Source organism: Longimicrobium sp., assembly GCF_048594345.1.
Taxonomy (GTDB): domain Bacteria; phylum Gemmatimonadota; class Gemmatimonadetes; order Longimicrobiales; family Longimicrobiaceae; genus Longimicrobium.
Window position 1 is genome coordinate 1 of the sequence record NZ_JBMDXM010000177.1, and the last position, 48,290, is coordinate 48,290.

The 48,290-nt window shown below is 69.7% G+C and carries 31 protein-coding genes; 24 read left to right on the forward strand and 7 right to left on the reverse strand.

The features are described from left to right. Positions 1 to 156: 156 nt before the first annotated feature. From ACOJUJ_RS19465 to ACOJUJ_RS19480, 4 genes are all read right to left on the reverse strand, one after another. Complete coding sequence (locus ACOJUJ_RS19465) at positions 157 to 4,236, reverse strand: PAS domain S-box protein (protein ID WP_420128566.1); 4,080 nt, start codon at positions 4,234 to 4,236, stop codon at positions 157 to 159. After that, positions 4,233 to 4,526: a circadian clock KaiB family protein gene (locus ACOJUJ_RS19470; RefSeq protein WP_420128567.1), complete on the reverse strand. Its 294-nt coding sequence runs from the start codon at positions 4,524 to 4,526 to the stop codon at positions 4,233 to 4,235. Before ACOJUJ_RS19470 ends, ACOJUJ_RS19465 begins: the two co-directional genes overlap by 4 nt. After that, positions 4,523 to 6,283, reverse strand: coding sequence for a circadian clock protein KaiC (kaiC, locus tag ACOJUJ_RS19475; protein ID WP_420128568.1), 1,761 nt, complete (start codon positions 6,281 to 6,283; stop codon positions 4,523 to 4,525). The genes ACOJUJ_RS19470 and kaiC overlap by 4 nt, the downstream gene beginning before the upstream one ends. A 340-nt stretch (positions 6,284 to 6,623) precedes the next feature. Further along, positions 6,624 to 7,070, reverse strand: a complete 447-nt coding sequence (locus tag ACOJUJ_RS19480; RefSeq protein WP_420128569.1) for a GxxExxY protein — start codon at positions 7,068 to 7,070, stop codon at positions 6,624 to 6,626. Positions 7,071 to 7,353: 283 nt separating this feature from the next. On the opposite strand from ACOJUJ_RS19480, the gene ACOJUJ_RS19485 reads away from it, so the two are divergent. The 23 genes from ACOJUJ_RS19485 (at position 7,354) to ACOJUJ_RS19595 (ending at position 43,602) form a co-directional block, all read left to right on the forward strand. Then, entirely contained in the window at positions 7,354 to 8,376 is a 1,023-nt protein-coding gene (locus ACOJUJ_RS19485) for a LacI family DNA-binding transcriptional regulator (RefSeq protein WP_420128570.1), read from the forward strand. Between the two features lie 29 nt (positions 8,377 to 8,405). Beyond that, complete coding sequence (locus tag ACOJUJ_RS19490) at positions 8,406 to 11,342, forward strand: TonB-dependent receptor (RefSeq protein WP_420128571.1); 2,937 nt, start codon at positions 8,406 to 8,408, stop codon at positions 11,340 to 11,342. A gap of 208 nt (positions 11,343 to 11,550) precedes the next feature. Continuing rightward, the gene (locus ACOJUJ_RS19495) at positions 11,551 to 12,975 is read left to right on the forward strand and encodes a glucoamylase family protein (protein ID WP_420128572.1); all 1,425 of its coding nucleotides are present in this window, start codon (positions 11,551 to 11,553) and stop codon (positions 12,973 to 12,975) included. A 79-nt stretch (positions 12,976 to 13,054) separates the two neighbouring features. Continuing rightward, the gene (locus ACOJUJ_RS19500; RefSeq protein WP_420128573.1) at positions 13,055 to 14,248 is read left to right on the forward strand and encodes a sugar ABC transporter substrate-binding protein; all 1,194 of its coding nucleotides are present in this window, start codon (positions 13,055 to 13,057) and stop codon (positions 14,246 to 14,248) included. A 745-nt stretch (positions 14,249 to 14,993) separates the two neighbouring features. Next, positions 14,994 to 15,965, forward strand: coding sequence for a carbohydrate ABC transporter permease (locus tag ACOJUJ_RS19505; RefSeq protein ID WP_420128574.1), 972 nt, complete (start codon positions 14,994 to 14,996; stop codon positions 15,963 to 15,965). 56 nt (positions 15,966 to 16,021) lie between these two features. After that, positions 16,022 to 16,783, forward strand: a complete 762-nt coding sequence (locus ACOJUJ_RS19510) for a carbohydrate ABC transporter permease (RefSeq protein WP_420128596.1) — start codon at positions 16,022 to 16,024, stop codon at positions 16,781 to 16,783. 629 nt (positions 16,784 to 17,412) lie between these two features. After that, positions 17,413 to 20,496 (forward strand): discoidin domain-containing protein, encoded by a 3,084-nt coding sequence (locus tag ACOJUJ_RS19515; protein WP_420128575.1) that lies wholly within the window; start codon positions 17,413 to 17,415, stop codon positions 20,494 to 20,496. 409 nt (positions 20,497 to 20,905) lie between these two features. Next, positions 20,906 to 21,709, forward strand: coding sequence for a prolyl oligopeptidase family serine peptidase (locus ACOJUJ_RS19520; protein WP_420128576.1), 804 nt, complete (start codon positions 20,906 to 20,908; stop codon positions 21,707 to 21,709). Positions 21,710 to 21,758: 49 nt separating this feature from the next. Beyond that, positions 21,759 to 25,286: a GH36-type glycosyl hydrolase domain-containing protein gene (locus tag ACOJUJ_RS19525; protein ID WP_420128577.1), complete on the forward strand. Its 3,528-nt coding sequence runs from the start codon at positions 21,759 to 21,761 to the stop codon at positions 25,284 to 25,286. 446 nt (positions 25,287 to 25,732) lie between these two features. Continuing rightward, the gene (locus ACOJUJ_RS19530) at positions 25,733 to 26,857 is read left to right on the forward strand and encodes an ABC transporter ATP-binding protein (RefSeq protein WP_420128578.1); all 1,125 of its coding nucleotides are present in this window, start codon (positions 25,733 to 25,735) and stop codon (positions 26,855 to 26,857) included. A 475-nt stretch (positions 26,858 to 27,332) separates the two neighbouring features. After that, positions 27,333 to 28,694: a GH1 family beta-glucosidase gene (locus tag ACOJUJ_RS19535; protein WP_420128579.1), complete on the forward strand. Its 1,362-nt coding sequence runs from the start codon at positions 27,333 to 27,335 to the stop codon at positions 28,692 to 28,694. Between the two features lie 381 nt (positions 28,695 to 29,075). Next, positions 29,076 to 29,927, forward strand: coding sequence for a PhzF family phenazine biosynthesis protein (locus ACOJUJ_RS19540; protein WP_420128580.1), 852 nt, complete (start codon positions 29,076 to 29,078; stop codon positions 29,925 to 29,927). A 105-nt stretch (positions 29,928 to 30,032) separates the two neighbouring features. Continuing rightward, positions 30,033 to 31,475 (forward strand): serine hydrolase domain-containing protein, encoded by a 1,443-nt coding sequence (locus ACOJUJ_RS19545; RefSeq protein ID WP_420128581.1) that lies wholly within the window; start codon positions 30,033 to 30,035, stop codon positions 31,473 to 31,475. Between the two features lie 388 nt (positions 31,476 to 31,863). Continuing rightward, the gene (locus ACOJUJ_RS19550; protein ID WP_420128582.1) at positions 31,864 to 32,346 is read left to right on the forward strand and encodes a GNAT family N-acetyltransferase; all 483 of its coding nucleotides are present in this window, start codon (positions 31,864 to 31,866) and stop codon (positions 32,344 to 32,346) included. 290 nt (positions 32,347 to 32,636) lie between these two features. Beyond that, positions 32,637 to 32,777, forward strand: a complete 141-nt coding sequence (locus ACOJUJ_RS19555; protein ID WP_420128583.1) for a hypothetical protein — start codon at positions 32,637 to 32,639, stop codon at positions 32,775 to 32,777. Between the two features lie 10 nt (positions 32,778 to 32,787). Continuing rightward, the gene (locus ACOJUJ_RS19560) at positions 32,788 to 33,429 is read left to right on the forward strand and encodes a VOC family protein (RefSeq protein ID WP_420128584.1); all 642 of its coding nucleotides are present in this window, start codon (positions 32,788 to 32,790) and stop codon (positions 33,427 to 33,429) included. 168 nt (positions 33,430 to 33,597) lie between these two features. Then, positions 33,598 to 34,296 (forward strand): hypothetical protein, encoded by a 699-nt coding sequence (locus tag ACOJUJ_RS19565; protein ID WP_420128585.1) that lies wholly within the window; start codon positions 33,598 to 33,600, stop codon positions 34,294 to 34,296. Between the two features lie 495 nt (positions 34,297 to 34,791). Continuing rightward, a complete protein-coding gene (gene htpG, locus ACOJUJ_RS19570) occupies positions 34,792 to 36,861 on the forward strand; it encodes a molecular chaperone HtpG (protein WP_420128586.1) in 2,070 nt (689 codons plus the stop codon). A 617-nt stretch (positions 36,862 to 37,478) separates the two neighbouring features. Then, positions 37,479 to 37,637, forward strand: a complete 159-nt coding sequence (locus ACOJUJ_RS19575) for a hypothetical protein (protein WP_420128587.1) — start codon at positions 37,479 to 37,481, stop codon at positions 37,635 to 37,637. A 184-nt stretch (positions 37,638 to 37,821) separates the two neighbouring features. Beyond that, the gene (locus ACOJUJ_RS19580) at positions 37,822 to 40,878 is read left to right on the forward strand and encodes a CHAT domain-containing protein (protein ID WP_420128588.1); all 3,057 of its coding nucleotides are present in this window, start codon (positions 37,822 to 37,824) and stop codon (positions 40,876 to 40,878) included. 22 nt (positions 40,879 to 40,900) lie between these two features. After that, a complete protein-coding gene (locus tag ACOJUJ_RS19585; RefSeq protein WP_420128589.1) occupies positions 40,901 to 41,692 on the forward strand; it encodes a hypothetical protein in 792 nt (263 codons plus the stop codon). 149 nt (positions 41,693 to 41,841) lie between these two features. Continuing rightward, positions 41,842 to 42,717 carry a hypothetical protein gene (locus ACOJUJ_RS19590; RefSeq protein WP_420128590.1) on the forward strand — a complete coding sequence of 292 codons (876 nt, stop codon included), beginning with the start codon at positions 41,842 to 41,844 and terminating at the stop codon, positions 42,715 to 42,717. A gap of 51 nt (positions 42,718 to 42,768) precedes the next feature. Then, positions 42,769 to 43,602, forward strand: a complete 834-nt coding sequence (locus tag ACOJUJ_RS19595; protein ID WP_420128591.1) for a caspase family protein — start codon at positions 42,769 to 42,771, stop codon at positions 43,600 to 43,602. Positions 43,603 to 43,703: 101 nt separating this feature from the next. Here ACOJUJ_RS19595 and ACOJUJ_RS19600 read toward each other — a convergent pair whose 3' ends face one another. The 3 genes from ACOJUJ_RS19600 to ACOJUJ_RS19610 form a co-directional block, all read right to left on the reverse strand. Continuing rightward, on the reverse strand, positions 43,704 to 44,165 hold the full coding sequence (locus tag ACOJUJ_RS19600) for an META domain-containing protein (RefSeq protein WP_420128592.1): 462 nt from the start codon (positions 44,163 to 44,165) through the stop codon (positions 43,704 to 43,706). Positions 44,166 to 44,216: 51 nt separating this feature from the next. After that, complete coding sequence (locus ACOJUJ_RS19605) at positions 44,217 to 44,426, reverse strand: DUF2945 domain-containing protein (RefSeq protein WP_420128593.1); 210 nt, start codon at positions 44,424 to 44,426, stop codon at positions 44,217 to 44,219. A gap of 406 nt (positions 44,427 to 44,832) precedes the next feature. Beyond that, the gene (locus ACOJUJ_RS19610) at positions 44,833 to 47,301 is read right to left on the reverse strand and encodes a hypothetical protein (RefSeq protein WP_420128594.1); all 2,469 of its coding nucleotides are present in this window, start codon (positions 47,299 to 47,301) and stop codon (positions 44,833 to 44,835) included. A gap of 288 nt (positions 47,302 to 47,589) precedes the next feature. On the opposite strand from ACOJUJ_RS19610, the gene ACOJUJ_RS19615 reads away from it, so the two are divergent. Continuing rightward, positions 47,590 to 47,808: a YgaP family membrane protein gene (locus ACOJUJ_RS19615; protein ID WP_420128595.1), complete on the forward strand. Its 219-nt coding sequence runs from the start codon at positions 47,590 to 47,592 to the stop codon at positions 47,806 to 47,808. Positions 47,809 to 48,290: the final 482 nt, after the last annotated feature.

Here is a 48,290-nt window from a genome sequence, read left to right on the forward strand (position 1 = left end):
CACCCATGTCGTGTATTCGAGGGTACGCGGACGGATGGTTGCTTCGACACCACCCATCCTACCGCTGCTCAAGAACATGCGACATGGGTTCTTTCTTTGTATGACCCTGAGGTCTGGTTTCTGGTGAATAACCGAGGGTTACGCCAGATCCCGGAATCAGCGCGTCGCGCGCGTGTCGATGGCCTGGCGCACCTGCTCCAGCAGGGCGGCGGGGGTGAACGGCTTCTGCAGGAAGGGCGCGTCGGGGGGCAGGCCGCCGCGGCGCAGCACGTCCTCGCCCGTGTAGCCGGAGATGAAGACGACCGGCGTGTGGGGAAGGATGCTCGCGAGCTCCCGGGCCGTCGCATAGCCGCCCATCGCCGGCATCACCACGTCCGACACCACCACGGCGATCTGTCCGGCGAACCGGTGCGCGGCCTCCACCGCCTGCGCGCCGTCCGCCGCTTCCAGCACCGTGTAGCCGGCACGGGTGAGCACGCGGCGGGCAAAGCGCCGCACCGCTTCCTCATCCTCCACCAGCAGCACCGTCTCCGTTCCCCCGGCCGGGGCCGCCGCCTCGGGCGCCGGCGGCGGGGCGGGATCCACGGCGTCCAGCCGGGGAAGGTAGGCGGTAAAGACGCTGCCCTCGCCCACCTGCGAGTGCACGCGCAGGTGGCCGCCGCTCTGCTTGACGATGCCGTATACGGTGGAAAGCCCCAGCCCCGTGCCCTGGCCGGGCTCCTTGGTGGTGAAGAACGGCTCGAAGGCGCGGCTCATCACCTCCGGCGGCATCCCTTCGCCCGTGTCGCCCACGGACAGCACCACGTAGCGCCCGGCGGGGATCGCGGTGCCGTCCCACGCCGCCTCGGATCCGTCGAACACCACGCTCCCGGTTTCGATGCGGATGCGGCCGCCGGGCGGCAGGGCGTCGCGCGCGTTGACGCTCAGGTTGAGCAGCACCTGCTCCAGCTGCCCGGGATCGGCCGAGACGTACAGCGGCGGGGGATCCGTCCGCACCTCCAGCCGCACGTCCTCGCCCAGCAGCCGGGTGAGCATGGGGACCAGCCCGGCCACCAGCGCGTTCAGCTCCAGCTGCCGCGGCTGCAGCACCTGCCGGCGGCTGAACGCCAGCAGCTGGCCGGTGAGCGCCGCGGCCCGCTGCGCCGCGCCGGAGATCTGCCGCAGGTCCTCGCGCAAGCGGTTCCCCTCGGCCACCTCGCTCAGCAGCAGGTCGGCGTGGCCGCGGATGACGGTGAGCACGTTGTTGAAGTCGTGCGCCACCCCGCCCGCCAGCTTGCCCACCGCCTCCATCTTCTGCGACTGCCGAAGCTGCTCCTCCCGCCCGCGGCGCTCGGTGATGTCGCTGGTGACGCCCACGATCCCCATGGTGCCGCCGGCCCCGTCGCGCAGCGGCGCGTGGGTGGCCTGCACCAGGATGCGGCCGCCGTCCGCGCGCGTCACCTCCACCTCGCCCGACCAGCTTTCGCCCCGCACGGCGGCGGCCAGGCTTTCCACCATCACCCGCTCCATCCCGCCGTCGGGGAACACCTGCGACCAGTGGCGCCCCAGCACCTCCACGGCCGGCCGGCCGTACAGGCGCTCGGCAAAGCGGTTCCAGGCGATGACCTCGCCCTCGACGTCGTAGGCGACCACCGCCTGCTCCACCGCGTCCAGCAGCACCGCCTGAAAGCGGATCGCCTCTTCCGCGCGGGTGCGCTCCGTAAGGTCCAGCATGGAGCCGATCATCCGCACGGCGCGCCCCGCTCCGTCGCGCAGCAGGTAGGCGCGGTCAAAGACGCGCAGCCAGCCGCCGCCGGCGTGGCGGAAGCGGTACTCGTCGGACCAGGCCAGCTCCGGACCCGCCAGCACCGCCTCCAGCCGCGCGGCCACCCGGGGCAGGTCTTCGGGGTGGATGAGGTCGTACCACCACTGCAGGTCGGCGGCGATCTCGACCGGCTCGTATCCCAGCACGGGCGTTACGGCCTCGTTCCACTCCAGGCGCCCGCTGACCACGTCCCAGTCCCAGATCACGTCGCTGGTGGCGCGCGAAACCAGGCGGTAGCGCTCTTCGCTGGCGTGCAGGGCGCGCCGCGCGGCCGTTTCTTCGGTCACGTCGGCGATGATCACCACCCCGGCCACCACCTTGCCCCGGGTGTCGCGCACGGGCGACGCGCTCAGCCGGGCCGTCCCCCGCACGCCGTCCCTGCGCACGATCGTGTACTCCTCGCCGGCCACGCTCTCGCCGTCGCGAAGGGCACGCGCCAGCGGCCACTCGTGCGCCTGCACCCGCCGCCCGTCGGCGTGAAAGCCCTCCCACTCGCTGTACTGGGAGATCGACTCGGACGACAGGTAGCCGTGCCGCCAGATCTCGTCGATGCGCGCGTTGCCCATGATCAGCCGCCCCGTGGGCGCTTCGGCGATGATCACGCCGACGGGGAGCTGCCGCAGCACGGCTTCCAGCAGGCTGCGTTCGGCGCCCAGCCGCTCCACCAGGGCCGCGGCGTGGCGCTCGCGCTCGCGGCGGTCTGAGATGTCGCGAAAATAAACGGAGATCCCCTCCTCGCCCGGGTAGGCGTGCACCTCGAACCAGCTCTTGAGGGGGGGAAAGTACGCCTCGAAGGTGCGCGGAACCCGTTCCCCCGCCACCCGCCGGTACTCGCGCTCGAACGTCGAGCCCACCGCCTCGGGAAACTCGTCCCAGATCACCCGCCCCAGCAGCGACTCGCGCGGGCGCCAGAGCAGCGGCTCCGCCTGGGGGTTCAGGTAGGTGAAGCGCCACTCCTGGTCCAGCGCGAAAAACGCGTCGGTCACGCTCTCCAGGATGCGCGTCACCCGCTCCCGCGCGGCCTCGGCGGCCAGGCGGGCGGCGCTCTCGCGCACCGTCAGCTCCTCGCGCTCCACCTCGGCCATCACCCGGGCGGTGACGTCGCGCACGGTGACCACCGCCCCGATGCGGCGGCCGCCCTCGAACACCGGGTTGGCGGCGCCCTCCACCACCAGCCGGGTGCCGCCGGGGTGGGCCACCTGCATCATGAACTCGGGAACCTCGTGCCCGGTGCGCACCGCCCGCACCAGCGGCACCTCCTCGGGTGCCAGCGGCTCCCCGTCCATGGTAAAGAGCCGCGCGGCGCGCGAGGGGTCGTGCGCCGGCATTCCGGTCTGCGAGAGCCCCAGCAGCCGGTCGGCCTCGGAGTTGGAGAAGGTGATGCGCCCCTCCAGGTCGGCCACCACCACCCCTTCGCCGATTTGCCGCAGGACGGCCGCACGCTCGGCGGCCAGGCGGTCCAGCGCGCGGATGAGCCCGTCGCGCTCTTCCTGGGCCATCCGCCGGGCGGTGGTGTCCTCGTGCGCCACCACCGCGTGCGGCCGGCCGCGTGCCTGCAGCGGCGTTACCCGCATGGTGAACCAGCGCCGTTCGTGGGGCGCGTCGCAGGGGTACTCCATGTCGAACGAGGGCGCGTGCCCGGCCAGCACGGCGCGGATCCCCTCCGCCGCCGCCCTCGCGAAGGGCGCGTCCGGGCCGGCGGCGTCGCAGACGCGCAGGTAGTTGCCGCCCTCAACCTGGCCGGTGTGCCCGTTGTCCGCGGCAAAGCGGCGCCACGCCTCGTTCACGGCCACGATGTCGCCCGCCGGGTCCACCACGGCCAGGTGGGCGGACAGCGCGTCCAGCGCCGACTGCAGAAAGGCGTGCGACTCGCGCACCTCGGCTTCGGCGCGGTGGCGCTCGGTGGTGTCGCGCGCCACCACCAGCACCGACTCAACCCGCCCGTCCGGCCCCAGCTGGGGGTGGATGCGCGAGCTGAGGGCCACGGGGCCGCCCTCGCCCTGGAACAGGAACTCGCCCTCGCGCGGCCGGCCGGTGCGTACGACGTCGCCGATGGCGGCCTGCCAGGCGGCGGTGCCCGGACGGCCACGGGTGATCTCCATCACGGTGCGCCCGCGCGCGTCTTCTTCGGTCGCGGCGCCCAGCTGGCGGCGGGTGGCGGGATTGGCGTACATCACCCGCAGGTCGCGGTCAAAGCGCGCCACCAGGTCGGGAGAGTGCTCCACCAGCGCGCGGTACTCCTGCTCCTGGTGCAGCAGCACCGTCTGCGCGCCGCGGAGAAGGAGGGTGAGCGAGGAGGACGGGTCGACGACGGCGTCGATCTGCCCCCCGGTAATCTCCTCGATCTCTGCCTGCACCGCCGCCAGCTGACGGGCCAGCTCGTGCAGCCGGTCAGGGGGCGCGGCGCCATCGGCGGAGGCGGGGCGGATCACAGGCGCAGCGCGTCCCGGACGGCCGCGGCGTCCGAAAGGTTGCCCAGCACCCGTACCCCGGGCGCCTCGGCCCGCAGCAGCGTGGGGGTCACCACCACCCCGTCGCGCAGCGCGGGGGCGGGGTCCACGGACACGTCCACCACCTCCACGCGCACCCGCACCGGGCCTCCGTCCAGCTCTTCCTGGATGCGGCGCAGGCTGCGGAGCGCGGCCAGCGAGTTGGGCGCGTTTCCCGCGACAAACAGGCGCAGGTGCACCTCGGGGCGGGTGTCCGCGGCGCCGGGCGTCATGCCGCGTCTCCCGCGGCGTCTGCGTCTCCCGCGTCTCCCACGTCTCCCACGTCTCCCACGGCGTCGGCGCGGCGCAGGGCCGCGATGCGGCCGGCGTCGCGGACGCGCTGCGCGGCGTCGGCGGTGCCGTCCATCTCCAGCAGCTTGCGCTCGGCGGCAAAGGTGTCCAGCTCGTGCTGCAGGGCGGCCATGCGGGTGCGCAGGTCGGCCTCGGCGCGCTGCAGCTCCAGGGTGCGGCGGGCGGCGGCGCGCTCGGCGGCGCGGGCCTCGCGGCGGGCCTCCTCCTCCTTCTCCCACCGGGCCGTCCCCATCAGCACCTCGCCCCCGGCGTCGTACACGTCGGCCAGCGTAACGCCGGTGGACGAAAGCACCATCTCCCGCACCTGGTTGCTGTGCGCCATCCCCCGCGACTTGACGATGGTGAGCGCCCGGTTGCGCTCGCCGCCGCGGATGTGGTAGGACAGGTGGAACCAGGTGTCGGCGATGGTGGACACCCGCAGCGCCGACTGCTCGGCGAGAGGATCGGCGCTTTCCTGCAGGCTGGTGCACAGCACGGTGATGCCGCGCGACTTGACGAAGTCCAGCAGGCGCAGGCTGCCGTCCACCGCCGCCACCTCGCCGCCGGACTTGGCCAGGGCGGAGAGGGGGTCCACGATCAGCACGGCGGGCTCGAAGGCCGTCACGCGGCGCTTGATCTCGATCAGGTGCTCCTCTACGCCGCGCGCTTCGGAGCGCAGCGACCAGATGTCCAGCAGCCCCGCCTGCACCCACCGGTCCAGCGTCAGCCCCACGGACGAAAGGTTGCGGACGATCTGCGCGGCGGGCTCGTCAAAGGAAAGAAAGAGCACCCGCTCGCCGCGGGCGCAGCTTTCCTGCGCCAGGCATCCCGCCAGCGTGGTCTTGGCCACGCCGGGGGCGCCGGTCGCCAGGATGCTGCTGCCGCGGTAGTACCCGCCGCCCAGCATGGTGTCCAGCCGCGGGATCCCCGTGGGGATGCGCTCCTGGAACACCGGGTGGTCCAGGTCGGCCTTGCCGTAGGTGGCCACCTCCACGCCGCCGGGGGTGAGGGTGAGGGGGAACTCGTTCTCGGCGAAGCCGGAGCCGCGGTACTTGAGCACCCGTACCCCGCGCACGCTCACCCGCTCGCGCAGCCCGTGCTGCAGCAGGACCACGCAGTCGGCCATGAAGGGAAGAAAGCCGTACTGCGGGGCCGAGAGCGGGTCGGGGCCCTCTACCTTGGCGGTGATCAGGGCGGTCAGGTCGCGCGCGGCCAGCCATTCGAACAGCCGGTGCAGCTCGCGGCGTGCCGCCGCCGGCCCGTCCAGCAGCGCCAGCAGCACGTCCACCCCGTCAAAGACGATGCGGCGCGCGCGGATCTCCTCCGCCTTGGCCGCCACCTGCGCCAGTACTCCGTTCAGGTCAAAGTCGCCGGTGACCGCGTGCATGGGCGAGACGTAGGCGTCCAGAAAGAACAGGTGCTGCCGCTCCAGCGCCGGCAGGTCCCAGCCGAACGAGTCGGCGTTCTCGCGGATGCGCCGGCTGTCTTCCTCGAAGGCGACAAAGATGCCGGGCTCGTGTCCCTGCAGCGCGCCGCGTACCAGCGTCTGCAGCGAGAACACGGTCTTTCCCGTCCCGGGCCCGCCCAGCAGCACGGTGATGCGGCCGCGGGGGATGCCGCCGCCGGTAAGCTCGTCGAACCCGTCGATCCCGGTGGGCGCCTTGGAGCCGGGGAGGGCGAGTGTTGAATCCTGGGTCATGGTGCGGATGCGGCGGGTATGGGGCGGGTGCGGCAAACCGGCGTTTGGTGGCGTGCGCGGGTCAGGAGCGGATTTCAGGGCGGGCGGTGCGGACGGGGCCGTGGGAGCGGTTCTGGGGGTCGCGTGCCGACTGCTACAATCTGACACCTTTGTCTGGGTTTCGCAATGACTGTTACAATAGGGGCGCTCCAATGGCCTGGTTCTGCTCGTTCCGACGGATCTTCTCTCCGCGTGATATCTATAGATGTCCGTAAACGTCAGGCAAGGGAAACGGATTGTCTCACGCAGAGGGAGCAGAGGAAGCAGAGGACCGGCCTCCTCCCGCTGCCTGGACGTCTGCTCACACGTCCAGAATCGCGCGGGCCGCGGAGGTGCGGGAGTTCACGATCCGGTGAACTCCGTCGTTCAGTCTGGCTGCACCAAAGTTGATCAGGAGGCCGATGGGCAGGTTGAGCAGGCGCAGATACGTGAGCACCTGCTTGGCGTGAACCGGCGCCAGCTTCTCGACGGACTTGCACTCGACCACCACACTGCCCTCCACGAGCAGATCCACGCGAAACGCCTGCTCAAAGCGCATTCCGTCAAGGTCGAACGAGATCGCCTTCTGCCGCTCCACCGTCAGGCCCTGCTGCTCCAAGGTGCGAGCCAGCACGGCTTCGTAGACGGATTCTACCAACCCTGGTCCAATCCGGGTGTGGAGGCGGTATGAAGCGTCGACAATCGCGCCCGTGATCTGGTTGATGTCTCGCATTTCCGGTTGCTTCTGAAGATGAGAAAGCGGCAGCATGTGAACAAAGTACACGGCGGCTTCTCACTCCGGAAGACCCCTCCCACGCTTCTGCCCGGCACAGGACCCTCGTAAAGCAGGGATGCCCGTCCTCTGCTTCCTCTGCTCCCTCTGCGTGAGACAATCTTTTGCCGAGCCGGAACGCCGGCTCGTCATCGTGGCGTGCATCTCCCTTGACAGCGGTGTGACGGCGCCGTATCTCTGGAAACGTTTCCATGAAAACGTTTCCACAATCGAGTTGCTCACCCTCCGAGCACGGCCCGTTCACCCGCGGGGACGATCTGTGAGCATCACCATCCGTGACGTGGCCCAGCGGGCCGGCGTGTCGGTCACCACCGTGTCTCGCGCGCTCAACGGCACCGGGCCGGTAAGCGACGACGTGCGCCGCCGCGTGGAGGCCGCGTCCGCCGAGCTTCGCTACCTGCCCCACGGCACGGCCCGCAGCCTGATCACCCGCCGCACCGACGTCTTTGGCGTGGTGCTTCCCGACCTCTTTGGCGAGTTCTTCAGCGAGGTGATCCGGGGGATGGACCCGCAGGCGCAGCAGCGTGGCTACCACCTGCTGCTGAGCGGGTCGCACGACGGGCGGCGCGAGATCGAGTTTGCCGTGGGCGCCATGCGGGGCCGGGTGGACGGGATGATCGTGATGTCGCCCGACGTGGGCGGCGCCGAGCTGGAAGGGTGCCTTCCCCCCGACGTCCCCGTCGTCCTTCTCAACTGCGACGTGGCGGGGACGGGGTTCAACGCCATCAACGTGGACAACTACGGCGGCGCGCGGGAGATGGTGCGCCACCTGATCGGCCTGGGGCACCGGCGCGTGGGGATGATCACCGGCGCCGCCGCCAACTTCGACGCCCGCGAGCGGCTGCGCGGCTTTCGCGCCGCCATCGAGGAGGCGGACGCGGTCGAAGGGGTGGAGGCCGAGGGCGACTTTACCGAGGCGGGCGGCTACCGCGCCGCGGCGGAGCTGGCCGCGGATCCCGATCCGCCTACGGCGATCTTCTGCGCCAACGACTCCATGGCCGTGGGCGCCATCAGCGCCCTGCGCCGCGCCGGAAAGCGGGTGCCGGACGACGTGGCGGTGGCGGGGTTCGACGACATCCCCATCGGCCGCTACCTGAGCCCGTCGCTCTCCTCCGTCCGCGTGGACGTGAACCGGATGGGCGCCCGCGCGGTGGAACTGCTGTGCCACGCCATCGCGGGCGACGCGCCCCCCGCGCAGGAGCTGCTCGAAACGCGTCTGGTCGTACGCCGCTCGTGCGGCGGCGGCACGGACGATCCGCCGTCTCTGCAGGATTTCCGCTGATCTTACCCACCCCACCCAGGAGAACGCCCATGAAACCAGGATCCATCGTCCGTGCGGTCTTTCTGTTCCTCGGTCTGCTCTGGGCCTCGCCCGGTGCGGCCCAGACGACCACGGGGCGCATCCAGGGAACGGTGCGCGGCCCCGCGGGCGAGGACGTGGCCGGGGCCACGGTGGTGGCGCGGAACACGGAAACCAACCAGCGACGCACGGTGGTCACCGGCGCCAACGGCGGCTACGTGCTCCCCGGCCTGCGCCCCGGCCCGTACGAGCTTACGGTGACGCGCGTGGGGCAGGGAACGCAGAGCCGCACGGTGCAGGTGGGCGTGGGGCAGACGCTGGACGCCAGCTTTACCCTGGCCGCGCAGGCGGTGCAGCTGGAGGCCATCACCGTGAGCTCCGGAACGGGGGCGACGGAGACCCGCACCAGCGAGGTGGCGACCAACGTGAGCCGCCAGCAGGTGGAGGCGCTGCCCACGGCGGACCGCAACTTCCTCAGCCTGGCGCAGCTGGCCCCCGGCACGCAGCTGCAGAACGCCACGCTGGACGGGCAGCGCAAGACGTTCACGGCCGGCGCGCAGGGCGCGGAGCAGGTGAACGTGTTCGTGGACGGAGCCAGCTACAAGAACGACATCCTGGCGGGCGGCGTGGTGGGGCAGGACGCCAGCCGCGGCAACCCGTTCCCCCGCAACGCGGTGGGCGAGTTTCGCGTGATCACGCAGAACTTCAAGGCCGAGTACCAGAAGGCCAGCAGCGCCGTGATCACGGCCACCACGCGCTCTGGCAGCAACTGGTGGGAGAGCGACGCGTTCGTGAACTGGCAGAACCGCGAGCTGATCGCCCTGGACCGCTTTCAGGCCGCCACGGCCGACACGGCGACCAATTACGACCGGCCGGAGTTCGAGAAGCTGCAGTGGGGCGCCAACGTGGGCGGCCCCATCCTGCGCGACCGGCTGTTCTTTTTCGGCAGCCTGGAGCGGCTGGAGCAGCAGCGCGCGGTGCGGGTGAACATCGTGCCGCCCGCGGGCTACCCCGCGCTGGACACCATCGACTTCGCCAGCGGCAACCGCGAGTTCGGGCAGCCGTTCGACGCGTGGCTGGGCTTCAGCAAGCTGAGCTGGCAGCACCGTGAAAACAGCTTCATGGAACTCAGCTACTCCATGCGCATGGAAGAGGACGTGCGCAACTTTGGCAACCTGGACAGCTATCAGGCGGCCACCCTGTTCAACAACGACATCCACACCGGGGTGCTCAAGCACGTGTGGACGCCGGGCGAGTTTTTGAACGAGGCCACGCTCAGCCTGCAGAACTACCGCTACAACCCGGCGGCGCTCAACCCGGACGTGCCCAACCGCTTCTTCGGCTTTGGCTGCTGCGCGCAGATCGGCGGCAACGTGAGCAGCCAGGACTTTCGCCAGCTGCGCCTGTCGCTGCGCAACGACCTTACCTGGACGGGGTGGCGGATGGGGGGCGAGCACGTCCTCAAGGGCGGCTTCAACCTGGACTGGCTGGACTACGACATCCACAAGCGCAACAGCGAGAACCCGCGCTTTGTGTACGAGCCCTGGTTTGGCGGGTTCGCCACGCCGCAGCGGGTGGAGTTCCAGACGGGCGACCCGGACTTTGGCGCACAGAACACGCAGTTCGGGGTGTACCTGCAGGACGACTGGTCGCCCACCAGCCGGCTGGTGCTGAACCTGGGCGTGCGCTGGGACTTCGAGACGCACATGATGAACTACGACTACGTGACGCCCAGCGCCATCGTAGACTCGCTCACCAAGTACCAGGACCGCCTGTTCCGCCCGCTTGACCCGGACCGCTACTTCACGGACGGTGACGACCGCTCGCCGTTCTATGGCGCCATCCAGCCCCGCCTGGGCTTCAGCTACGCGCTGGACAGCCAGCAGCGCACGGCGGTGTTCGGCGGCTGGGGCATCTTCTACGACCGCCAGCTCTTCGACCACGCGCTGGAAGAGTCGTTCGCGCTGCAGCATCCCAGCTACACGCTGTTCTTCGCGCTGCCGGGCCAGACGCCCACGGGGAACCAGATCGCCTGGGACGAGCGCTACCTTACGGACCGCAACGCGCTGCGGGAACTGATCGGCGACACACGCTTCAACACGCCTGAGGTCAAGCTGCTGCCCAACGACCTGCGGCCGCCGCGGGCGCAGCACTTCAACCTGGGCGTGCGCCACGCGTTCGGCACGGTGGAGGCGTCGGCGGCGTACACCGGGGTGCGCAGCGAGAACGTGCTTACCTTCTACTGGGCCAACCAGGACTTTACCTGCCCGGAGCGCTCGTTCGCGGTGGCGGGGTGCTTTGAGAACCGCGGCATTCCGGGGTGGGGCACCATCCTGATGGCGGACGACGCGGGGAAGACCTGGTACGACGCGCTGCAGATCAAGGTAGACCGCCCGTACCGCGGCAATGTGGAGAGCGGCCGCGGCTGGGGCGCCGGGCTGGCGGTGACCATCGCGGAGCGCGAGACGCAGGGCTTCAACGACCTGTTCACCTTTCCCAACGCAACGGACTACCCGCGCCAGAAGCGCAACGACGAGCCGCTGCGCATCGTGGGCAACTGGATCGTGGACATGCCCTGGCTGTGGGGCGTGCAGTTCAGCGGGCTGCTGAACCTGGGGACGGGGACGCGCCTGGACGTGGGCGGCCGCTTCGATTGCAACAACGAAGCGACCTGCTTTGCGGGCGGCGGCTTCTCGCCGGAGAAGCACTCGTTCATCATCCCCGACGCCTTTGCCTACCGCATGGTAGACGTGCGGCTGCGCAAGGACTTTCTGCGCGCGGGCGGCAACCGGGTGGGCGTGTCGGCGGAGGTGTTCAACCTCTTCAACTTCGACAACCTGGGGTGCTACAGCACCTTCAACCGCACCGACGCCAACTTTGGCACCGCGTCGTGCACCATCAGCGACCCGCAGCGGCTGCAGATCGGGCTGGAGTACAACCACCGGTAGGGTGGCGGTGCGAGGGTACGAAGGTACGAAGGTACGAAGGTACGAAGGTACGGAAGTGCGTGAGTGCGTGAGTGCGTGAGTGCGTGAGTGCGTGAGTGCGTGAGTGCGTGAGTGCGTGAGTGCGTGAGTGCGTGAGTGCGGGGCCGTCGTCCTTCAAGGCGGCGGCTCCTGCGCCACGCGAATCCAAACCTGGGACGGCGTGCACGTGATGCGATCCATCTTCGGCGTTGCTGTTCTCTTCGTCGCGCTTTCGGGCGGGGCGTGCGCGTCCGCCACCAGCGGGGGCGGGGCGCCGCTTCCGGCGGGACAGGAGGCGTTCCTGGATACGCTGCAGGAACGCACCTTCCGCTGGTTCTGGGACACCACCAATCCGCGCAACGGGCTGGTGCCGGACCGCTGGCCCACGCCGTCGTTCAGCAGCGTGGCGGCCGTGGGCTTCGGCCTGACGGCGTATCAGGTGGGGGTGGAGCGGGGATGGGTGTCGCGCTCCGAGGCGGTGGATCGCACGCTGACGACGCTCCGCTTCTTCTGGAACGCGCCGCAGGGGCCGGCGGCCAGCGGCACGACCGGGCACCACGGCTTCTTTTATCACTTTCTGGACATGAACACGGGGCACCGGTTCGAGCGGGTGGAGCTTTCCACCATCGACACCGGCCTGCTGATGATGGGCGTGCTTTCCGCGGCGGAGTACTTCGACGGCGCCGACCCGCGCGAGGCGGAGATCCGCGCGCTGGCGGACTCGCTGTACCGCCGCGTGGACTGGGCCTGGGCCGCCACGCCGCGGCCGCCGCACATCAGCATGGGGTGGCACCCCGAGTCCGGCTTCATCCCGCACGACTACAAGGGCTACAGCGAGGCGATGTTCCTGTACCTCCTCGCCATCGGCTCGCCCACGCACCCGGTCGATCCCTCGGCGTGGGAGGCGTTTACCTCCACCTACGTGTGGATGGACTTCCGCGGCTATCCGCAGGTCAATTTTCCGCCCCTCTTCGGGCACCAGTACTCGCACGCGTGGATCGACTTTCGCGGCATCCGCGACGCGTACATGCGGGGCAGGGGGATCGATTACTTCGAGAACTCGCGCCGGGCCACGCTGGCGCAGCGCGAGTACGCCATCGCCAATCCCATGGGCTGGGCCGGGTACGGGCCGGACATGTGGGGATTAACGGCGGCGGACGGGCCCAGGGACACCACGCTGGTCATCGACGGAAAGGAGCGGACCTTCTTTACGTACCGCGCCCGCGGCGTAAGCGGCGACTTCGTGGAGGACGACGGGACGCTGGTGCCCACGGCGGCGGGTGGATCCATCCCGTTCGCGCCCGAGATCGCCATCCCCGCGCTGATGAACATGCGGCGGACGTACGGCGACCACCTGTTCCAGCGGTACGGCTTTCTGGACTCCTTCAATCCCACCCTCACGCAGCCGATGCCGCTGCAGCACGGACGCATCGTTCCCGGCGTGGGCTGGTTCGACGGCGACTACCTGGGGATCGACCAGGGGCCCATCGTGCTGATGATCGAGAACCACCGCAGCGACCTGATCTGGCGGCTGATGCGGGGCAACGAGCACGTGGTCCGCGGCCTGTGCCGCGCGGGCTTTACCGGCGGCTGGCTCGAAGGCCGCTGTGGCTGATCGGCGGCATACCCTCCGCGGAGCCCTCGCCGCGCTCCTTCTCTCGCTCACCGCCTGTGGGAGCGGGGACAAGGCGGAGGTGCGCACCATCCGCTTCTGGGCGATGGGGCGCGAGGGCGAGGTGGTGGAGCAGCTGGTGCCGGAGTTCGAGCGGCGCAATCCCGGGATCCGGGTGGACGTGCAGCAGATCCCCTGGAGCGCCGCGCACGAGAAGATGCTGACGGCGTTCGTGGGAGATGCCACGCCGGACGTGGCGCAGCTGGGGAACACCTGGGTGCCGGAGTTCCAGGCGCTCAACGCGCTGGAGCCGCTGGACGCCCGCGCCGCCGCGTCTCCATCGACGCCGCGCGCGGACTACTTCGCCGGTATCTGGGATACGAACGTGGTCGACGGGCAGACGTACGGGCTGCCGTGGTACGTGGATACGCGCGTCCTGTTCTACCGCCCGGACCTGATGGCCGCCGCCGGCTATCCCCAGCCGCCGGCCACGTGGGCGCAGTGGCTGGACGCCATGCGGAAGATGAAGGCGCGGATGGGTCCCAATCAGCACCCCATCCTGCTGCCCACGAACGAATGGCCGCAGCCGGTGATCCTGGGGATGCAGTCCGGCGCCACCCTGCTGCGCGACGGCGGCCGCTACGGCGACTTTTCCAACGCCGACTTCCGCCGCGGGTTTACGTTCTACGTCGACCTCTTTCGCGAGGGGCTGGCGCCACGGGTGAGCGCGTCGGAGATCAGCAACCGCTACCAGGAGTTCGAGCGCGGCAACATCGGGATGGTGATCACCGGCCCGTGGGAGATCGGGGAGTTCGGCACGCGGGTGACGGGCGCGCCCTGGGCCACGGCGCCGCTGCCGGGGCCGGACGGGCCCGGCGTGTCGCTGGCGGGCGGAGCGTCGCTGGTGCTCTTTCGCGGGTCGCGGCAAAAGGAGGCCGCGTGGAAGTTCATCGAGTTCCTTTCGGAGCCCGCGCAGCAGGTGCGCTTCTACGAGCTTACGGGTGACCTGCCCGCGCGGCGCAGCGCCTGGCAGTCGCCCGCGCTGGCGCAAAACCGCCACGCGGCGGCGTTCCGCAGCCAGCTGGACCGCGTGGTGCCGCTGCCCAAGGTGCCGGAATCCGAGCAGATCGTGAGCAAGGTGTTCGAGCAGGGCGAGCGCGCCGTGCGCGGGCAAGCCACCGTGGACCAGGCGCTCAGCACGCTGGACGGCGAGGTGGACCGGCTGCTGGAGAAGCGCCGGTGGATGCTGGACCGGCGCCAGGGGCGGGAGCCATGAACGGGCATCGGCGCGCGGCGACGGGCCCTCTCCCCCGACCGGCCTTTCGCTCGTTCCTCGCGACGGCGGTCGACCCCTCCCCCAACTTCGGGGGAGGGGTGGTAGGGCAGGGTTCGGAGTGGTTCGGACGCTGCGGAGTGATCGTCGGAATGCGGAGCGCTGCGGAAAGCGCGGCGCGCCCCCTCCGCTCGCTTAGGCTCGTACCTCCCCCAAAAAAGACTGGGGGAGGTTGGGTTGCGGAAGGATCGAGACTCGACGATGGGGATCGCACTGGCGTCCGACGGTGTGCCCCTCCCCCGGCCCCTCCCCGTTCGTTCCTCACGGAGAGGGGAGAAGTCGATCCCGCTTCGACCGCCTCCGGAGCGCACGGCACTTCCGGCACACGCCACCCCTCCCCCGAAGTTGGGGGAGGGGTCGCCGGCCGTTGCGAGGAACGAGCAAAAGGCCCGGCGGGGGAGAGGGCCCGTCGAAGCGGGTGCAGCTTCGGCATGCATCGAACTGGTGTCCGACAGTGTGCCCCTCCCCCGACCCCTCCCCGTTCGTTCCTCACGGAGAGGGGAGAAGTCGATCCCGCTGCGATTGTTTCCGGAGCGCACCGCACCGTCGGCACACACCACCCCTCCCCCGAAGTTGGGGGAGGGGTCGCCGGCCGTTGCGAGGAACGAGCAAAAGGTCCGGCGGGGGAGAGGGCCCCCACCGGAGCGCGCCAAGCCCTGCTTTCAGCCTTCTCCGTGGAGGCCCGCCGATGACCGACACCACCACGGGCACGGCGGAGATCAGCGTGCGGGCGGACGCGGGGCTGGCGGCGGCACCGGGGCGCGGGGGACTGCGCGCGCCGGGTGAGCGCAACCCGGCGGCGTACTGGTTCCTTACGCCGGCGCTGCTGCTCATCTTCACCTTCTTCTTTCTCCCCGTCGTCGCGGCGCTGATCCTCAGCTTCACCGACTTTGACCTGTACGCGGTGGGCGACGTGGCCAACGCGCGCTGGGTGGGGCTGCGCAACTACGCGCAGCTGCTCACCACGCCGCTGTTCTGGCAGGCGCTGCGCAACACCTTCTACTTCGCGCTGGTGGGCGGGCCGCTTTCCATCGGCGTGTCGCTGGCGGCGGCGCTGCTGCTCAACCAGAAGATGGTGCGCTTTAAAGGGCTGTTCCGCACCATCTACTTCGCGCCGTTCGTCACCACGCTGGTCGCCGTGGCCATCGTGTGGCGCTACCTGTACCACACGCGCTACGGGCTGCTCAACTACGGCCTGGGCGCGCTGGGGATGGAGCCGGTGGACTGGCTGGGCGACCCGCGCTGGGCCATGCCCGCCATCATCCTGATGACGGTGTGGAAGAGCTTTGGCTACAACATGCTCATCTTCATCGCCGGGCTGCAGGCGATCCCGGAAGAGCTGTACGAGGCGGCGCGCATCGATGGCGCGGGCGCGTGGCAGCGGTTCCGGCACGTTACGCTGCCGGGGCTGGCCCCCACGCTGGTGTTCGTCACCGTCATCACGATGATCGGCTTCTTTCAGCTGTTCGTGGAGCCGTACGTGATGACGATGGGTGGCCCACTGCGGTCGACGACGTCCGTCGTGCTGCTGATGTACGAAGAGGGCTTCCGCTGGTGGCGGATGGGGCATGCGGCGGCGGTGGCGTTCATCCTGTTCGTCATCATCCTGGCGGCGACGCTCCTTCAGCTGGCGCTGCAGCGGCGCGCGGAGGCCCGGTGAGCCCGCGCGCCGCCAGGTTCGCCATCTACGCGCAGCTCATCATCGGCGCGGTGCTGATGGTGATCCCCATGCTGTGGATGGTGAGCGCGTCGCTGATGCCGGCGGGGCAGGCGAGCACCTATCCGCCGCGCCTGCTGCCGCGCGAGGTGACGTTCGAGCATTACGTCTCCCTGTTCACGCGGCTGGACCTGGGGCGCTCGCTGCTGAACAGCGCCATCATCGCGGTGACGGTGACGGCGATCAGCATCCTGATCAACTCCATGGCGGGCTACGCGTTCGCCAAGCTGCGCTTTCGCGGCCGCGACGGCCTGTTCCGGGTCCTGGCCGCCGGGCTGGTGATCCCCACGCAGGTGTCGATGCTGCCGCTGTTTCTGCTGATGAAGCAGCTGGGTCTCATCAACAGCTACTGGGGGGTGATCATCCCGGGGCTGGCCAGCATCTTCGGCATCTTCCTCATCCGCCAGTACGCGCAGTCCATTCCGGACGACCTGCTGGACGCGGCGCGGATGGACGGCGCCGGCGAGTTCCGCATCTACACCAGCATCGTGCTGCCCACCATCGTCCCCATCCTGGCGACGATGGGGATCTGGACGTTCCTGAGCACCTGGAACGACTTCATGTGGCCGCTGATCGTGCTGAGCGACGAGCGGCGCTACACGCTGCCGGTGGCGCTGGCCAACCTGGTGGGCGAGCACGTGCAGGACACGGAGCTGATGATGGCCGGCTCGGTGCTCACGATCATGCCGGTGATGCTGGTGTTTCTGTTCCTGCAGCGGTACTACATCCAGGGCGTGATGGTGGGGAGCGTAAAGGGATGATGGGGATGATTCGACGCGAGCGGCCGGGGGCCCTCTCCCCCGACGGGCCTTTTGCTCGTTCCTCGCAACGGCCGTCGACCCCTCCCCCAACTTCGGGGGAGGGGTGGGGTGGACCGAACCTGCGGTGTGCTTCGGGCAATGTCGAAGCGGGATCGGGTTCTTCTCAATCCGTGAGGAACGAACGGGGAGGGGCACACCCGCTACGACGGGCCCTCTCCCCCGACGGGCCTTTTGCTCGTTCCTCGCAACGGCCGTCGACCCCTCCCCCAACTTCGGGGGAGGGGTGGGGTGAACCGAACCTGCGGTGTGCTTCGGAAATCGTCGAAGCGGGATCGGTTTCTCCCCTCTCCGTGAGGAACGAACGGGGAGGGGCCGGGGGAGGGGCACACCGTCCGGCGCCAGTTCGATACCTTTCGTCGAGCCCCGTACCGTCGGCAACCCAACCTCCCCCAGGGTTTTTGGGGGGAGGTGCGAGCCTAAGCGAGCGGAGGGGGCGCTCCGCGCTCTCCGCCGCGCTCCTGACCCTGACGCTCGCGTCGTGCGCCCCGGCATCCATCGAATCCGCCGCCTCCGCGCCGTCCGCACCCGCTGAGTCCGCGGCATCGACCGCATCCGCCGTCCAGACGCGCGTGCTGGACGACTTCGAATCGGTCGATGGTTGGACGGCGCATCCGTCGGAGGGGGTGGAACTGCGGATCTCGCGAGACAGCGGGTTCGCGGGGGGCGCGATGCGGCTGGACTTCGACTTTCGCGGTGGGACGGGCTACGCCATCGCGCGAAAATCCGTCCCCATCGACCTTCCCGCCAATTGGGAGTTCGCCTGGCGCATGCGTGCCGACGCGCCGGTGAACGACCTGGAGTTCAAGCTCATCGACCCGTCGGGCGAGAACGTGTGGTGGATGAACCGCCGCCGCTTCGAGTATCCGCGCGAGTGGCAGCGCATCCGCACCCGGAAGCGGCAGGTGGAGTTCGCCTGGGGGCCAAAAGGCGGCGGGGAGATGGATTCCGTGGCGCAGATCGAGATCGTCGTCACGGCGGCGACGGGAGGGAAGGGGACGGTGTGGATCGACGACCTGACCTTCCGAGAGCGCGAGCCCGACGCGCCGTACACGCTGACGCCGCAGGTACAAGGCTCGGCGTCCTTTCGCGAGCAGCCGCCCGCGCTCGCGATCGACGGCGACACCACCACCGTCTGGAACGCGGGCGAACAGGCGTGGCTGTCGATCGACTTTCTGCGCGAGCGGGAGATGGGCGGGCTGGTGATTCACTGGGACCGTGCGTACGCCTCGCGGTATCGTGTGGAGACTTCGGCGGACGGGGTCTCGTGGGAGACGGCGTACGAGGTGGTGAACGGCAACGGCGGCCGCGACCCCATCTACCTTCCCGACACGGAGATGCGGCACCTGCGGCTGGCTGTACAGCAAGGTTCGGCGGGCGGTGTGGGCATCCGTGAGGTAGATGTCAAGCCGGCGGAGTGGTCGCAGACGCCCAACGCGTTCTTCGCCAACCTTGCGAAAGAGGCGCCGCGTGGGGCGTATCCTCGATACCTGACGGGCGAGCAGAGCTACTGGACCGTCGTCGGCGTGAGTGGCGACACGCGCGAATCCACCATCAACACCGACGGAATGGTGGAGACGGGGATCGGGATGCCGTCGATCGAACCGTTTCTGTATGCGGACGGGCGCCTGCTGACGTGGGCGGACGTACGGGCTGCGCAGTCGCTGGAGAAAGGCTATCTCCCTATCCCGTCGGTGGAATGGGACGCGCAGCCGCTGCGGCTTACGGTGACGGCGTTCCCCGTGGGCCAGCGAGAGGCATCCACCGTCTACGTGCGCTACCGCGTGGAGAACCGCGGCGCGGCTGCTGAGGACGCGACGCTGTACCTGGCGGCACGTCCGTTCCAGGTGAACCCGTCGTGGCAGTTTCTGAACGTGCAGGGCGGCGTGGCCCGCATCCGCGAGATAGCGCTGCGTGGCCGCGAGCTGGCGGTGAACGGCTCCACGGTCCTGCGCACCATCACGCCGGCGGACACGTTCGGCGCGGCGCCGTTCGACGCGGGCGACGTGGTGGAATACCTGCGCACCGGCCGGCTTCCGCCGCTGCCGGCCGTGACCGACCCGCGCGGCTTTGCCTCCGGCGCCGTCTCGTACCGGCTCGCCCTTCGCGCCGGGGAGACGAAAGACGTGGTCGTCGCCATTCCGCTGCACCCGGCATCGGAGCCGGTGATGCACGCGCGAAACGAGGCCCCGGCGCAAGAGGCCGAGCGGCTGCTGCGGGCCTCGGTGGAGGGATGGGAGCGCGAGCTGAACCGCTTCAGCCTTCGCCTTCCCGCGGCGATGCACGGGGAGGAGATCGCGAACACCATTCGCTCGCAGCTGGCCTACATCCTCATCAACCGCGACGGGCCCAGCATTCAGCCCGGCTCGCGCAGCTACGACCGCTCGTGGATCCGCGACGGCTCGCTGACGGGCGCCGCGCTGCTGCGCCTGGGCCACGCCGACGAGGTGCGCACCTTCGCGGAGTGGTACGCGCCGCACCAGCGACGCAACGGCTACGTTCCCTGCTGCGTCAGCCTGCGCGGCGCCGACCCCGTGCCGGAGCACGACAGCCATGGCCAGCTCATCTACCTGATCGCCGAGCACCACCGGCTGACGGGTGACACGGACTTTCTGCGGCGGATGTGGCCGCACGTGGAGCGCGCGGTGGCGTTCATCGACACGCTGCGCCACGAGCGGATGACGCCGGAGTACCGCACGCCGGAAAGGCGCGCGTACTTTGGGCTGGTGCCGCAGTCCATCAGCCACGAGGGGTACTCGGCCAAGCCCATGCACTCGTACTGGGACGACTTCTTCGTCCTCAAGGGGCTGGACGACGCGGTGTACGTGGCGCGGACGCTGGGGCGCACGGCGGACGGCGCGCGCTTCGCCGCCATCCGCGACGGCTTTCGCACCGACCTGCGCGCCTCGATCGACGCGGCGATGGCGATGCACGGCATCGACTTCATCCCCGGATCGGTGGAGCTGGGCGACTTCGACGCGACCTCCACCACGGTGGGGGTGAACCCGATGGGCGGGCTGGGGTGGCTGCCGCAGCGGGCGCTGGAGAACACGTTCGAGCGCTACTACCGGCAGAGCATCCGCGCGCGGCTGGACGGGGCGGAGTGGGACGGCTACACGCCGTATGAATGGCGCACGGTGGGCACCTTCGTCCGCCTGGGATGGAAGTCGCGCGCGCACGAGGCGATCGGCCTGTTCTTCGGCCACCAGCGGCCGCGCGCGTGGAACCACTGGGCGGAGGTCGTCTTTCGCGACGAGACGTCGCCGCGCTTCATCGGCGACATGCCGCACACGTGGGTGGGGTCGGACTTCATCCGCAGCATCCTGGACCTGTTCGCCTACGAGCGCACGGCGGACGACGCGCTGGTGATCGGCGCCGGCGTCCCCGAGGCGTGGGTGCGCGAGGGCGACGGGCTGGAGATGACCGGCCTGCGCACCTACTACGGCACGCTGAATCTGCGGATGCGCGCGCAGGGCAGCACCGTGCGCGTCCGCATCGCCGGAGACGTGCGCGCGCCCGGAGGCATCGTCCTCCGCACCCCGCTGGACCGCCCCATCCGCCGCGCGACGGTCAACGGCCGCCCGGTTCCGGTGGATGCGGACGCGCGCGAGATCGTCGTCCGCGCCGCGCCGGCGGACGTGGTGCTGGAGCACTGAGGATGAGGGAACGCGTGGATTCAGGCTTGGTGGAGCTTCGGATGGCGCGGCGTGCCCCCTCCGCTCGCTCAGGCTCGCACCTCCCCCAAAAAAGACGGGGGGTGGTTGGGGTTGCCGAGGGTTTGAGGCTCGGCGAAGGGCATCACGCCGGCGCGCGGCGGTGGGCCCCCCCCCGGCCCCTCCCCGTTCGTTCCTCACGGAGAGGGGAGAAGTCGATCCCGCTTCGACCGCCTCCGGAGCGCACCGGACTCGCGGCACACCCCACCCCTCCCCCGAAGTTGGGGGAGGGGTCGACGGCCGTTGCGAGGAACGAGCAAAAGGTCCGTCGGGGGAGAGGGCCCGCCGGCCGCGCGCTGCCCTCGCCGTACTCGCCCTCGTCACCGCCGCCTGCGCACCGCACGCGCCGCCCGTGCACGCGCCCGATCCCGCGCCCGGCTACCGCGTGATCGCGCCGCTGGCGGCGGATGCGCAGGCGCGGGCGGACAGCGCGGTGCGCGTCATCGAGCAGATGCCGGGCGACGGATGGCAGGCGCACACCTTTCGCGGCAGCGACGGCATCGAGATCCGCTACCGCCTGCTGCCGCCGGAGAACCCGGTGCCGGGCCGGCGCTATCCGCTGGTCGTCGTTTTTCACGGTTCGGGGGAGATCGGGACGGACAACCGGAAGCAGCTGGACCGCTTTCCCAAGGCCTGGGGACGTCCGGAGATCCGCCGCGACTACCCCGCGTATGTCGTCGCGCCGCAGATGCCGGAGCGCAGCGCCAACTACGTGATCGACCCGGTCAATCAACAGATGAACCTGGTGCCGGGGCGCCCGCTCCCCACGGCGCTGGAACTGATCGACCGGCTGCGGGCGGAGCTGCCAGTGGATTCGTCGCGGGTGTACGCCATCGGCTTTTCGATGGGCGCGTCTACCACCTATGCGGCGCTGGCGGCGCGGCCGGAGCTGTTCGCGGCCGCCATCCCCATCGCCGGGGTGCCGGACCCGGCGCAGGCGGCGGCGGTGGCGCGCACGCCCGTGTGGATCATCCACGGCAACAGCGACGACGCCAACCCGTTCCGCCCCAACTACCTGTTCTATCCCGTGCTCTCGGCCGTTCCCGGCGCGCGGGTGACGTTCTGGGAGTACGATCAGGGCGAGCACCGCGTGCCGGTGGAACTGCTGTCCAGCGACGCGTTTGCGCGCTGGCTGTGGGCACACCGCAAGCCATGACCGCTGCCGCCACCGCGGCATGCAATCGAAATCCGATCAACCCGCTGGAATGACGAAGTCCGCCGACCGCCCGACCGAACCCGCATCCACCGCCGCCTTGCTGCGCCGCGGCGACTACGCCGTGCTGTTTTCCGCCGCGGGGGGCGGCGGCAGCAGCTATCGGCGCTTTGCCCTTACCCGCTGGACGGCCGACCGCACCCGCGACGCGGAAAGCTTCTTCATCCACCTGCGTGACGTGGACACCGGCGGCCGCTGGTTCGCCGGCTACCAGCCGGTGGGCCGCCAGGCGGAGGCGTACCATGCGGATCTCGCCGCCGGCCGCGCGGAGATCGTGCGGCGCGACGTGCAGATCGAGACGCGCCTGGCGGTCCGCCTCGCGACCGAGGGCGATGCCGAGCTGCGCCGCATCACGCTGACCAACCTTGGCGACCAGGCGCGGCGCATCGAGGTGACCACCTGCGCCGAACTGGTGCTCAACACCCCCGCCGGCGACGCGGCGCATCCCGCGTTCAGCAAGCTGTTCGTGCAGACGGGGTGGATGGCGGATCGCGAGGCCCTGATCGCCTGGCGACGCCTGCGCAGCCCCGACGACGAGCCGCTCTGCGTGATCCACCGCCTGCTCGCGGAGGACGGCGGCGCGCCGGAGTACGAGACGGATCGCGCGCGCTTCATCGGCCGCGGGCGGACGGCCGACTCGCCCGCCGCGATGGATCCCGGTGCGCGGCTCTCCGGGATCGTCGGCAACGTGCTGGACCCCGTGTTCAGCCTGCGACGCGTCGTCACGCTGGGGCCCGGCGAGTCCGCCACGCTGGTCGCGCTCCTGGGCGCCGGCCGCACGCGCGAGGACGTGGAGGCGATCGCCGATCGCTACCCCGAGTTGGCCGTGGCCGACGCCGCGTTCGACCGTACGCCGCCGGCTGACGCGGGCGACGCAAAGGCGCTCGGCGTACCGGAATCGTGGCTCGCGAACGCCGGGCGCCTGCCGGTGCCCAGCGTGGAGGAGCAGACTCCGGTGGAGTGGTTCCGGCCGATGCAGACGGAGAACGTGCCGGGTGAGCGGCTGGGCTGGGATCGCGAGGAGCTGCGGTTCTTCAACGGCTTCGGCGGGTTTTCACCGGATGGGCGCGAGTACGTGATCCGCATGCCGCCGGGCGAGCACGGGCCCGTGCGGCCACCGGTGCCGTGGACCAACGTGATCGCCAACGAGCACACCGGCTTTCTGGTCTCGGAAAGCGGCGCCGCGAGCACGTGGAGCGGCAACAGCCGCGAGAACCGGCTGACGCCGTGGAGCAACGACCCGGTGAGCGACCCGCACGGCGAAGCGCTCTACATCCGCGACGAAGTGGGTGACCAGTTCTGGTCCCCCACGGCGGGCCCGGCGCCGGGCGACGGGTCGTACGAGGCGCGCCACGGCTTTGGCTACTCGCGCTTTCGGCACGCCAGCCAGTCGCTGGACCAGGACACCACGATGTTCGTGCCGCGCCACGATCCCGTAAAGATCGTCCGGCTGCGGATCACCAACACGGGCGACAACCCGCGCCGCGTCTCCGCGGTCAGCTATGCGCAGCTGGTGCTCGGCGGGCTGCCGCAGGAGACGGGCGCGCGGATCGTGACGAGCCACGCCGGCGAGGACGCCATCTTCGCGACCAACCACGAGCGCGGCGAGTTCTCGGATCGCGTCGCCTTCGCCGCGGCGATCGCGCCGCGGGCGGAGACCCGCTCGTGGACGGCGGACCGCACCGCGTTCCTGGGGGCGTACGGCTCGGTCGGGGCGCCGGGGTCGGAGGCGTTGCGGTCGGAGGAGTGGCTGAACCACACGGTGGGCGCGGGGCTGGATCCCTGCGCGGCCTTCAAGGTGACGTTCTGGATCGAGCCGGGCAAAACGGCCGAGGCCGCGTTCCTCCTGGGCGAGGCGGCGGACGAGGCGGCCGCGCACCTGCTCATCGCGAAGTACCGCTGGGAGGATGCGGTCGATGACGCGCTGGAGGAGGTGCGGGCGTTCTGGACCGACACCGTAAGCGCCGTGCAGGTGCAAACGCCGTCGGCGGAGCTGGACCTGATGGTGAACGGCTGGCTGGCGTACCAGAACCTGGCCGGCCGCGTGTGGGGCCGCACCGCGTTCTACCAGTCGGGCGGCGCGTTCGGCTTCCGCGACCAGCTGCAGGATTCGTCCGCGCTGCTTTACCTGCGCCCGGAGCTCACGCGGCAGCAGATCATCCTCCACGCCAGCCACCAGTTCGTGGAGGGCGACGTGCTGCACTGGTGGCACCCGCCGCTCAGCAAGGGCATCCGCACCCGCTTTGCCGACGACCTGCTCTGGCTTCCGTACATCACCGCCTTCTACGTCGCCGCCACGGGTGACGCAGGCGTGCTGGATGAGAGCGCTCCCTTTGTGACCGCCGAGCAGCTCTCGCCGGGCGAGGACGAAACCTTTCTCTTCCCGGAAGATTCCGGCGAGCGCGCCAGTGTCTACGAGCACTGCTGCCGCTCCATCGACCGCTCGCTCACCCGCGGCGCGCACGGCCTGCCGCTGATGGGCACCGGCGACTGGAACGACGGGATGAACCGCGTGGGCCGCGAGGGGCGCGGTGAAAGCGTGTGGCTGGGCTTCTTTCTCCACGGCATCCTCGACGACTTCATCCCCATCGTCGAGGCACGGGGGGATGCGGAGCGGGCGGAGACGTATCGCGCTTATCGGACGCGTCTGGCGGAGGCCCTGAACGCCGACGGCCATGGATGGGATGGTGGATGGTATCGCCGCGCCTATTACGACAACGGCGCGCCACTGGGCTCCGCCGCCAACGACGAGTGCCGCATCGACGCCATTGCGCAGGCGTGGGCGGTGCTTTCGGGCGTGGCGCCGGCGGAGCGCGCGGAACAGGCGCTTGACGCCATGGAGCAGCACCTGGTTTCGGAGCGCGAGGGCATCATCCGCCTGCTTACCCCCGCGTTCGACCGGACGCCGCACGACCCCGGCTACATCAAGGGATACCTGCCCGGCGTGCGCGAAAACGGGGGCCAGTACACGCACGCGGCGCTCTGGGCCGTGCGCGCGCTGGCGCAGGCGGGGCGCACCGAACGCGCGGCGCGGCTGCTGGAGATGATCAGCCCCGTCAGCCACGGCCGCACGCCCGAGGAAGTCGCCGTTTACCAGGCCGAGCCGTACGTGATCGCGGCGGACGTGTACGGCGTGGAGCCGCACGTGGGGCGGGGTGGCTGGACCTGGTACACGGGGTCGGCGGGGTGGATGTTCCGCGTGGCGCTGGAGTCGGTGCTGGGGATCACGCTCAGCGGCGGCGATGCGCTGGTGGTGCGTCCCTGCATTCCGCGCGACTGGCCCGGCTTCACCGTCCGCTACCGTCTCCCCGACGGCGCGACCGTCTACGAGATCGCCGTCACCCGCGACGACGGCGCCAGCATCCGCGGCCAGTCAGACGGCGTGGAACTGGAGCCGGCGGACGGAGCGCTGCGCATCCCGCTCACCCGCGACGGCGCAGAACATCGCGTGGACGTGGTGCTGGGGCGGGGGTTCGCGCCCGTGTACGTTCCAAACGCGGTGCAGGCGGGTGTGGCGTAAGGAGCGAGTGTGGCGCGACCCGCCGCGCCCCCTCCGGGCGAGCACCACTCGCCCACCTCTCCCGAAACTGCCGGGGGAGGTTGAGGTAGGGCTGGTACTTGTGTGCTTCGGGCAGGTTTGGGCGGGATGGTGGGCCGCCCCCCTCCCCGGCCCTCCCCCGCAAACTGCGCGGGGGAGGAAGGTGCGACGCACCTGGTCGAAGCAGGATCGAAGTTCTCCCCTCTCCGTGAGGAACGAACGGGGAGGGGCCGGGGGAGGGGCACCGCGTCGGACGAAGTGCGATGCCCGTCGAAGCACTGCGATTCGTCGGCCACACCCAACCTCCCCCGGCAGTTTCGGGGGAGGTGGGCCGGTGGTGCCGGCCCGGAGGGGGCGCCCCTGGGGGCGCCCCCCGCCGTGGGAAACGCGCTGCGACACGAAGATCACGTATCACCATCAACCGACCCATGGCGAGCATCCAGCTGAACAACGTCCGCAAGGTGTACCGCGACGGGGCCGCGTACGTGGCCGTGGACGGCGCCAGCTTTACCGTTGCCGACGGAGAGCTGATGGTGCTGGTGGGGCCGTCCGGTAGCGGAAAAAGCACGCTGCTGCGGATGATCGCCGGGCTGGAGAGCATCACCGGCGGTGACCTGCACATCGGCGAGCGGCGCGTGAACGACGTGGCGCCGCGCGACCGCGACATCGCCATGGTGTTTCAGAGCTACGCGCTGTATCCGCACATGAGCGTGCGCCAGAACCTGGGTTTTGCGCTCAAGCTGGCCAAGCGCCCCAAATCCGAGATCGAGCAGCGGGTAAAGACGGCGTCCTGCGTGTTGGGGCTGGACCCCATCCTGGACCGCAAGCCGCGCCAGCTCAGCGGCGGCCAGCGGCAGCGCGTCGCCCTGGGCCGCGCCATCGTCCGCGACCCCGCCGTCTTTCTGTTCGACGAGCCGCTGTCCAACCTGGACGCCAAGCTGCGCGTGCAGATGCGCGCCGAGATCAGCGCGCTGCACCGCCGCCTGGGCGCCACCATGGTCTACGTGACGCACGACCAGGTGGAGGCCATGACCCTGGGCGACCGCATCGTGGTGCTGCACGAAGGGAAGATCCAGCAGATCGGCGCGCCGCTGCACCTGTACGACCATCCCGCCAACCGCTTCGTCGCCGGCTTCATCGGCAGCCCGGCGATGAACTTCTTCGAGGGGACAATGGAGGGCGCGGAGTTCGTCGCCGCGGGCGGCGCGTTACGGCTGCCTGTCGGCCCGGTGTGGACGGACCGCCTGCGCGCGTACGCCGGCACGCCGGTGACCCTCGGCATCCGCCCCGAGGCGCTGTATGCGGCGCGCGGCCGTCCGGCGGACGCGCAGGTGGCGCCCGGCGCGTTCACGGTGGAGGGACTGGAGCCGCTGGGCAACGAGATCTTCGTTCACGCGCGCGCGGGCGAGCACGCCGTGACCGCGCGCGTCACGCCGCAACCTCTCCCCGCGCCTGGTGAGCCGCTGGAACTGGGCTTCGACCTGGGCCGCCTGCACTTCTTCGACCGCGAAACCGAGCAGTCGCTGGCGCCGGCGCCCGCGCCGGTGGAGTGAGCTGATGGGGATTGTGATCGCGGCTGAGGTCACGATCAGGGAAGGTCTTACGGCGTCGCGCTGCGCGCGGACCCCTCACCCCCGGCCCCACTCCCGCAAACTGCGCGGGAGAGGGGTGACGCGCGCCCAGCCTCCTTCGCGCCATCGAAGTTCTCCCCTCTCCGCGAGGTACGAGCGGGGAGGGGCCGGGGGAGGGGCACCGCGTCGGACGCAGTCCGATGCAAGTCGCCGAGTGCCGATCCGTCGGCAACACCAACCTCCCCCGGCAGTTTCGGGGGAGGTGGGCCGGTGGTGCCGGCCCGGAGGGGGCCGGCACCGATGCCGTTCGAAGCGCTTCGATCCGTCGGCAACACCAACCTCCCCCAGGTTTTTTTGGGGGAGGTGCGAGCCTAAGCGAGCGGAGGGGGCGGGTTGGGAGCGCCAGCGAGGACCCGGATCAACAGCGACTTTGAAGATCGATGACTACGGTAGATCCATGACCCACACCCAGTTCCCGGACGGCTTCCTGTGGGGCGCCGCGACCTCCGCCTACCAGGTGGAGGGCTCGCCGCTGGCCGACGGCGCGGGTGTGAGCAACTGGCACCGCTTCAGCCATACTCCACGCATGACGCACAACGGCGACACCGGCGACGTGGCGTGCGACCACTACCGCCGCTGGGCGGACGATGTCGCGCTGATGGCGGACCTGGGGCTCAGGGCGTACCGCTTCAGCATCTCGTGGAGCCGCATCTTTCCCGAGGGGACGGGGCGCATCAACCGCGCGGGGCTGGATTTTTATGAGCGGCTGGTGGACGGGCTGCTGGCGCGCGGCATCCAGCCCAACGCCACGTTGTACCACTGGGACCTGCCCGCCGCGCTGGACGACCGCGGCGGCTGGCTGAACCCCGACATCCCGCACTGGTTCGCGGATTACGCCTCTACCGTCTTTGGCGTGCTGGACGACCGCGTGCCCATGTGGAGCACGCTGAACGAGCCGTGGGTGGTGATGCACGCCGGCTATCTGGTGGGCGAGCACGCGCCCGGCCACCGCAGCACCTGGGAGGCGCCGCGCGTGTCGCACAACCTGTTGCGCGCGCACGCCGCGGCCGTCCGTGCGTACCGGGCGGAGGGCCGCAATCGCATCGGGCTGGTGGTGAACCTGGAGCCCAAGTACGCCGCGACGGACCGCGCCGAAGACGTGGCCGCCCGGGCGCGCGCGGAGGCGTACATGAACCGCCAGTACCTGGATCCCGTGTTCCTGGGCCGCTATCCCGACGAATTGCGCGACATCTTTGGCGAGGCGTGGCCGGAGCACGCGGACGCGGAGGCGGATGCGCTCCGGGAGCCGATCGACTGGCTGGGGATCAACTACTACACGCGCAGTGTGACCCGCGACGATCCGTCGGACCTGCCCCTCCGCGAGGGCCGCGTGCGGCAGGACCGCCACGCGCACACGGAAATGGGGTGGGAGGTGTATCCCCCCGCGCTGACGGACGTGCTGGTGTGGGTGAAAGAGCGCTACGGCGACGTGCCGCTGTACGTCACCGAGAACGGCGCCGCGTTCTACGATCCGCCGACTGCGGAGGGCGGGGAAGTGGATGATCCGCTTCGCGTGGCCTACTTTCGCGACCACCTGCGCGCCGCGCACGAGGCGATTCGCCGTGGCGTGGACCTGCGCGGCTACTTTGCCTGGTCGCTGCTGGACAACTTCGAGTGGAGCGCCGGCTTCGCCAAGCGCTTCGGCATCATCCACGTCGACCTTCAGACGCAGCAGCGCACGCCCAAGCGCAGCGCCCGCTTCTACGCCGAGGTCATCCGCAGCAACGGTGCGGCGCTGGGTGGGATCGACGATGGCTGACGCGTGTCGAACGGTGCTGTTGAAGCCTCTGTTGCGAGATCAGTCATCCTGAGGGAGCGCGCCACGTGCAAATAGAAGTATCACAATGACATGCGCGCGACTGAAGGACCTTCTTTCCGCCATCGTGGTGCAGGTCGTTCGCCGCAAATCCAGCCCATCGGCACAAGTGGAAAGCTCCTTCGGTCGGCGCCAAGATCCTGTGTATGGGCAAGCTGCGACGCGGCGCCTCCCTCGGGATGACTGATCGCGGGAGTGGCTGAGCGGGACCTCACCGATCAACGTTCTCCATTTCTGCATCGGCCCCGTGCACCGCTTGGCGCATGGGGCTATCTTTCGCGAGCCCACGGCGGGCTCGATCGATTCCCACTCCAGGCTCACGCGATGCGCCGGCGTTTTCAGCAGGTGGACGTGTTTTCGCCCGTCCCGTTCTCCGGAAACCCGCTGGCCGTGGTGCTTGACGCCGACGGCCTGTCGACGGAGGAGATGCGGCAGTTCTCGCGCTGGACAAACCTGTCGGAGACCACGTTCCTCCTGCCGCCCACCTTGTCCGAGGCGGACTACCGCGTGCGCATCTTCAGCCTGGCGCAGGAGCTACCGTTTGCGGGGCACCCCACGCTGGGCTCCTGCCACGCCTGGCTTGCGGCCGGCGGTGTTCCGCGCGACGCCGGGCGCATCGTGCAGGAGTGCGGGGCGGGGCTCATCCCCATCCGCCGCGGAGAGTACGGCCTGGCATTCGCCGCGCCGCCGCTGCTGCGCACCGGGCCCGTGGACCCGGCGTTCGTGGAGCAGCTGGCGGCGGTGCTGGGGATCGGCCGGGGGGAGATCGTGGACGCGACGTGGGCGGACAACGGCCCGGGGTGGGTGGCGGTGCTGCTGAAGGATGCCGACGCCGTGCTGGCGCTCGAGCCTGACTTCAGCCGCTATTCAGGCGATGAGGTGCTCAACATCGGCATCGTGGGGCCGTATCCGCCGGGCTCGGAGTGCGCGTGGGAGGTGCGGGCCGTGTTCAGCGACGAGCAGGGGACGATGCGGGAGGATCCCGTCACGGGCAGCCTGAACGCGTCGCTCGCGCAGTGGCTTCTGGCCACCGGCCGCGCCACGGCGCCCTACGTCGCCAGCCAGGGCACGCGGCTGGGCCGCCGCGGCCGCCCGCGCATCGAGCAGGACGCGGACGGCACCGTCTGGGTGGGCGGCCCCGCCATCACCTGCATCCAGGGTGAGGTCGAGTTGTAGGATCCGCCGCCGTGGGGGAATCCATCGTGCCCATCTACCGTTACGATGCCGGGCGGCGTTCGTTTCAGCGCCGGATTGAAGACGTACAGAGTTACGGAGTCCGAAATGTGTGCAAACCCGCGCAAGCTCCTGCTCGCCGCGACCGCCGGCCTGCTTACGTACCTGGCCTGGCCGCGCTACGCCGCCACGCAAACGGAGCCGCCGCGATCCGCGCTGAACGACCTGACCGGCACTTACCGCTACCACGGCGGCTCCACGCTCGCCCTGGTGGCGGGCGATTCCGCGCTGTATGCGGTGATCAGCGAGGCGAAGTATCCGCTGCGGCCGATCGGCGCGGACCGGGTGATCAACGGGCCCGGCGACACCATCCCGTTCCGCCGCGACGGGGCTGGCAACGTGACGGGGTTCTCGGAGCGCGGCACCTTCTTCGAGCGGCTGAGCCCCAACGTCGATCCGGCCGATGCGCAGCTGGTCCGGGCGCGTCCGCTGGGAGCCGCGCCGTACGCGTACCGGCCGCCACCTGCCCTGGGTGACGGGATCGCCGTTGGCGGGCTGGCGACGGCGGGGCTGGATTCGTCGGTGGCGCACGCGATCGTACGCGGGGTGGTGGATGGGACGTACGCGGATCTGCACGGCGTGCTAGTGTATCGGCACGGCAGGCTGGTGCTGGAGGAGTACTTCCACGGCTACGACCGCGACCGCCGGCACCAGCTGCGCTCCGCGACCAAGAGCTTCGTGTCGGCGCTGGTGGGCATCGCGATCGGCAACGGCGCGCTGGCGGGGGTGGACGAGCCCGTGCTGGCGCGCCTGCCGTACGACGGCTTCGCCAATCCGCATCCCCAGAAGCAGGCGCTCACGCTGCACGACCTGCTGACGCACCGCACCGGCCTGGCGTGCGACGACTGGAATCCGCAGTCGCCCGGCAACGAGTCGCGGCTCATGGAGACGGAGGACTGGATCAAGTCCTTTCTGGACCTGCCCGTGGTGGCGGAGCGCGGGATGGTCGCGCGCTACTGCTCGGCCGGCACCTGGACGGCGGGGCGGATGGTGGAGCGGGCCACCGGTCAGCCGCTGCCGGCCTACGCGCAGCGCGCGCTTTTCGATCCGCTGGGGATTCGCCCCACGGACGTGCGGTGGAACGTCACCACGTCCGCGGAGAACGCGGGGACGTTCGCGCAGCTGAACCTGCGGCCGCGCGACCTGCTCAAGTTCGGCATCCTGTTTCAGCAGGAAGGCCGCTGGGACGGCCGGCAGGTAATTCCGGCGGAGTGGGTGCGGCGTTCCACGGCGGTGCATTCGCAGGTGGGCGACCAGGGGTACGGCTACCTGTGGTGGCACCAGTGGTTCAGCGTTCCCACCGCGGCCGGCGACCGGCGCGTGGACATGGTGGTGGCCACCGGCAACGGCGGGCAGAAGATCTATCTGGTGCCGTCGCTGGACCTGATCGCCGTGTTTACCGGCGGCGCCTACAACGTCGACAGCTCGCCCCCCAACGCCGTCATGCGCACGGTGCTGCTCCCCGCGCTCCTGGCCGCCGGGCAGCGTTAGATTGCACCGCCGGAGGTGATGCCGGACCTCTCGCCCTTCTCGCGAGACCCGTCATCCTGAGGGAGCGCCGCGCGTGACCGTGACGCGCGCCGCCGTCTGCGCGCGACCGAAGGACCTTCTTTCCGCCATCGTGGGGCACGCTCGCCCGCAGAGATCCAGCCCCTCGGCTCTGCTGGCAAGGTCCTTCGGTCGGCGCCAAATTTCGTCGTGCAAAACAGGATTGGTGCGGCGCCTCCCTCAGGATGACTGGTTTCGGTCTTGGGCTTGGTGAGACCCTCGCGCGGACAACGTACGGGTGCGGCACCCTGCTTCTCATCATCCGCCATCGCGCTCTGGATTCAGACGCGGCCCGTCCAGGCCGCTCACACACATCTGGTTCGAAAGATCCATGGAAATTCGCTATGCGACGGAAGGCGACGCGCCGTTCCTGGCCGATATCAACCGGCAGCTGATCGAGGACGAGTGGGGCGGGGGAGGGATGTCGCTGGAGCGCCTGGAAGCCCGCATGCGCCGCTGGATCGCCGACGAGGAGTACCGCGCCGTCCTCTTTCAGGAGGAAAATGCCACCGTTGCCTACGCGCTGGTGAGCCTGGATGAGGACTCCGCGTTCATCCGCCACTTCTTCGTGCTCAAGGACCATCGCGGCCGCGGCGTGGGGCGGCGGGCCATCGACACCCTGTTCGACCGGGTGATCCCCGCCGGCTTTCGCACCACGCTGGACGTGCTGGCCAGCAACCAGGGCGGCCACCGGTTCTGGGGCTCGGTAGGATTTTCCGACTACGCCATCCGCATGGAGCGCCTTCCACGGGAGGGAGGCGGCGACGCGAACGGCGGTGTGGCTTCGGCGTCGGACGGCGGCCCCGCCGCCTGAGTCTGAAGAAGGTGTCGCTGAATCGCTCACGCGAACGGTCATCCTGAGGGAGGCGCCGCGCTGCAACCCGTTGTCACGATGTGCTTTGGCGCCGACCGAAGGACCTTGCTGGCCGAACCGTGGGGCTGGATCCTTGCCCGGACGCTTGCCTCTCGCCGGCGGAGAGAAGGTCCTTCGGTCGCGCGCAAGCGGACGCGGTTGGTTCAGGTTGTCAGTGGCGCTCTCTCCGGATGACTGGATTTGGTATCAGTCGGAGAGCGTTCGGGCTATCCTCCGGGATCACGAAACCCTTGCGCGGCGTTGCGGGAACGCTGACGGTCAGGGGGATCGCGTTCGAGCCGGGCGTGGTTGCGGAGGTGCTTCTGCGCGGCGACGACTACGGCAACTTCATCGACGAAATCCGCCTGGAACGGCTCTGCCCCTCCAACTGACGGAGCATCCATGTCCATTCCCACGCCCCCGCGGGTCGACTGCGAAAAGCTCCACCCCGTCCTCGCCGTCCCCGACGTCCTTGCCGCCGCCGAGTTCTACACGACCCGGCTGGGCTTCACCCTCGGCTTTAGCTGGGGCGAGCCGGCGGCGATGGCGGGCGTGAACCTGGGTGACGTACAGGTTTTTCTGCAGCAGGGAGCACCCAACCCGCGGGGTGTATCGGTGTCGTTCCTGGTCGGCGACGCGGACGAACTCTACGCGTTCCACCGCGCGTCCGGTGTCGAGATTGTGGATGCCATCCAGGACCAGCCGTACGGCATCCGCGACTACTCGGTGCGCGACCTGAACGGCTACGTGCTCGGCTTTGGCCACCACATCTACACCGTCGGCGAGCCGATCCCAATCGAGCGCGTGGACGTCCCCGTGCGCCTGGAAAAGCGCCTCGCCGCACTGCTCCACGACCTCGCCGCCCACAAGCGCATGAGCGTCGACAGCCTGCTCGAGGAAATCCTCCTGCACACCAACGAGCCTCTCGGCGACGGCGTCGCCAGCCCCCACACGAAGAACCAGCTTCGCCACATCCAGGAGCTGAAGGCGAAGCACGGCATCGACTACGACAGCCACGCCAGCTACCGTTGGGTGGAGCGGTAATGCGCGGACAGCAGGAAGATTTCTGACCGTGGCCGTTCCGTCCCTGTGATATGAGATGGGGGCTACGATGTCCGTGTTTGTCGCGATCACAAAAGGCGAAGATCGACTCCATGCGCAGGGAGCGGGCGAACCTCGACTTCCCGCGTGCCGTAAAGACGCACTTCGGGCATGATCGTAAAAACCACACGCGAGATGAGTGCGGAGGAGCGGGCGACGCTCCACGCGGCGTTGCAGCCGCCGACGTTTCAGCCGCGGCCCTTCGTCACGGGCGAAGGGTGGCTGATGGTTGCCGCCTTTGTGCTCGTGCCGGTGGTGCTCTGGTTCACGGGTGAGCGGTCGGTCGGCGGGTACCTTGGCGTGCTGGTGCTGGGGGCCGTGCTCGCCGGCTACCATGTCGTTTCCACCGCCCGCGCCAACGCCCGTCAGCGGCGAAACCACGCCATCTGGACGACGCAGCAGGCCAGCGTGCTCGCACGGTTGCTGGATGACGGCCGCGTTGTGGCTACCCGAGTCCGTGCCGCGGCCGCGGTTCAGATCGAACCGTGGGACGATGAAGGAACCGGCTACCTGTTCGACCTTGGGGATGGCCGGGTGCTGGTGATGAAGGGCGACGACTATTTTGCGGACGAGGACGAGGAAGAGGCGCGCTGGCCAAACACGGATTTCGAAGTCGTTCGGGCGGTGGCGGACCGCCGGATTGTCGACATGCGCCTGCATGGATCGGCACTCTACCCTGCGCGCGTCCTGGAATACGGGGATTACGACTGGAGGCGGTGGGTGAACCTGCCCGCCGGCGTGCTGGACATTAGCCTGGACGAGGCTGTGCGGAGCATTCTCCCTGACCATCCTGCTTCCGAAGGGGCCTGAAGGCAGACGGCCCGGTCCGCGTGCGCGAACCGGGCTTGCCGTCTCTGTGTTTGATCCCTCAGCGTGTGTTTACGAAACTGGTCTTTCGGATATCCAGGTGTTGATTTCCTGAGGGAACGCGCCTCCTCAACTTGAATCCACTCAACCGCTTACGCGCGACCGAAGGATCTCGTCTCGGCAATCGCGGGGCTGGCTTGGCGGCAGAGATCCAGCCCCCGGGTGCTGCCGGCGTGATCCTTCGGTCGGCGCCCAAGTACCTCGATCAGCAGGTCTGGAGCGGCGCCTTCCTCAGGAAATCAAATCCGGCGATGTGATTCGTAAACACACTCTCAGGCTCAGGCGCGGAGCCGCGTTTGGCCGAGTGAATCCATCCCCATCCGCCACTTGTTGTTCCCACGGCGGATTCACTAAATTCTCCGCCTCTCGCGATGGCTCGCGGGAGGCGGTTTGTCATCGGCACAGCACATCATCCGAACTTGCGACAGGAGGTTTAGCGTGGCTGAGCAGGCGCAGCAGTTCGCCTTTCAGGCCGAGGTGCAGCGGCTCCTCGACCTGGTGATCCACTCGCTGTACACCGACAAGGAAATCTTCCTTCGCGAGCTGGTCTCCAACGCGTCCGACGCCATCGACCGGCTTCGCTTCGAGGCGCTCACCAACCCCGAGCTGCTTCCCGATGGGCACGAGCCCAGAATCCGCCTGGTTCCCGACAAGGAAGCGCGCACCCTGACCATCGACGACGATGGCATCGGGATGACGCGCGACGAGGTGGTGCGGAACATTGGCACCATCGCCCGGTCGGGGACGCGCGAGGCGCTGGAGCAGCTCAAGGACAAGGCCGGCGAGGGCGCGGCGCAGCTCATCGGCCAATTTGGCGTGGGCTTCTACTCGTCGTTCATGGTGGCGGACCGGGTAGAGCTGGTCACCCGCAAGGCGGGCACGGACGAGGCGGTGCGCTGGGAATCATCCGGCGGCGGTTCGTTCAGCGTGACCGAGGCGGAGCGCGACCGGCCGGGCACCACCATCACGCTGCACCTTAAGCCCGTCGACAGCGAGAACGGCATCGAGGACTACACCGACCGCTGGGTGCTTTCGCGCATCGTACGGCAGCACGCGGACTTCATCACCTATCCCATCATCCTCCCCGCCGAAAAGCCGGAAGAGGTGCCGGAGGGCGAGACCCCGCAGCCGGAAAAGCCGCTCAACTCCATGAAACCCATCTGGGCGCGGCCGCCGGCGGAGGTCACAAAGGACGAGTACGCGGACTTCTACAAGCAGATTTCGCACGACTGGAGCGAGCCGCTGGAGACCATCCACACCCGCGGCGAGGGGCTGGTGGAGTACCAGGCGGTGCTCTTTATCCCGTCACGCGGCGCGGCGGACCTGTACTATTCGGGCTTCAAGCCCAACCTGCGCCTGTACGTAAAGCGCATGCTGGTGCGCGAGAACAGCGAAGAGCTGCTGCCGCGGTGGATGCGCTGGGTGCGGGGCGCGGTGGACAGCCCCGACCTGCCGCTGAACGTGTCGCGCGAGATGCTGCAGAGCGACCGCCACGTCCGGCAGATCCGCCGCGTGCTCACTAAGAAGGTGCTGGACGCCCTCAAGAAGATGCAGGAGAGCGACCGGCAGAAGTACGAAACCTTCTGGCGCGAGCTGGGCCGTGCCGTCAAGGAGGGCGTCGACAGCGACTTCGAGAACCGCGACGCGCTGCTGGGGCTGCTGCTCTTCACCTCGTCGCGCGAGGCGGAGGCGCTGGGCACGCTCAAGGAGTACGTGGAGCGGATGCCGGAGGGGCAGAACGACATCTGGTACCTTACCGGCTCGTCGCGCGAGCAGATTGAGAACTCGCCCGCGCTGGAGGCGTTCCGCGACCGCGGCTGGGAGGTGCTGTACCTCACCGAGCCTGTGGACGAGCTCGTGGTGCAGTCGGTGACGGAGTTCGAGGGCAAGCGCCTGCGCTCCGCCGGCAAGGGCGCGGTGGAGCTTGAGGAGGGGGAGAAGAAGGAATCGGCCGACGAGAAGAAGAAGGAGTTCGAGCCGTTCCTGGGCGCGCTGCAAAAGCGCCTGGAGACGTGGGTCAAGGAAGTGCGCCTCTCCGGCCGGCTCACGAAGTCGCCCGCGGTGCTGGTGGTGAGCGAGCACGACTACTCCCCGCAGCTGGAGCGCATTCTGTCGCAGGGCCGCGGCGATGGCGTTCGCCAGCGGCGCATCCTGGAGCTGAACGCCAGCCACACGCTGGTGCAGAATCTCCGCCGCCGCTTCGACGCCAACCCCAACGACACGGTGGTGGGCGATTACGCGGAGCTGCTGCTGGGCTGGTCGCTGCTGGCCGAAGGCGCCGGGCCGCACGACCCCGTCCGCTTTACCCAGCTCGTCGCCGGCCTGATGGAGACGGGCCTGGATGCCGCGCCCGTCGCCGAGGCCGCGCCGGCGGAGCCGGCGGCTGAGCCCGAGGCCGACGCACCGGGAGCGGTGGATGCCGATGCGCATCCCGCCACCTCGTCCGAGGAGCCGGACACCCCGACGTCCGATTCCGCCGCGGAAGAATCCGCCGTGAGCGCGGGCTGATCCACGCTCGTCGCCGGTTCCACGAAGCCCTCTCTCGACGTCGTCGAGGGAGGGCTTCGCCCATTGCCCTTCCGTCCGATGCCGATCAAGAGCGTTGACGTCCCAGGAAGTCGGAGCGTCTTGAACGAAAGAGCTGGAGCGCCGACCGAAAGAATCTTTGTCGGGTCATAATACGGAATCCGGAAAAACAACATCGGAGGTACAGAGGGACCAAAAACAGCCAGAGGAACAGAGGCGATCCTTCCGTCCTCTGTTCCTCTGGCTGTTGTCTGTTCCTCTGTACCCTGGCCTCTGTTTCCCGTAGTGCGACTTGAGGTGAGGTGTTTTTCCGGATCTGGTAAAACGATAACATGATCATGATCATATCTGATCCGCAAATACCTCCGTATTCCCCCAACTGCAGGTTCTCACGCAGAGGGAGCAGAGGAAGCAGAGTTTCTGGATGCAGTTCTCTGCTTCCTCCGCTTCCTCTGCGTGCCCAATGTTTTTGCGGATCCGGCATAAGAATAAGCATAAGGCGGCCTGACGCAGGGAGGCGCTGTTTGTGCCCTTGCGTTCGGCGGCCGGCGCCGTCACTGTCAATTTCCCTTTCGTCCTCCAACCACGGGAGACTGGCCATGAAGAAGATTCGCCTGGACCTGAACGAGCTGAAGGTGGAGTCGGTGGAAATCGAGAGCGCGCGGGAGCCGGATCGCGGGACGGTGCACGCCGAGGAAATGTCCTGCATCTGCGGCACCTCCAAGATCGGCGGCTGCTGGTGCACCGAGTGCTGCTGAGCTGAAGGCAAACCCGTCCGGGGTGTAGCTCGCTGAACGGGGCCCGCTGAAGCGCGACTGCTGATCGGACGCGGAGCTTCGTGGTGCCGGCAGCATTGACAAGGCTCGCCATGAGAGGGAAACTGCATGCGTATTCCGTTGCAGTCCCCACCTCCCGTCGCGATCCTCACGCTGGCAGCTCCACATGCGATTCACGCCCCGGCGCATCATGGGCTCGATGCTGCTCCTGGCCACAGGGCTCGGCATCGGCCTTGGCGCGCGCGCGCACGCCGGCCCGTCTCGTGAGCTGACCCGGCTGGTGCAGCGCGGCGGGACAGGCTTCGACGCGCGGCTGTCGCTTCTCTCCGAACCTCCTTCCACCACACGCGGCGTACCACCCCGGGCGGTGGCGGTGCTGGTGCGGCGCCTTCGCGCGCGCGCCGAGGCAGGTGACGCGCGTGCCATTCACCTGCGCGCCGTCGCCGACCTGGTGTGGGGGCCGCGCGGGAGCGTGCCGGCGGTGGACCGGGTGATCGAGGCGCTGCACACGGTGGGGCGGCTGCAGGGGCCTTCGGCGGCCGTCTGGTCCGACCTTGCCGCGGCGCACATGGTCCGGGCGGAGCGCGCGCACACGCCCCGTGACCTGGTGCTGGCCATCCAGTTCGCGGACCAGGCCGCAACGCTGGATCCAGGCAACGGCGCCGCCGCCTACAACCGTGCGCTGGCGCTGGACCGCTTGCACCTTCGTGCCCAGGCCGCGGCTGCATGGCGCGCGGTGATCGCCCTGGACCCCGCCGCGCGCGCAGCGGGCGAGGCGCGGGTGCGCCTGGAGGCGCTGAACGGCCGCGCGAGCGTGCGCCCGGACGCGGACGCGCCCGCAAGCGTGCTTGCCGCCTTCGCACGCGACAATCCGCAGCGGGCGCGCCTGTGGGCCACGGACACCGTGCTTCCCGCGTGGGGAACCGCGGTCACCCGCGGCGATGCGCCCGCCGCCACCGCGGCCCTGCGGACCCTGGAAGGGCTGGCGAGCGGCTTTGCGGCACCGGGGAGGGACGGAACGGTGACGGCGGCGCTGAACGATGTCCGCCGCCTGGAAAGAGATCCTGCCGGGCGCTTCCGTCTGGCGCGTGCATGGGCACGCTACGGCCGCGCGGCCCGGGTGCTCGCGGAGCGCCGCGGCGCGCCCGCGGCCGCCGCCTTCGACTCCGTTCGCGCGGACGCCGGCGCCTCCCCGGCCCTGCGGAACTGGGCGGAGTACGGGTACGGCGTGGCGCTCTTTTATTCCGAAGACTCCACGGGTGCCGTACGCGAGTTTCGCCGGCTCGCGGGGACCGTGGATGCCTCGCGCTTTCCCGCGCTCGCCGGCCGGACGCAATGGTCGCTGGGCACACTGGCGTCGCGAAGGGGAGATCTTCACGCCGCGCCGACGTTCTTCCGCGAAGCCATCCTGCTCTTTCGGCGGGCGGGAGAGCAGGAGAACCTGGGCGCGATGCAGGCGATGCACGCCGAGTCGCTGTTCTCGCTGGGCGAGGAGGCCGCCGCGTACGCGGCGGCACTGGAGGCGCTGGCCACGCTGCGGCCGTTCGCCCGGTCCACGCCGCGCCACAACCTGCTTTTCGCGCTGGGCCACTACACCCGCGCCGAGGGGCTGGACCAGGGGGCGCTGCGGTTCCAGGCCGAGGACGTGGCGGCGATCGAAGGGCTGGCCGCCGGGATACGCGCCGAGGGGATGCTGTCCCTCTCCCGGTCGCTGGCGGCCGCGGGGCGGTTCGCCCAGGCCGCGGACGCCCTTCGCGCCGGGGCCGCGCTGATCGACTCGGTTCCCGATGCCCGGCAGCAGGGGTGGCTGCGCGCCGACGCGCGGATCTCCCGGGCGGCGCTGGACGTTCGAGGTGCCCCGCACCGGGCGGTGGCGGCCATGGACTCGGTGATCGCCGATGCGCGCGGGCTGGGTTCGGTAGAGCGCCTGCTGATCGCGCTCACGCAACGGGCGGATGCGCGGGTCGCGGCGGGCGACGCGGTGGGCGCGGCGGCGGACCTGGACTCCGCCGCGGCCACCGTGGCGCGCCTCAGCACTGGCATCACCAGCGCGTCGCTGCGCGCCTCCATGCTGGACGCGCGTCGCCGGATCTTCGACCGGCTGTCGCTGCTGTACGCCGGCAGGGGGCTGCCGCGCCAGGCGCTGGCCGCGCTGGAGCAGAGCCGCGCGCCCGCATCCGGCTCGCGCGCGGGTGCCGGGTCCCTGCGTTCCCCGGCGGGCGAGGCGGCGGTCGAATACGCGCTCATTGGGGATACGCTGCTGGCCTTCGCGGTTGTCGACACGGCCGTGCGGCTGGAGCGCGCCACGGTGGACGGGGCGGCGGTGCGGCGCATGGCGGAGGCCGCGCGTACCCGGCTGGAGCTGCGCCTGGCGGACGATTCTACCGCGGTGCTCCTGGCCGGGCTGTACGACGTGCTCGTGCGCCCGGTGCAGCGGCACGTCGGCGGACACGAGCGGCTGACCCTGGTGGTGGACGGAGAGCTGGGCGGCGTGCCCTTTGCCGCTCTGCGGGACCGCGTGCGCGGGCGCTACCTGGTGCAGGACCACGTGCTGCGGCTGGCGCCGGGGCTGGGTGCACACGCCTCCGCCCCGGCGCGGGGCCGGCCAGGCGGACGTGCCGTGTTCGTCGCGGACCCGGCGTTTCCGTCCGGGGAGCATCCCGCCCTCCCGCGGCTGCCGAACCTGGTCCCGGAAACGCGCGCGCTGGCGGAGGCGTATCCGGGGTCCGTGCTGCTGGCCGGTCGGTCGGCGACGCCGGAAACACTCGGAAGCGCCCTCGGGTCCGCGGCGCTCTTCCACTTCGCGGGGCACGCCGTCTTTGACGATGCCCGCCCGTCGCGCTCGTTCCTGGTGCTGGCGGAACAGGAAGGGGCGCCGTCGCGGCTGACCGCCGAGCAGATCGAGACGATGGACCTGCGCCGCCTTGAGCTGGTGGTACTTGCCGCGTGCGAGACGCAGCGTGCCGGGTCTGGCCGCTCCGGCGGGTTCGCGGGGCTTTCCGGGGCCATGCTGCGCGCCGGCGCACGCGGGGTGGTGGGAAGCCTGTGGCGGGTGGAGGACCGCGCCACCAGCGCGCTGGTCGGCGAGTTCTACCACGCCTACGGCGCGGGCGCGGACGCCGCGTCGGCGCTGCGCCAGGCGCAGCTGCGGCTGCTGGCCTCGCCGGACCCCGCGCTCCGCTCGCCCGCGGCGTGGTCCGGCTTCCGCTACGCGGGCGGCTGAACCCCGTTCAAGGGATAACCGGATGGAATTGCACATCAAGTTCACCGGGTTGTGCCTGTTCGTGCACCCGGCCGGCTCCGCCCGCACGCACGTGCTCATGCCGCACGTGCACGACCACGGCGGGGGAATCGAGCCTCACTTCGTGTGGTGCACGTTTCCGGGGGGCAATCGCGTGCGCATCGAGGGGTACGCCATCGAGTTCAGCGCGGCCACCAACGCGACGCAGGGCGCGCCGGACGCTACGGTGGTGAACGTGGGGACCCTCGCCCACAAGGGTGTCGATGCCCCGCAGCTGGGCCTTACCCCGCGGGGGAGCGTGGCCGCGCGGGTGACCCTTCCACCCGCGAGCGACGTGGACTACGGGGACACGGCCACGTGGGACGTGGAGGTCGAGCAGTCCACGGTGGACACTAGGCCCTTTACGCACCAGCTGGTCTGGAAGATCAGGAACATCACGAGCGACGTAGCCTGGACCGTGCGGCCGCTGCAGTACCAGGGTCCGCACGCCCCCGTGCCGGCTCCCGCGCCCCCCGCCGGGACGATCCCGCATGGATCGGGAACCGTTCACGTCGAGGTCAGCTGTCTTCCCGAACCGGTGCCCACGACGCCCATTCCCATCGGCCAGGAGGCGACGCATTTCCAGGCGTACCTGACCCTGCTCAAGCCGCCGTTCAAACGCGTCAAGCTCAAGATGAAGAAGCACCCGCTTCACGCGGGTACGCCCACGTTCGATCCCCACGCGCAGCCGGCGGACGACGACGAGATGGCGGCCCTGGCCTACAACTGCATGCTGGGCCAGTCGCCGCCAGCGTGAACGGCGGCTCCGGATGTCCCCGGTGGAGCCCCGGTGCCTTCGCGGCGCCGGGGCTCGGCGTCTTGCGGCCCCGGGGAAACCCTCCCGTCCCGTCCATCTCCTAGGGGGCGATCCACACCATGCCCCCAACGAGAAAGACGAGGAGACGAATGGCGTTCACGCTGCGAGTGACCTTTGTGGGTCTGTGCCTGTTCGCCGCCGACGAGGCGCGCAGGCGGATGCACGTGCTCATGCCGCGCGCCGTCGGCCAGCCGCACGGCCCCGGCCACCACGATGGCGACCATCCCGAAGGGGAGAGCGGGGCGAATCACGCGCACTGCGTGGATCCGCACATCCCGGTGCTGGAGTTCGACACGGCGCACCTGCGGGCCGGGCAGCAGGAGCCAGACGAGTTGGTGGCGCGGCGCACCCTGCGCGGCACCATGTTCACCCTGGGCGGCGGCGCGGAGCCGGACCTGCGCATCTGCCCGCAGATCGTCGGCGTTCGCGACGTGGCCGGGTCGGGCGTGCTGCCGGAGTTCCTGGAGGACGTGCCGGGCAACCGGGTGGCGTCGCGGGTCACGCTGGAAAGCGGAAGGATGTCGGCCGTGGCGAAAGGGGAGTGCTGGGAGTGGGCGGACGGGCAGTGCCGGCGGATGGCCCACGAAGCCGAGTGGGAGCTGCCGATGGAGGGCGACAGCCTGTCCATCGAGCTCAGGGGCGTCACCGGCGGTGTGGCGGAGGGCAAGCCCATCGTCACGCTGTACCCCATCGAGAGCGGCTCGGGCAGGCGGGTGCTGAACCTGATGGTCCGCCACCTTCCGCTGGTGGAGCTGGGGCCGGACGACTCGGGCGTACCCGTTCCCCAGCGGCCGGCGCACGGAACGGAGGCCACGCACTTCTCCGTGTACTACGAGCTGTTCGGTACCGAGCCCAGGGTGCTGCCCAAATACTGCGGCACGGACTGCGCGGACCTGGAAGGCGACTGTCCGCTCATCGAAGGCAGGGGCGGGCTCGCCTACAACTGCATGCTGGGCGGCGGATAAGCGGCGCCGGAGCTGATCATCACGCGGACCATGATCTCACAGAATATGACGATGCCCAAGGGTCTTTCCATCCACATCGCCGCGCCCGTCCCCGGCAAGGATTGCGAAGCGAGGAGCACGCTCAGTGGGCCGATCCACGACGCCAAGGCCATGGCCCGGATCGCGATCGACGCCGGTTTTGAAGTACGGGGCATGCTGACGGAGAAGGTTTCCGGCCAGATGGTGGTGGATGCGCTGCACGCCGTGGCTGGTGAGCTGGAGGCCGGTGACGTCCTGCTCCTCACCTACTCCGGCCACGGCGTCCGGCGGTTTGACGAAACGGGGAAGGAGGAGGACGACAGCCATGACGAGGCGTGGTGCCTGGACGACGGGCTGTACCATGACGACCAGTTGCACCAGGCGCTGGCGGAGGTGCCTGACGGGGTACGAGTGGTGCTGATCTCCGACAGCTGCCACTCCGGGACCATGGCGATGGTGCCGATGAACCTGAGCGCCGCAAAGTCCCGGCACAGGCGCCGCAAACATTCCGCCGCCGTGCTGGCGATGGCCAGGGAAGCAGGCTTTGAGGACCTGGTGCTCGCGAATCGGCTGCCCCCGCAGGTGGTGTTGCGGGCAAGCGTGCTGATGATCGCCGCGTGCCGGGACAGGGAAGAAGCCCAGGACCGCGAAAACAACGGCCTGTTTACCGCCACGCTCGTGGAGAAGTGGGCCGGCGGGGAGTTCGATGGCGGCTACACGGAGTTCGTGCGGCAGGTTGCCGCCGCCGTCTCCGTGGCGAACACGAGGCAGCACCCGGGGATGCTGTTCTTCGGCCCGGCCTTTCCGGGCTTCGCGGAGCAGCGCCCGTTCGCCATCGGGGTCGAGGAGCCGGTGCCTGCAACCTGACGTCGTGACGCTCGTCTCGCCGGCTGACCGCCACGGAAAGCCCTTCACCCGGATGCGGGTGAAGGGCTTTCGTGCGCAGCTCGACGCCGGCGCGGGTCACGTCAGCTGGTGGATCCCTCGTTGCGCCAGAGGCGCGCGACCACCTGGTCGCCGGCGTACAGCAGCAGCTGCTCGGCGGTGGCGGAGAAGCGGGTGGTGGATTCAAGCGCGCGCAGGTAGGCCGTTTCCTGGCGATTGCCGGCCTCGTCCACGCAGGCGCGGCGGGTAGAGGCCAGCGGGCCCATCCGCAGCGCCTCGCCGCTTTGCGTGTATTGCCCGTTGAACTGGTTGCAGCCGCCGTTGCCGCTGACGCGCGGCTGGTCCGCCGCAAACAGGAGCGTCGGTGCGCCGTCGCCGGGAAGCGCGACCGCCGGCTGGCCGTTCAGCTGATCCAGCCGCCAGGTGGTGCCCGCCAGCTGCTCCGCCGTGCCGCCCGGCCCGGCGGCCGGCGCCGCACAGGCGGCCAGGGCAAACGCCGCGCCCAGCGACAGCAGGCGTCCGTATCGAGCCAGTGATCTCATCATCCCGTCCGTCTCCTCTCCGTTCCTCGGCCGGCATCGCGCCGGCGGCGTGCTTTACCTGCGGCGCAGCTCGTCGGGCTTGTGCGCCGCTTCCTTGCCGCTCTTGTCGCTCTTGACCAGGTACTGCGGATCGTCCGGCGTGGCCGCCGCCTTGTGACCCTTGATGTGGGTTTCCGAAGTCAGCTTCTTTTCCACCACACCGTGCGTCTCGCCCTGCGACGTGTCCCACGCAACCTTGTCGCCCTTCTTGAACTGCTTTCCCATCTGCCCCTTGCCTTGTAGAGGTGCATTCTCCGGACCGGCGGGGCGTGTTCAACCTTTGTGCCGGGTTGGGAGCCCCCGTCCAATCCCCGCCGGGTCGGTGCACGCGCCGCCGCGCGTTCGTCGGAATCCCTTATACCGAATCCGGAAAAACAACATCGGAAGGTACAGAGGGACCGAGAACAGCCAGAGGAACAGAGGTGATCCGCATTCCTCCTCTGTTCCTCTGGTTGTTCTCCGTTCCTCTGTACCCTGACCTCTGTTTCCTGTAGTCCGACTTGAGGTGAGGTGTTTTGCCGGATTGGGTAGTAGGGAATTACCGGAGTGTAGTTGCGGATCAGTATCAGACGCACCAAGGGCCCCGCGGCGGGAGCGTCGCGGGGCCCTTCGTCACGCTGGCGGAGCGGCGTCAGCGCAGGCGCGTGGTGCGGCCCTGCGGGTCGGCGCGGTAGATGGGGCCGGTGCGCGTGTCATCCATCAGCCGCAGCCCCGCCTGCGGAGCGGGATCGCCGGAGTTCAGCGTGAGGGTGAGAAAGAAGTCGTCGGAGAAGCCGGGGTTCACCGTGTAGCCCAGGTCGATCAGCGACCGTACGGTCACCTGGCTGAGCGGGTTGCTCCCCGGGTTCAGGTACCCCGTCATCAGCTCGCTGCCCAGCACCGACTCGCGCCAGTGCGCGTTGCGCGTTCCCTCGGGGCCCGTGTTCTCCACCGGCACCTTTCGTCCGCCCGTGTAGCTGCCGCCGCCCACGTTGTCGAACCCGGCGATGCCGTTGGCGCCGTTGAAGTACGTGTCCAGCGTCGTAAAGCTTCCCGACGCGTCGGACACCAGCCCGAAGTAGCTCCAGACCGTGCCGATGCCGATCACGTGCCCCATCTCGTGCAGGATCACGCCGCCGTAGCTGCCCGCTTCGATCATGGCGACGTCGGCGGAGTCGATCTCCATCTCGCCCAGCAGGGGCAGGTTGCCGATGCCGCGCACCACGCACGGCCCGGCGCGGCCCACGATTCCGCCCGGACCGTCGATGTTCTTGACGCTGGCGTAGATGAGCAGGTCGTCGATGGTCAGGTTGATGGCGGGCATCCCGGCGCTGCAGTAGCCGGGCGCCTGGTTCACCGGCACGTTGGTCAGCTCGCTGGTGATGAGCCCCTGCCATCGCGACGCCGCGTACCCGAACAGCGTGCGCAGGCTGCTGCTCATGGGTGTGGCAAAGCAGACGGTGATGTAGTATCCCGTCCCCGTCCCCGTGCACCCAGACGCGCTGAAGGTCACCGGGTTCCCCACGATCCCGGAGCCCGAGACGGTGGCCACCACCGTGTTGACGTCGGCCGTGGCCCCCAGCAGCCAGTTGCCCACGGTGGCCACGCCGTCCGCGTTGGTGTTGACCACCGCGGACGTCACGGTGCCGCCACCGCGGGTGACGCTGAACGTTACGGCGCGCCCCGAGACCGGGTTGCCGCCGGGGTCGCGCACGCGCACGCTGGGGCGGCTGGCCGTGGGCACGCTGGTGCCGGCGATGGCGGTGAACCAGGTGGGGGTGCCCGCGTTGGCGGCCACCGTCGTGACGCCCACCTCCAGCTGGTGCTCCGCCCGGATGCGGCGCCCCGCCGCCCGCAGCACCGAGGCGCCGTAGGTGCCGTAGGTCACCTGAACGGCCGCCTGCCCGTCCACCAGCGCCGTACGCGCGCCCAGAAGGGCGCTTGGGCCCGAAACCCACTCCAGCCGCACCGAGTCGGCCACCGTGCGCAGGTTGCCGTAGCGGTCCTGCGCCACCAGCGTGAGCGTGTGCCCCACGCCCGGAAGCGGCGCCTGGGGCGTTCCCCCGCGAAAGTACGCCCCGCAGGCGCTGGCGGTTTCGCCCTGCCGCAGCAGGTTCAGCCGCGTGTAGGCCGCCGGGCTGGTGATGTACGCCGTGGGCGCCGCGGCCGTCCCCGCCGTCCGCACGCCGCAGATCTGCCGCTGGCCGGGGTAGTCCACCACCTCGGGCGCCGTCGCGGCGCTGCCGGCCAGGACCGTTACCGCCGTGGCCCCCAGCGCCGCCGCGCGCTCGCGGATGCGGCGCACCGCGCTGGTGTCCTGCCCGTCCTCGATGCTCTCCGTGAGCCGCGTTTCACGATCCTCCACCGCCAGCACCTGAAAGCTGACGGTGAACGGGTCCTGGTTTCCGCTCGCCGTAAGCGGGTAGCGAAAGGCAAAGGTCACCAGCCCGCCAAAGTCGTCCGGCGTGGGCGCGTTGGGAAGCGTGCGGCTGGCGCCGCCGGCCGCGCCGCGCGTCACGAAGCCGTACGGCATCAGCCCCGTCACCCCGGCCGGCAGCGGCACGGCGGCGACCTCGCTCTCCTGGAACACCTGCAGCACGTCCACCTCGGTCGTGCGCATGGTCACGCCGCCGCCCAGCGTTACGGCGCCGGTGGGGACCATCTGGCTGGCCAGCGTCCGCGCCGCGGCGGTGCCGTTGAACAGGGTGAGCTGCGAGAACGGCGTTCCGGCGATGGTGGTGGCGGTGATGGAGGGGATGAAGGTAAGGTTGCTCACCGCCGCACCGGTGGAGTTGCGCACGCGGTAGGTGGCGTTGATGTACCGCTGCCCACCCTGCCCGCGGTCACCCTCGGTGAACGAGCTGGACGAGACGAACTCCAGCGCCAGCCCCGTGTTGCGCGGGGTGAGCGCGTACGACGGCGTGCCCGCCAGCCGCGCCGGCGCCATGCTTCCGCGCATCTCGCTCGTCCCCAGCCCCGTCACGGTCAACTCGTACACGCCCAGCACCCTGGGAGGCGCGGGGGGTGCCGGCTCGGGCGGCGGCGTGACGGTGGGAGCGTCGGCGCAGGCGGCCAGGGCAACGAGCAGGGGGAGGATGCGAACGAAGCGCGGGCAGGACATCGGCACGATCCGGATTGTGTGTCGAACGGCGGCGGCTCCGCGCGCGGTGCGGCGGCGGAGGGTCGCTTCTCGAGGTGAGCAGAGGGGCACGGGCGGTACGGCTGACGGAATCACGGCGGATGCAGCGGGTGGTCAGGCGGCGGTGAAAGATCGCGGATTTCACCTTGCTTTCAAGGTCCCGCGCCCGTTGCGCCATCACGCCCGGCGCGGGCTGGTGCAGGGCGCGGCCCGCGGTGTGCCCCATAAGGCGCCATGATCGAGTGGAAGCCGCGGAAAGGATGGATCGCGATGAGGGAAAACGTAGGCGGTGCGGATCGCGCGCTGCGGGCGGTGGCGGGGCCGGCGCTGCTGGCGCTGGGATACAGCCGGTGGGGCGGCGGCAGCGGAAAGCTGGCCGGGCTGCTGGCGATGCTGGGCGGCGCGCTGATCACGGAAACGGCGATTACGCGCGTATGCCCGCTCAACGAGGCGATGGGGGTCGATACGGCGCGGCGGGTCCGGCTCTAGCAATCCGGACGGGAAAGGGCGGGCCTGCCGCCGCGCCCGCCTCTTGATGTCGAGAGCTCAGCCATCCTGAGGGAGCGCACCACGTGTAAACAGAACCCACACAACATCCTGCGCGCGACCGAAGGACCTTCTCTCCGCCAGCGTGAGGCGTGCTCTTCGGCAGAAATTCAGCCCCACGGTGCTGCCGGCAAGGTCCTTCGGTCGCCGCCACGGATCCTGCCGGTTGAAGGATCTGCACGGCGGCTCCCTCAAGATGACTGGTCGTGAGATTGCGGTGGGGCAACACCCTCGTGCGCCGTCAGCGCGTGTTGAGCGCTCGCTCTGAGAGGCTCGTCGGCCTCCGTCGCCCAGACCGGTCATCCTGAGGGAGCGCACCACGTGTAAATAGAATCCACACAACAATCTGCGCGCGACCGAAGGACCTTCTCTCCGCCAGCGTGAGGCGTGCTCTTCGGCAGAAATTCAGCCCCACGGTGCTGCCG

Excerpts from the sequence above, each read along its gene's own strand:
- ACOJUJ_RS19575 (WP_420128587.1), top strand. The coding sequence starts at position 37,479 with ATGAAGAAGATTCGCCTGGACCTGAACGAGCTGAAGGTGGAGTCGGTG.
- ACOJUJ_RS19590 (WP_420128590.1), top strand. The coding sequence starts at position 41,842 with ATGGCGTTCACGCTGCGAGTGACCTTTGTGGGTCTGTGCCTGTTCGCC.
- ACOJUJ_RS19530 (WP_420128578.1), top strand. The coding sequence starts at position 25,733 with ATGGCGAGCATCCAGCTGAACAACGTCCGCAAGGTGTACCGCGACGGG.
- ACOJUJ_RS19610 (WP_420128594.1), bottom strand. The coding sequence starts at position 47,301 with ATGTCCTGCCCGCGCTTCGTTCGCATCCTCCCCCTGCTCGTTGCCCTG.
- ACOJUJ_RS19580 (WP_420128588.1), top strand. The coding sequence starts at position 37,822 with ATGCGATTCACGCCCCGGCGCATCATGGGCTCGATGCTGCTCCTGGCC.
- ACOJUJ_RS19605 (WP_420128593.1), bottom strand. The coding sequence starts at position 44,426 with ATGGGAAAGCAGTTCAAGAAGGGCGACAAGGTTGCGTGGGACACGTCG.
- kaiC (WP_420128568.1), bottom strand. The coding sequence starts at position 6,283 with ATGACCCAGGATTCAACACTCGCCCTCCCCGGCTCCAAGGCGCCCACC.
- ACOJUJ_RS19545 (WP_420128581.1), top strand. The coding sequence starts at position 30,033 with ATGTGTGCAAACCCGCGCAAGCTCCTGCTCGCCGCGACCGCCGGCCTG.
- ACOJUJ_RS19490 (WP_420128571.1), top strand. The coding sequence starts at position 8,406 with ATGAAACCAGGATCCATCGTCCGTGCGGTCTTTCTGTTCCTCGGTCTG.
- ACOJUJ_RS19525 (WP_420128577.1), top strand. The coding sequence starts at position 21,759 with ATGACGAAGTCCGCCGACCGCCCGACCGAACCCGCATCCACCGCCGCC.
- ACOJUJ_RS19550 (WP_420128582.1), top strand. The coding sequence starts at position 31,864 with ATGGAAATTCGCTATGCGACGGAAGGCGACGCGCCGTTCCTGGCCGAT.
- ACOJUJ_RS19560 (WP_420128584.1), top strand. The coding sequence starts at position 32,788 with ATGTCCATTCCCACGCCCCCGCGGGTCGACTGCGAAAAGCTCCACCCC.
- ACOJUJ_RS19585 (WP_420128589.1), top strand. The coding sequence starts at position 40,901 with ATGGAATTGCACATCAAGTTCACCGGGTTGTGCCTGTTCGTGCACCCG.
- ACOJUJ_RS19505 (WP_420128574.1), top strand. The coding sequence starts at position 14,994 with ATGACCGACACCACCACGGGCACGGCGGAGATCAGCGTGCGGGCGGAC.
- ACOJUJ_RS19495 (WP_420128572.1), top strand. The coding sequence starts at position 11,551 with ATGCGATCCATCTTCGGCGTTGCTGTTCTCTTCGTCGCGCTTTCGGGC.
- ACOJUJ_RS19615 (WP_420128595.1), top strand. The coding sequence starts at position 47,590 with ATGAGGGAAAACGTAGGCGGTGCGGATCGCGCGCTGCGGGCGGTGGCG.
- ACOJUJ_RS19535 (WP_420128579.1), top strand. The coding sequence starts at position 27,333 with ATGACCCACACCCAGTTCCCGGACGGCTTCCTGTGGGGCGCCGCGACC.
- ACOJUJ_RS19470 (WP_420128567.1), bottom strand. The coding sequence starts at position 4,526 with ATGACGCCCGGCGCCGCGGACACCCGCCCCGAGGTGCACCTGCGCCTG.
- ACOJUJ_RS19565 (WP_420128585.1), top strand. The coding sequence starts at position 33,598 with ATGATCGTAAAAACCACACGCGAGATGAGTGCGGAGGAGCGGGCGACG.
- ACOJUJ_RS19510 (WP_420128596.1), top strand. The coding sequence starts at position 16,022 with ATGGTGATCCCCATGCTGTGGATGGTGAGCGCGTCGCTGATGCCGGCG.
- ACOJUJ_RS19595 (WP_420128591.1), top strand. The coding sequence starts at position 42,769 with ATGCCCAAGGGTCTTTCCATCCACATCGCCGCGCCCGTCCCCGGCAAG.
- ACOJUJ_RS19540 (WP_420128580.1), top strand. The coding sequence starts at position 29,076 with ATGCGCCGGCGTTTTCAGCAGGTGGACGTGTTTTCGCCCGTCCCGTTC.
- ACOJUJ_RS19480 (WP_420128569.1), bottom strand. The coding sequence starts at position 7,070 with ATGCTGCCGCTTTCTCATCTTCAGAAGCAACCGGAAATGCGAGACATC.
- ACOJUJ_RS19600 (WP_420128592.1), bottom strand. The coding sequence starts at position 44,165 with ATGATGAGATCACTGGCTCGATACGGACGCCTGCTGTCGCTGGGCGCG.